53 protein-coding genes and 1 pseudogene (2 of these 54 only partly in view) are annotated in these 57,067 nt (G+C 57.9%); 16 read left to right on the forward strand and 38 right to left on the reverse strand.

All coding sequences use genetic code 11. From position 1 onward, the window contains the following. The 3 genes in view from pstB to ACA373_RS09235 are tightly spaced (at most 14 nt apart) and all read right to left on the reverse strand, a layout consistent with a single transcriptional unit that may run on beyond the window. Window positions 1–175, reverse strand: the 5' portion of a protein-coding gene (pstB, locus tag ACA373_RS09225) for a phosphate ABC transporter ATP-binding protein PstB (RefSeq protein WP_253459385.1). The gene continues 593 nt to the left of window position 1, outside the view; 175 of the gene's 768 nt are visible here — the first part of the coding sequence; the start codon lies at window positions 173–175; its stop codon lies off the left edge, out of view. A 14-nt stretch (window positions 176–189) separates the two neighbouring features. Next, entirely contained in the window at window positions 190–1,827 is a 1,638-nt protein-coding gene (gene pstA / locus ACA373_RS09230) for a phosphate ABC transporter permease PstA (RefSeq protein WP_370734365.1), read from the reverse strand. Continuing rightward, entirely contained in the window at window positions 1,824–3,947 is a 2,124-nt protein-coding gene (locus ACA373_RS09235; protein ID WP_370734366.1) for an ABC transporter permease subunit, read from the reverse strand. Before ACA373_RS09235 ends, pstA begins: the two co-directional genes overlap by 4 nt. 157 nt (window positions 3,948–4,104) lie before the next feature. Between ACA373_RS09235 and ppk1 the strand changes: the two genes are divergently transcribed. From ppk1 to tehB, 3 genes are read left to right on the forward strand one after another with little or no spacing between them, the layout of a single operon-like run. After that, a complete protein-coding gene (ppk1, locus tag ACA373_RS09240; protein ID WP_253459378.1) occupies window positions 4,105–6,165 on the forward strand; it encodes a polyphosphate kinase 1 in 2,061 nt (686 codons plus the stop codon). A gap of 5 nt (window positions 6,166–6,170) precedes the next feature. After that, window positions 6,171–7,700: an exopolyphosphatase gene (ppx, locus tag ACA373_RS09245; RefSeq protein ID WP_253459376.1), complete on the forward strand. Its 1,530-nt coding sequence runs from the start codon at window positions 6,171–6,173 to the stop codon at window positions 7,698–7,700. After that, a complete protein-coding gene (tehB, locus tag ACA373_RS09250; RefSeq protein ID WP_253459374.1) occupies window positions 7,697–8,293 on the forward strand; it encodes a tellurite resistance methyltransferase TehB in 597 nt (198 codons plus the stop codon). Before ppx ends, tehB begins: the two co-directional genes overlap by 4 nt. Window positions 8,294–8,296: 3 nt before the next feature. Here the strand turns inward: tehB and ACA373_RS09255 are convergent, their stop codons facing one another. Next, window positions 8,297–10,543: an EAL domain-containing protein gene (locus tag ACA373_RS09255; RefSeq protein WP_370734367.1), complete on the reverse strand. Its 2,247-nt coding sequence runs from the start codon at window positions 10,541–10,543 to the stop codon at window positions 8,297–8,299. A 287-nt stretch (window positions 10,544–10,830) separates the two neighbouring features. Between ACA373_RS09255 and ACA373_RS09260 the strand changes: the two genes are divergently transcribed. Next, a complete protein-coding gene (locus tag ACA373_RS09260) occupies window positions 10,831–11,007 on the forward strand; it encodes a YfgG family protein (protein ID WP_125289545.1) in 177 nt (58 codons plus the stop codon). Window positions 11,008–11,108: 101 nt separating this feature from the next. Continuing rightward, window positions 11,109–12,548, forward strand: coding sequence for a magnesium transporter (gene mgtE / locus ACA373_RS09265; protein ID WP_125289544.1), 1,440 nt, complete (start codon window positions 11,109–11,111; stop codon window positions 12,546–12,548). A gap of 130 nt (window positions 12,549–12,678) precedes the next feature. Here mgtE and ACA373_RS09270 read toward each other — a convergent pair whose 3' ends face one another. The 3 genes from ACA373_RS09270 to ACA373_RS09280 form a co-directional block, all read right to left on the reverse strand. Continuing rightward, window positions 12,679–13,443, reverse strand: coding sequence for an NADPH-dependent F420 reductase (locus ACA373_RS09270; protein ID WP_370734368.1), 765 nt, complete (start codon window positions 13,441–13,443; stop codon window positions 12,679–12,681). Window positions 13,444–13,555: 112 nt separating this feature from the next. Beyond that, window positions 13,556–14,290 (reverse strand): NADPH-dependent F420 reductase, encoded by a 735-nt coding sequence (locus ACA373_RS09275; protein ID WP_370734369.1) that lies wholly within the window; start codon window positions 14,288–14,290, stop codon window positions 13,556–13,558. Window positions 14,291–14,314: 24 nt separating this feature from the next. Beyond that, entirely contained in the window at window positions 14,315–14,671 is a 357-nt protein-coding gene (locus tag ACA373_RS09280) for a MarR family winged helix-turn-helix transcriptional regulator (RefSeq protein WP_253459366.1), read from the reverse strand. A gap of 429 nt (window positions 14,672–15,100) precedes the next feature. Here ACA373_RS09280 and ACA373_RS09285 point away from each other — a divergent pair, with 429 nt between their 5' ends. The 3 genes from ACA373_RS09285 (at window position 15,101) to ACA373_RS09295 (ending at window position 18,525) form a co-directional block, all read left to right on the forward strand. After that, a complete protein-coding gene (locus tag ACA373_RS09285; protein WP_370734370.1) occupies window positions 15,101–15,877 on the forward strand; it encodes an MBL fold metallo-hydrolase in 777 nt (258 codons plus the stop codon). 57 nt (window positions 15,878–15,934) lie between these two features. Then, complete coding sequence (locus tag ACA373_RS09290; protein ID WP_301252016.1) at window positions 15,935–16,897, forward strand: GlxA family transcriptional regulator; 963 nt, start codon at window positions 15,935–15,937, stop codon at window positions 16,895–16,897. A gap of 473 nt (window positions 16,898–17,370) precedes the next feature. After that, entirely contained in the window at window positions 17,371–18,525 is a 1,155-nt protein-coding gene (locus ACA373_RS09295; RefSeq protein ID WP_301252018.1) for an epoxide hydrolase family protein, read from the forward strand. 162 nt (window positions 18,526–18,687) lie between these two features. Here ACA373_RS09295 and guaA read toward each other — a convergent pair whose 3' ends face one another. Both guaA and guaB read right to left on the reverse strand, forming a co-directional pair. Next, window positions 18,688–20,268 (reverse strand): glutamine-hydrolyzing GMP synthase, encoded by a 1,581-nt coding sequence (gene guaA, locus ACA373_RS09300; protein WP_253459358.1) that lies wholly within the window; start codon window positions 20,266–20,268, stop codon window positions 18,688–18,690. Between the two features lie 77 nt (window positions 20,269–20,345). Continuing rightward, on the reverse strand, window positions 20,346–21,812 hold the full coding sequence (gene guaB, locus ACA373_RS09305; protein WP_253459355.1) for an IMP dehydrogenase: 1,467 nt from the start codon (window positions 21,810–21,812) through the stop codon (window positions 20,346–20,348). A gap of 170 nt (window positions 21,813–21,982) precedes the next feature. On the opposite strand from guaB, the gene xseA reads away from it, so the two are divergent. Further along, window positions 21,983–23,353 (forward strand): exodeoxyribonuclease VII large subunit, encoded by a 1,371-nt coding sequence (gene xseA, locus ACA373_RS09310; protein ID WP_370734371.1) that lies wholly within the window; start codon window positions 21,983–21,985, stop codon window positions 23,351–23,353. Between the two features lie 45 nt (window positions 23,354–23,398). Here xseA and ACA373_RS09315 read toward each other — a convergent pair whose 3' ends face one another. Further along, window positions 23,399–23,674 (reverse strand): type II toxin-antitoxin system YafQ family toxin, encoded by a 276-nt coding sequence (locus ACA373_RS09315; protein WP_253459350.1) that lies wholly within the window; start codon window positions 23,672–23,674, stop codon window positions 23,399–23,401. Beyond that, entirely contained in the window at window positions 23,674–23,931 is a 258-nt protein-coding gene (locus tag ACA373_RS09320) for a type II toxin-antitoxin system RelB/DinJ family antitoxin (protein WP_253459348.1), read from the reverse strand. The genes ACA373_RS09315 and ACA373_RS09320 overlap by 1 nt, the downstream gene beginning before the upstream one ends. Window positions 23,932–24,157: 226 nt before the next feature. Between ACA373_RS09320 and ACA373_RS09325 the strand changes: the two are divergent. Beyond that, window positions 24,158–24,268 (forward strand): annotated as a pseudogene (locus ACA373_RS09325) (protealysin propeptide domain-containing protein); the annotation flags it as partial. 187 nt (window positions 24,269–24,455) lie between these two features. Here ACA373_RS09325 and ACA373_RS09330 read toward each other — a convergent pair. Genes ACA373_RS09330 through ACA373_RS09340 form a run of 3 tightly spaced genes read right to left on the reverse strand, consistent with a single transcriptional unit; the run spans window position 24,456 to window position 25,260 of the window. Further along, window positions 24,456–24,773, reverse strand: a complete 318-nt coding sequence (locus ACA373_RS09330) for a contact-dependent growth inhibition system immunity protein (RefSeq protein ID WP_370734372.1) — start codon at window positions 24,771–24,773, stop codon at window positions 24,456–24,458. A 3-nt stretch (window positions 24,774–24,776) separates the two neighbouring features. After that, a complete protein-coding gene (locus tag ACA373_RS09335) occupies window positions 24,777–24,977 on the reverse strand; it encodes an RNase A-like domain-containing protein (protein ID WP_370734373.1) in 201 nt (66 codons plus the stop codon). Beyond that, window positions 24,916–25,260: a hypothetical protein gene (locus ACA373_RS09340; protein WP_370734471.1), complete on the reverse strand. Its 345-nt coding sequence runs from the start codon at window positions 25,258–25,260 to the stop codon at window positions 24,916–24,918. Before ACA373_RS09340 ends, ACA373_RS09335 begins: the two co-directional genes overlap by 62 nt. A 301-nt stretch (window positions 25,261–25,561) precedes the next feature. On the opposite strand from ACA373_RS09340, the gene ACA373_RS09345 reads away from it, so the two are divergent. Together ACA373_RS09345 and ACA373_RS09350 are read left to right on the forward strand one after the other, a co-directional pair. Beyond that, entirely contained in the window at window positions 25,562–26,575 is a 1,014-nt protein-coding gene (locus ACA373_RS09345) for a M4 family metallopeptidase (RefSeq protein ID WP_301730805.1), read from the forward strand. Continuing rightward, complete coding sequence (locus ACA373_RS09350) at window positions 26,572–26,904, forward strand: protealysin inhibitor emfourin (RefSeq protein WP_370734374.1); 333 nt, start codon at window positions 26,572–26,574, stop codon at window positions 26,902–26,904. The genes ACA373_RS09345 and ACA373_RS09350 overlap by 4 nt, the downstream gene beginning before the upstream one ends. 47 nt (window positions 26,905–26,951) lie before the next feature. Here the strand turns inward: ACA373_RS09350 and ACA373_RS09355 are convergent, their stop codons facing one another. From ACA373_RS09355 to ndk, 11 genes are all read right to left on the reverse strand, one after another. Beyond that, the gene (locus ACA373_RS09355) at window positions 26,952–29,384 is read right to left on the reverse strand and encodes a glucose/quinate/shikimate family membrane-bound PQQ-dependent dehydrogenase (protein WP_370734375.1); all 2,433 of its coding nucleotides are present in this window, start codon (window positions 29,382–29,384) and stop codon (window positions 26,952–26,954) included. 441 nt (window positions 29,385–29,825) lie between these two features. Further along, the gene (locus ACA373_RS09360; protein WP_253459330.1) at window positions 29,826–30,053 is read right to left on the reverse strand and encodes a zinc ribbon domain-containing protein; all 228 of its coding nucleotides are present in this window, start codon (window positions 30,051–30,053) and stop codon (window positions 29,826–29,828) included. A 218-nt stretch (window positions 30,054–30,271) separates the two neighbouring features. Continuing rightward, on the reverse strand, window positions 30,272–31,762 hold the full coding sequence (gene der / locus ACA373_RS09365; RefSeq protein WP_301252036.1) for a ribosome biogenesis GTPase Der: 1,491 nt from the start codon (window positions 31,760–31,762) through the stop codon (window positions 30,272–30,274). 152 nt (window positions 31,763–31,914) lie between these two features. Further along, entirely contained in the window at window positions 31,915–33,096 is a 1,182-nt protein-coding gene (gene bamB, locus ACA373_RS09370; protein ID WP_253459324.1) for an outer membrane protein assembly factor BamB, read from the reverse strand. A 31-nt stretch (window positions 33,097–33,127) separates the two neighbouring features. Next, window positions 33,128–33,748, reverse strand: coding sequence for a YfgM family protein (locus ACA373_RS09375; RefSeq protein ID WP_253459321.1), 621 nt, complete (start codon window positions 33,746–33,748; stop codon window positions 33,128–33,130). An 11-nt stretch (window positions 33,749–33,759) separates the two neighbouring features. Continuing rightward, a complete protein-coding gene (gene hisS, locus ACA373_RS09380) occupies window positions 33,760–35,049 on the reverse strand; it encodes a histidine--tRNA ligase (RefSeq protein WP_253459318.1) in 1,290 nt (429 codons plus the stop codon). Between the two features lie 60 nt (window positions 35,050–35,109). After that, window positions 35,110–36,231, reverse strand: coding sequence for a flavodoxin-dependent (E)-4-hydroxy-3-methylbut-2-enyl-diphosphate synthase (gene ispG / locus ACA373_RS09385; protein ID WP_125289527.1), 1,122 nt, complete (start codon window positions 36,229–36,231; stop codon window positions 35,110–35,112). A gap of 37 nt (window positions 36,232–36,268) precedes the next feature. After that, the gene (gene rodZ, locus ACA373_RS09390) at window positions 36,269–37,282 is read right to left on the reverse strand and encodes a cytoskeleton protein RodZ (protein WP_301730810.1); all 1,014 of its coding nucleotides are present in this window, start codon (window positions 37,280–37,282) and stop codon (window positions 36,269–36,271) included. Next, entirely contained in the window at window positions 37,272–37,994 is a 723-nt protein-coding gene (gene pilW / locus ACA373_RS09395) for a type IV pilus biogenesis/stability protein PilW (protein WP_301730812.1), read from the reverse strand. Before pilW ends, rodZ begins: the two co-directional genes overlap by 11 nt. 66 nt (window positions 37,995–38,060) lie before the next feature. After that, window positions 38,061–39,221 carry a bifunctional tRNA (adenosine(37)-C2)-methyltransferase TrmG/ribosomal RNA large subunit methyltransferase RlmN gene (locus ACA373_RS09400; protein ID WP_253459309.1) on the reverse strand — a complete coding sequence of 387 codons (1,161 nt, stop codon included), beginning with the start codon at window positions 39,219–39,221 and terminating at the stop codon, window positions 38,061–38,063. A 180-nt stretch (window positions 39,222–39,401) separates the two neighbouring features. After that, complete coding sequence (ndk, locus tag ACA373_RS09405) at window positions 39,402–39,833, reverse strand: nucleoside-diphosphate kinase (RefSeq protein WP_125289523.1); 432 nt, start codon at window positions 39,831–39,833, stop codon at window positions 39,402–39,404. Between the two features lie 274 nt (window positions 39,834–40,107). On the opposite strand from ndk, the gene sseA reads away from it, so the two are divergent. Next, on the forward strand, window positions 40,108–40,953 hold the full coding sequence (sseA, locus tag ACA373_RS09410) for a 3-mercaptopyruvate sulfurtransferase (RefSeq protein ID WP_253459307.1): 846 nt from the start codon (window positions 40,108–40,110) through the stop codon (window positions 40,951–40,953). Between the two features lie 127 nt (window positions 40,954–41,080). Here sseA and sseB read toward each other — a convergent pair whose 3' ends face one another. The 5 genes from sseB to trmJ all read right to left on the reverse strand — a co-directional run bounded on the left by sseB (window position 41,081) and on the right by trmJ (window position 45,969). Further along, entirely contained in the window at window positions 41,081–41,836 is a 756-nt protein-coding gene (gene sseB / locus ACA373_RS09415; protein WP_301730813.1) for an enhanced serine sensitivity protein SseB, read from the reverse strand. A gap of 47 nt (window positions 41,837–41,883) precedes the next feature. Beyond that, entirely contained in the window at window positions 41,884–43,167 is a 1,284-nt protein-coding gene (gene pepB, locus ACA373_RS09420; RefSeq protein ID WP_253459300.1) for an aminopeptidase PepB, read from the reverse strand. A 130-nt stretch (window positions 43,168–43,297) separates the two neighbouring features. After that, window positions 43,298–44,479, reverse strand: coding sequence for an IscS subfamily cysteine desulfurase (locus ACA373_RS09425; RefSeq protein ID WP_253459297.1), 1,182 nt, complete (start codon window positions 44,477–44,479; stop codon window positions 43,298–43,300). A gap of 112 nt (window positions 44,480–44,591) precedes the next feature. Next, complete coding sequence (gene iscR / locus ACA373_RS09430; RefSeq protein ID WP_253459294.1) at window positions 44,592–45,089, reverse strand: Fe-S cluster assembly transcriptional regulator IscR; 498 nt, start codon at window positions 45,087–45,089, stop codon at window positions 44,592–44,594. Window positions 45,090–45,240: 151 nt separating this feature from the next. Further along, window positions 45,241–45,969 carry a tRNA (cytosine(32)/uridine(32)-2'-O)-methyltransferase TrmJ gene (gene trmJ / locus ACA373_RS09435; protein WP_253459291.1) on the reverse strand — a complete coding sequence of 243 codons (729 nt, stop codon included), beginning with the start codon at window positions 45,967–45,969 and terminating at the stop codon, window positions 45,241–45,243. Window positions 45,970–46,086: 117 nt separating this feature from the next. Here trmJ and suhB point away from each other — a divergent pair, with 117 nt between their 5' ends. Next, a complete protein-coding gene (gene suhB, locus ACA373_RS09440; protein ID WP_253459288.1) occupies window positions 46,087–46,890 on the forward strand; it encodes an inositol-1-monophosphatase in 804 nt (267 codons plus the stop codon). A 55-nt stretch (window positions 46,891–46,945) separates the two neighbouring features. Here the strand turns inward: suhB and ACA373_RS09445 are convergent, their stop codons facing one another. Both ACA373_RS09445 and ACA373_RS09450 read right to left on the reverse strand, forming a co-directional pair. After that, window positions 46,946–47,947 carry a nickel/cobalt transporter gene (locus ACA373_RS09445; protein WP_370734376.1) on the reverse strand — a complete coding sequence of 334 codons (1,002 nt, stop codon included), beginning with the start codon at window positions 47,945–47,947 and terminating at the stop codon, window positions 46,946–46,948. Further along, entirely contained in the window at window positions 47,938–48,534 is a 597-nt protein-coding gene (locus tag ACA373_RS09450; protein WP_370734468.1) for a DUF1007 family protein, read from the reverse strand. Before ACA373_RS09450 ends, ACA373_RS09445 begins: the two co-directional genes overlap by 10 nt. A gap of 183 nt (window positions 48,535–48,717) precedes the next feature. Here ACA373_RS09450 and csiE point away from each other — a divergent pair, with 183 nt between their 5' ends. Next, on the forward strand, window positions 48,718–49,983 hold the full coding sequence (csiE, locus tag ACA373_RS09455; RefSeq protein ID WP_370734377.1) for a stationary phase inducible protein CsiE: 1,266 nt from the start codon (window positions 48,718–48,720) through the stop codon (window positions 49,981–49,983). 274 nt (window positions 49,984–50,257) lie between these two features. On the opposite strand, the gene ACA373_RS09460 is transcribed toward csiE, so the two are convergent. After that, complete coding sequence (locus ACA373_RS09460) at window positions 50,258–51,409, reverse strand: 3-phenylpropionate MFS transporter (RefSeq protein ID WP_253459279.1); 1,152 nt, start codon at window positions 51,407–51,409, stop codon at window positions 50,258–50,260. Window positions 51,410–51,527: 118 nt separating this feature from the next. Then, window positions 51,528–52,781 (reverse strand): serine hydroxymethyltransferase, encoded by a 1,254-nt coding sequence (gene glyA / locus ACA373_RS09465; RefSeq protein ID WP_301730817.1) that lies wholly within the window; start codon window positions 52,779–52,781, stop codon window positions 51,528–51,530. Window positions 52,782–53,114: 333 nt separating this feature from the next. Here glyA and hmpA point away from each other — a divergent pair, with 333 nt between their 5' ends. After that, window positions 53,115–54,299, forward strand: coding sequence for an NO-inducible flavohemoprotein (gene hmpA / locus ACA373_RS09470; protein WP_370734378.1), 1,185 nt, complete (start codon window positions 53,115–53,117; stop codon window positions 54,297–54,299). Window positions 54,300–54,348: 49 nt separating this feature from the next. On the opposite strand, the gene glnB is transcribed toward hmpA, so the two are convergent. The 4 genes from glnB to ACA373_RS09490 form a co-directional block, all read right to left on the reverse strand. Continuing rightward, the gene (glnB, locus tag ACA373_RS09475) at window positions 54,349–54,687 is read right to left on the reverse strand and encodes a nitrogen regulatory protein P-II (RefSeq protein ID WP_125289509.1); all 339 of its coding nucleotides are present in this window, start codon (window positions 54,685–54,687) and stop codon (window positions 54,349–54,351) included. A 141-nt stretch (window positions 54,688–54,828) separates the two neighbouring features. Next, window positions 54,829–56,163, reverse strand: a complete 1,335-nt coding sequence (glrR, locus tag ACA373_RS09480) for a two-component system response regulator GlrR (protein WP_253459270.1) — start codon at window positions 56,161–56,163, stop codon at window positions 54,829–54,831. Continuing rightward, window positions 56,160–56,825 carry a two-component system QseEF-associated lipoprotein QseG gene (gene qseG, locus ACA373_RS09485; protein ID WP_253459268.1) on the reverse strand — a complete coding sequence of 222 codons (666 nt, stop codon included), beginning with the start codon at window positions 56,823–56,825 and terminating at the stop codon, window positions 56,160–56,162. The genes glrR and qseG overlap by 4 nt, the downstream gene beginning before the upstream one ends. Before the next feature lie 38 nt (window positions 56,826–56,863). Further along, window positions 56,864–57,067, reverse strand: partial view of a HAMP domain-containing sensor histidine kinase gene (locus ACA373_RS09490; RefSeq protein ID WP_301252049.1) — the end only. 1,224 nt of this gene lie beyond the right edge of the window; only the last 204 of its 1,428 coding nucleotides appear in the window; its start codon lies off the right edge, out of view; its stop codon occupies window positions 56,864–56,866.

A 57,067-nucleotide genomic window follows, 5' to 3' on the forward strand; every position in this document is an offset into this window, starting at 1 on the left:
CGTTCATGCGGTTAAAGCAGCGCAGCAGCGTCGATTTACCGCAGCCCGACGGGCCAATCAGCGCGGTAATGCGGTTTTTGGGCACGCGCAGATCGATTGCCTTCAGCGCCTGTTTCTCGCCATACCACAGCGAAAGGTTCTCCACCTTCAGCGCGGTGTCCTGCTCGTTTGGCATTACGCTCTTCTCCATTAATTAATCAGCGCGCGGTAGCGTTCGCGCAGCCGGTGGCGCAGCGCCATCGCCAGCAGGTTCAGCGCCAGAATAATCAGCACCAGCAGCAGCGCCGTGGCGAAAACCAGCGGCCTGTCCGCCTGCGCATGGGGATTCTGAAACGCCAGATCGTAGATTTGGAAGCCAAGATGCATAAATTTGCGGTCAAGATGCAGATAGGGGAAAACCGCATCCACCGGCAGCTCCGGCACTATTTTCACCACGCCAACCAGCATCAGCGGCGCGGTTTCGCCTGCCGCTCGCGCCACCGCCAGGATCAGCCCGGTCAGCATCGCCGGGATCGACAGCGGCAAAACCACATGCCACAGCGTTTCCGCCTGGGTTGCGCCCAGCGCCAGCGATCCCTGCCGCAGCGTCTGCGGAATGCGCGACAGCCCCTCTTCCGTGGCGACAATCACCACCGGCAGCGTCAGCAGCGCCAGCGTCAGCGACGCCCAGAGCAGGCCCGGCGTGCCGAAAGTGGGATCGGGCAACGCGTGCGCGAAGAACAGCCGATCCAGGCTGCCGCCGACCAGCCAGACAAAAAAGCCCAGCCCGAACACGCCGTAAACGATGGAGGGCACGCCAGCAAGATTGACTACCGCGATGCGCACAAGACGCGTAAGAAAACCGTTGCCGGCATACTCATGCAGCCAGATCGCCGCCACCACGCCAAGCGGCATCACCACCACGGACATCAGCAGCACCATTAAAATCGTGCCGAAAATAGCCGGAAATACGCCATCTTCGCCCAGGCTGCCGCCGGAAGCGCCGCTGACAAAATGCCACAGCTGCGAGCCAAAATGGCGCCACTTTTCACCGTAGCTCATGGCGTTGGGATACCAGGCCGCCAGGATCTGCGTCAGCGGAATAAGATGCTGCGATCCCGTGACGTCGCGCAGCACCAGCACGGTGCCTTCGTTCTCCTGGCTCAGTCCGGTCAGCGCCTGCGCCTGCTGGCGAAACTGCCGCTGAAGTTCGGCGCTGTCCGCCTGCCAGATGCTCTGCGCCTGCGGCGTATAGCGCTGCTCCTGCTCCAGGCGCTGCCGTTTACGATCCAGCTGCTCCATTTCGCTGTTCAGCCGCGCCAGCGCCACATGGCGAATTTTTTCTGCCTGCCGCTGGCGCTGCCGCGTCTCTTTAATCCGCTGCTGTAGCACGCGCATCATATCGGCAGCCACCAGCGGCCTTCCGTTTTCGCGCAGGCCGTCAAACCAGCCGTAGGCCATACCGCCGACGCGACGTTGCAGGGCGATAACGTTGCCTGGCCGCTCCGTCGCGATAATATCGCTGCTGAGCAGGCTGTGAAAATCACTGTCGCTGAAGTCGCGGTTGCCGGTTTTAATCAGGTAACGCGTCACGTGTTCCGGCAGATTATCCGGCAGCGGCGCGCCGCTGGCCTCGAGACGCTCGCGCGGGACGCCCTGAGAGCTGGCGATTTCACCCAGCGTCTGCGGCGCATGATCCACCGTAAACAGCGTCACCGGCTGCGGCCAGAAGTAGCGCATGGCCGACCAGCCGAGCAGCGCGATCAGCAACAGAAACGCCAACAGGCTCAGCGCCACCGCGCCGCCGGTCAGCCATCGCCAGCGATGATTGCGGCTAACGGCGCTCATCCCTGCATTTCCTGCTGGCTGAAGCGCTGACGCAACCGCTGACGCACCAGCTCCGCCAGGGTGTTGACCACCAGCGTAAAGACCAGCAGCACCAGCGCACTCAGAAACAGCACCCGATAATGGCCGCTGCCTGCAGCGGCTTCCGGCATTTCTATCGCCACGTTAGCGGAGAGCGTGCGTACGCCCTGTAACAATCCGCCTTCCGTCACCGGCGTGTTGCCCGTTGCCATCAGCACGATCATGGTTTCTCCTATCGCCCGGCCAAAGCCGATCATCAGCGCCGCAAAAATACCGGCGGACGCGCCCGGCAGCACGACGCGCGTTAAGGTTTGCCACTGCGTCGCGCCCAGCGCCAGCGATCCCTGCCCCAGCGACGGCGGCACGCTGAAAATGGCGTCCTCGGCCAGGGTGAAGATCAGCGGCACCAGCGCAAAGCCCATCGCCACGCTGGCGATCAGCAGGTTACGCTGCTGATAGCCGCCGCACAGGCTGTCGGCCAGGCTGACGCCCAGCACGCGATGTTCCAGCATCGGCAGCAGCCAGAGGCAGCCCAGCGTCACCAGCAGCAGCACCGGCAGTAAAATCCAGATTTCACGCCCTTCGTCGCACAGCCGCCTGCGCCATTTTTCCGGCAGCCGTTGTGAAACGTGGCTGCACAGCAGCAGCGCGGCGGCCAGCGCCAGCGGCCACAGCAGCACGCCCGCCAGGCGATCCGCCAGCTGCGGCGCCAGCCACAGCCCGGCAATCAGCCCGATCACCACGCTGGGCAGCGCGCCCATCATCTCTATCGCCGGTTTTACCCAGCGACGCAGCGCGGGCGCCATAAACCAGGCCGTATACATAGCGGCGGCCAGCGCCAGCGGCGTGGCGAACAGCATCGCCAGTCCCGCCGCCTTCAGCGTGCCGACCACCATTGGCACCAGGCTGAACTTGCCCTGGTAATCGTCGTTGGCCGACGTGGACTGCCAGACGTAGTCCGCCTGCGGATAGTGCTCATACCAGACTTTTTGCCACAGGTTGCGCCAGCTGATATCCGGCCAGGGGTTGCTGAGGTGATAATGCTGCCAGCTGCCCTGTCGCTCCACCAGCAGCCCGTCGCCGCGCGGCGCAAAGGCCGCGTTCAGCACGCCGGGATCGAGCTGGCTGCGCAGCACCACGCCTTCCTGCTTGCTGGCGAACAGCTTAAATTCGCCCGCCGGGTTTAAGGTAGCGAACACGCGGCGATGCGCCTCGCTTAACAGCAGAGGCTGGTTGCTGGCGTGATGGAAAGCACGGATAGCGTTCAGATGCGGGCCGGTCGCGCTGGCGATATCAAACCACTGTGTGATGCTGTCGTGGTCAGCCATCAGCAGCGTGCTGCCCCCGCTGAGCTGGGCCAGCCGTTCCGGCTGTTGCAGTAAGGTGTGGGATTCGCGCAGCGTCAGACCGCCGTCGGTGATGCGCCAGACGCGCAGGCTGTTTTTGGCAAGGCCGTACAGCAGCCGTCCATCGGGCGAAATCATCAGCTGGCTGACGTCCGGCACGCTGACGCTGAAGCTTGCCGTCGCCTGTAGCGGCTGAAAGCGGTAAAGCGTGATCTGCGTGGCGCTGGCCTCGGCCACCAGCCAGCGGTTTTCCGCCGTCTGCGCCAGCGCAATAACCTTCGCGTCGGGATTGCCGCCCAGCGGCTGGTCGCCCAGCGGAAACTTCCAGCGCGGCTCCGCTTCGCTGAAGTCGGGCTGCACCAGCGTCAGGCCGGCGGCGCTTTTCAGCAGGACGCTGTCGTTATCCGTCGCAACGGCGACGCGGCCCTGCGCCAGCCGTAGCGCAGGCACTTTCGATTGATTCATCAGCGAAAGGAATTCCGCCCTGCCCTGCGCGTCAATACGCCATCCCCACTGCTGCTGCGCGTCCATGCCCATCGCTACGGCCGGCTGGTCCTGATCCAGCGCAATGCGGCTAACGCTGCTGAGCGTCGGCGACGAAAAAAGCGGCACCACCACCCAGATCAGCCAGACGAACAGCAGCAGCATCACCAGCAAAATCGCCAGTCCGCAGGCCATCACCACGCGTCGGGTCAGCCGATCGATAAACTGCCGCCGCCGATCGTTATAATGTGCAGGAATGGGAATTGGGTTCATGCCAGTCTTCGCTATAAAATGCGCTTAAGCGCCTTATGTTGCCCGTATGTGGCTAATAAGACAATCGGGATTCGCCATAGACAGGGCTGTCATACTCTCGTCATAATGCCCCGAGACAATGCCTGGTTTTTTACAGGATCTGTGGAACGGAGTAAAAATGGGTCAGGAAAAGCTTTATATAGAGAAAGAACTAAGCTGGTTATCCTTTAATGAGCGCGTTTTACAGGAAGCGGCGGACAAATCCAATCCCCTGATTGAACGGATGCGGTTTTTGGGCATCTACTCCAATAATCTGGAAGAGTTTTATAAAGTCCGCTTCGCCGATCTGAAACGCCGCATTTTGATTGGGGAAGAACAGGGTTCGCCCGACACGCCGCGCCATCTGCTGAAAAAAATCCAGGCGCGCGTGCTGAAAGCCGATCAGGAATTTGACGGGTTGTATAACGATCTGCTGCTGGAAATGGCGCGCAACCAAATTTTTCTGATCAACGAACGTCAGCTCTCTCCCAATCAGCAAAGCTGGCTGCGGCACTATTTTAAACACGAGCTGCGGCAGCACATTACGCCGATCCTGGTTTATCCCGACACCGATCTGATTGAGTTTCTGAAAGACGATTACACCTATCTGGCGGTAGAGATTATTCGCGGCGAAAAGATTGACTATGCGCTGCTGGAGATCCCGTCTGATAAGGTGCCGCGCTTTGTCAACCTGCCGCCGGAAACACCGCGCCGCCGCAAACCGATGATCCTGCTGGATAACATTCTGCGCTACTGTCTGGGCGATATCTTCCGCGGCTTTTTTGATTACGATGCGCTGAACGCCTATTCGATGAAGATGACCCGCGATGCGGAATATGACCTGGTCACCGAAATGGAGTCCAGCCTGCTGGAGCTGATGTCTTCCAGCCTGAAGCAGCGCCTGACCGCCGAGCCGGTGCGCTTTGTCTATCAGCGCGATATGCCCGACGCGATGGTGGAGATGCTCAGCAAGAAGCTGAACATCAGCAACTATGACTCCATAGTGCCCGGCGGCCGCTACCATAACTTTAAAGACTTTATCGGCTTCCCGAACGTCGGCAAGGCCAATCTGGTCAACAAACCGCTGCCGCAGCTGCGCCACATCTGGTTTGACCGCTTCCGCAACGGCTTTGACGCCATCCGCAATCGCGACGTGCTGCTTTACTATCCTTATCACACCTTTGAGCACGTGCTGGAGCTGCTGCGCCAGGCTTCTTTCGACCCTGCCGTGCTGGCGATAAAGATCAACATTTACCGCGTGGCGAAGAATTCACGCATTATCGATGCGATGATCCACGCGGCCTATAACGGTAAAAAAGTCACCGTGGTGGTGGAGCTACAGGCGCGTTTCGACGAAGAGGCGAATATTCACTGGGCGAAACGCCTGACGGAAGCGGGCGTGCACGTGATTTTCTCCGCGCCGGGCCTGAAAATTCACGCCAAGCTGTTTTTAATTTCCCGTCGTGAAAACGGCGAGATCGTCCGCTACGCCCATATCGGCACCGGCAATTTCAACGAAAAAACGGCGCGGATTTACACCGACTACTCCTTACTGACCGCAGATGCCCGCATCACCAACGAGGTCAGACGCGTCTTTAACTTTATCGAAAACCCCTATCGTCCGGTGAGTTTCGAGCACCTGATGGTGTCGCCACAGAACTCGCGTCAGATGCTCTATCAGCTGATTGATAACGAAATAGCCAACGCGCAGAAAGGCATTCAGGCCGGCATCACGCTGAAGATCAACAATCTGGTCGATAAAGGCCTGGTGGATCGGCTTTACACCGCCTCCAGCGTCGGCGTGAAGGTTAACCTGCTGGTGCGCGGCATGTGCTCGCTGATCCCCAATCTGGAAGGCATCAGCGATAATATCCGCGTGATCAGCATTGTCGATCGCTATCTGGAGCACGATCGCGTCTATATTTTCGATAACGGCGGCGACAAAAAAGTGTTCCTCTCCTCCGCCGACTGGATGACACGCAATATCGATTACCGTATTGAAGTGGCCTGCTGCATCCTTGACCCTATTCTGAAACAGCGGGTGCTGGATATTATTGGCATCCTCTTCAGTGATACGCTTAAGGCGCGCTTCGTAGACAAAGAGCTTAGCAACCGTTACGTTCCGCGCGGCAACCGCCGTAAGGTGCGCGCGCAGCTGGCTATTTACGATTACATTAAATCTCTGGAACAACCTGACTAACCACTATGCCAATATCCCAGAAAAGTACGCCCAAACCCCAGGAATTCGCCGCCATCGACTTGGGCTCAAACAGTTTTCATATGGTGATTGCCCGCGTGGTGGACGGCGCCATGCAGGTGCTCGGCAGGTTGAAACAGCGGGTGCATCTGGCCGACGGCCTGGATCACAACAACGTGCTGGCCGAAGAGGCGATTGAACGCGGCCTGAGCTGTCTGGCGCTGTTCGCCGAACGTTTGCAGGGCTTCAGCGCGGCCAACGTTACCATCGTCGGCACCCACACGCTGCGCCAGGCGGTGAATGCGGAAGACTTTTTACGGCGCGCGGCGGACGTCATCCCCTACCCGATTGAAGTTATTTCCGGGCAGGAAGAGGCGCGCCTGATTTTTATGGGCGTGGAGCACACCCAGCCTGAAAAAGGCCGCAAGCTGGTGATCGATATCGGCGGCGGCTCGACCGAACTGGTGATCGGTGAAGATTTCGAACCTAAACTGGTGGAAAGCCGCCGCATGGGCTGCGTCAGCTTCGCCAATCTCTATTTCCCCGGCGGCGCCATCAGCAAAGAGAATTTCCGCCGCGCGCGGCTGGCCGCCACGCAAAAGCTGGAAACGCTCTCCTGGCAGTATCGCCTGCACGGCTGGCAGTACGCGCTGGGCGCGTCCGGCACCATCAAAGCCACGGTGGAAGTGCTCCAGGCGATGGGCGAGAAAGACAAGCTGATTACGCCAGAGCGGCTGGAGAGTCTTTATGACGAGGTGATTAAGCATAAGTCTTTCGACAGCCTGAGCCTGCCGGGCCTTTCCGACGAGCGTAAGGTGGTGTTTGTGCCGGGCCTGGCGATTCTCTGCGGCGTTTTTGACGCGCTGGCTATCCGCGAGCTTCGGCTTTCCGACGGCGCGCTGCGCGAAGGCGTGCTTTATGAGATGGAGGGCCGCTTCCGCCATCAGGATATTCGCAGCCGTACCGCGCAGAGCATGGCGAACCATTACGCTATCGACAGCGACCAGGCGCGGCGCGTGCTGGACACCACCGAACAGCTCTACGTCCAGTGGCGGGATCAAAATCCTAAGCAGGCGAATCCGCAGCTGGCCGCGCTGCTGAAATGGGCGGCGATGCTGCATGAGGTGGGGCTGACCATCAACCATAGCGGCCTGCATCGCCATTCGTCCTATATCCTGCAAAACACCAATATGCCGGGCTTTAATCAGGATCAGCAAACGCTGCTGGCGACGCTGGTACGCTGGCATCGCAAAGCGGTGAAGGTGGACGAGCTGCCGCGCCTGACGCTGTACAAGAAAAAGCAGTTTCTGCCGCTGGTGTTTCTGCTGCGGCTGGGCACGCTGCTGAACAATCAGCGCCAGGCGACTTCGACGCCCGATTCGCTGCTGCTGGAGACGGACGACGGCCACTGGACGCTGACCTTCCCCCGCGATTACTTTAGCCAGAACAATCTGGTTCAGCTCGATCTGGAACGCGAACAGAGCTACTGGAAAGAGGTGACCGGCTGGCAGCTGACGATCAAAGAGTCCGATGAATGAACCAGAAGCCCGACCATTACTACACCGAAAAGTATCAGCTTACCGCCCCGCACTCTGAAGTGGTGGCGGCCGTTAGTCAGATAGCGCCCGGCGGTCGGGCGCTCGATCTGGGCTGCGGCAGCGGGCGGAATTCGCTTTATCTCCATCTGAAGGGATTTGAGGTAACCGCCTGGGATCGCAATCCGGCGCGTCTTGAGCAAATTATTGCGGAAGAGCAGCTGAGCGGCATTCACACGGCGGTTAAAGATCTTAATGATGTGAGGTTTAACGGCGCTTACGAGCTGGTGCTCTCTACCGTGGTGATGATGTTTTTACAGCCGGAAGCCATTCCGCAGCTGATTGCCGATATGCAGGCCAGCACGGTACGGGGCGGCTATAACCTGATTGTCTCGGCGATGGACACGGAGGACTATCCGTGTTCGCTGTTCCCCTTCACGTTTAAATCCGGCGAGCTGAGCGAGTACTATCGCAAATGGCGGATCGTGAAATATAACGAGCATGTCGGCCAGCTGCACCGCACGGACGAGCACGGCAACCGCATTTCGCTGCGTTTCGCCACGCTGCTGGCGCAAAAAGAACGGGTGAAAGAGTAGCGGCTAGTCGGGCAGCCTCTGCGGAGGCGCCTCGTCCTTCTCCACCAGCGAATACAGCGGCTTTGCTTCGCCGTACAGCGCGCCCTGAAGGTAATCCACGCCCAGCTTGCGCAGCAGAGTGTCTGCCTCCTGCGTTTCCACATCCGCCGCCACAATCTGCATCTTTTTCAGCCGGGCCATAATGCAGGTTGATTCAATGATTTGATAATCCAGGCTGTTATTAAACATATTGCGGACAAACTCGCCGTTAAGCCGCAGCATATCCGCTTCGATCTGCTTTAACAGCGCGTAGCTGCCGTAGCCGTGGCCAAAGTTGCTGATAGCGACGCGGCAACCCAGATAGCGCAGCTGGTCGATGGCCCGATAGCCACCGCCGTGCGGCGTCAGCATCGGCGACTCTTCCACGTAAAAGATCAGCTGCCACGGCTCAACGCAGTAATCCTGTAACATCGCCTGTATCTCTTTCGCCAGCCCCGGCCTGCACAGGCTAAGGGTGAAAAGCTCCGTCGCAATGCGGATCCCGGGCAGCCTTGTCCGATGCTGGTTGATAAAACAGAGGATCTGGCGCAACCGCCAGCAGTCCAGCTCCCAGGTTAAGCCGAACTCGTTGATGACCGCATAAAACTCTGTTGCCGGTACCGGTTCGCGATGGTCGTTTTCCAAAGCAAGCCAGACCGCGTGATAGTCGTCGCCGCGCACGCCGCAAATTCTCTGCGCAATCAGCTGGAAACCGTTGGATTTTAGCGCCTGCTGGATGGTATTCAGCAGCGCGATTTTTTTGCTGATGCGGTACTGCACCGGCTGCGTCATTTTCTGCTGCAGGTTCTCCGTTATGCCGCTGGTCAGCGAGAGCTCCGCCATGCCGCTCAGCTCGCCGAGCAGCTCATAAAGATGATTGACCGGCGGCAGGACGCTGCAATAGCTGACGCCGATACCGGGATGCACCGGCAGGCCGTCCCAGCTCAGGCAGTAATCTTTCAGCCGGGCCGTGATCTTTTCAATCCGCGCCAGCTGCCCGCTCCCTTCCAGCCGCATCACTAAATCGAAGCCGGGGAGCTGATAAACGTCTTCCTCCGGCTGAAGTTCAGGCTTCAAATGGGCGGCCAGGCTGCTTTTATAATGAATACGCAGGCGCAGTCCATAGATGCGGCTCAGGCGATCCAGATCGGGGATAGTCAGAAAGCAGAGCGTGGAGCCGGGGCTGTTTGCCAGCGCCAGGCTTAGCGCGCGCAGATTAGGCAGATTCATGACGGGATCGTTTAACGCCGCCGCTTTGGTTCTGGCCAGCGTGCGGCGCTGGCGCGTGGTGATAGCCGCCATCAGCAGCAGGCTAAGGCTGAACACCAGCAGGTTGGCTGAAATAACCGCCAGCTGATAAGGCCCGGTATCCGGATGAAGAAAACGATCGCGCAGCTGATAAAGCACCATCAGCAGCAGCGCCCAGAGCAGGCCGGTAAAAAGATAGCCGAAACGCATCGCTGCCCAGAGCATTAAAGGCAGCATCAGGGGCAAACCGTATTCGGTGGCCAACAGATTCTGCCGGCCAGGCGCGACCTGTAGCAGCATGGTCAACAGAAACGCCAACAGCAGCGTCCATACCACGCCTTCCGTTTTGCTGACCTCGGGTGAAAACTGCTGGCGAAGGCGAAAGATGGTCAGCCGCAGATAGCCCGGACTGCGCAGGCTGCGGACAACCAGATAGCAGACCGGCACCATAGTGACGCAAGCCAGCAGCACGGACTGAAAATTCAGCAACGTATGCAGCGAAAACGGTTCCCAGGGGAAAATCGAGCCTTTTAGCGGCACAAGGCCTGCCGTCGCCAGCCCCTGCATCATAAAAACAAACAGCGAGGGGATAAAAAAAGCCAGCCAGAACAGCCTGTTGGGCATCAGGCGCAGCTCGCCATAGCTGACGCCCCAGCGCCGTTTCACCTGAAGCCGGTAGCCGCTCCAGCCGCTTAACAGCACCAACAGCCAGGTGGCGGCGATCGCCGCCGCAGGCCCGGGCGCGTAGCGGTTAAAATAGTAGAGGCTCAGCCCTGTTGCTATCCCCGGAAAAGCCTTCCAGTCATACACCAGCAGCATCGCTATGATCATAGCCAGCGGCAGATAGATCAGATAAACGTAGCCATCCAGCATCCAAAGGCGCACCGAAAGCTGCGTGGTGAGCGGCATCAGAATAGCCGGCAGAATAAGGGCAAGCCCCCAGGGGCTTTGACGGAAGCGGTTAAGGCGGGCCGTGATGATCATGATACTCGCTGGATAACAGGGCGATCACGCCCGAACAGGATAGGCCGGAGCAGACCGGCGCTGGCGTATCCGCAATACTATGCATATTCCTCCGGCTAAAATTGATCTTCATCATTTTCAATGCTTTTCTCTGCCAGAATCTCGCTGCCGTCAGGGAAGCTGAGAGGTAAACCCGCCGCGCCGCGCGTCTGAACAAAGCCCTCTCCTTCGGGCGATCGGCATTGACCTGGCGGCCGCGCTGTGTCTAAATTGTGCAATTGCCTACGGGCTAACTTCAGGAAACTTGCGTGAACCGCGCCATGCCATTCAGAAAACAGCGTAAAACAAGCCGTATGACCCGGATCGTTTTGCTGGTCAGCTTTATTATCCTGGCAGCACGCCTGCTTTATGTGCTGCCCGGGGCTATCGAACACCACAAACAAAAACAGCAGGAAACGACGGTCTCTGCCCCCGGCGCTAAATAGCGGCCTGGCCGCCTGAAAAAGTGCAACTTATTCCGTTCATCCGCCCAAATTAAGCAATACTTACTTCTTTGTCCGCTTTTGCCAGACACAAGGGAATTTTTATGTCTGTAGCTCAGTCACATGCTCAGCAGCTTGCTGAAATCCGTAACCGTATACTTAATCTTCTGCTCAACGACAACGACCTCGTGGATACGCTGCTCCGCAAACCGCTGAAACAAAGCGAAGCGGAAGCTGCAGCGCATCAGGAGCAGGTGCAGGAGCTGAGAGACTACCTGCCGCTGCTGCACGCGGCGGATATCGCCGACCTGCTGGAAGCGCTGCCGGAAGAGGAACGCCAGGCGCTCTGGCAGCTGGTCGGTACCAACCGACGCGGCGAAGTGCTGGTCGAAGCGTCTGAAAACGTCTGGGAAAGCCTGATCGAGGAGATGAGCGATCGCGATCTGCTCCAGGCGATCGAACCGCTGGATATTGATGAACAGGTTTATCTCGCCAAGTATTTATCGCGTGATTTAACGGGCCGGCTGCTGACCTCGCTCGATCCGGCGCAGCGTTCACGCGTGCTGGAAGTGATGGATTTCGACCGCGACCGCGTCGGGCGCATCATGGATTTTAAGCTGGTTACCGTACCGGCCGACATCAAACTTGCAACCGTACAGCGCTATCTGCGACGGAAGAAAGTGATGCCGGAAGGCACCGATAAGCTTTTTATTACCGACGAAAACAATATGCTGCTGGGCGAGCTGACGCTGATGGATATTCTGCTGAACAAGCCCGGCAAGCGGGTTTTCGAGGTGATGAACGACAGGCCGGTGACCTTTCGGCTGGATGACAAGGCTGAAGACGCGGCGGGCGCGTTTGAGCGTTACGATCTGATCTCTGCCGCCGTTATCGATGCCAAAGGCAAGCTGATGGGGCGCGTCACCATCGAAGACGTTATCGACCTGGTTAACGAGGCGAACGACAGCAATATTCGTAAGATGGGCGGCGTAAACCCTGACGAGGACGTTTTTGCCCCGGTCAGGAAAGCGGTACGCACTCGCTGGACATGGCTGGCGGTTAACCTCTGTACAGCCTTTGTCGCCTCACGCGTGATCGGCCTGTTTGAGGATACGATTTCCCAGCTGGTGGCGCTGGCGACGCTGATGCCGATTGTAGCCGGGATCGGCGGCAATACCGGCAATCAGACCATTACCATGATCGTGCGCGCGCTGGCGCTACATCAGGTCGAACCGGGTAACTTTTCGTTTTTGATCGCGCGCGAACTGGGCGTGGCATTGATTAACGGTCTTTGCTGGGGCGGTATTATGGGCGGCGTCACCTGGGCGATGTACGGCAATCCGGCGCTGGGCGGCGTCATGATGCTGGCGATGGTGCTGAATCTGCTGCTAGCGGCGCTGATGGGCGTCCTTATTCCGCTGATTATGACCAAACTAAAACGCGATCCGGCAGTCGGCTCCAGCGTTCTGATCACTGCGCTGACCGATACCGGCGGCTTTTTCATTTTCTTAGGGCTGGCGACGATTTTTTTACTGCATAAGTAACGGTATCGTCCGGGGCGCGCGCACAAAGCCTGTTCACTTTGTACCCGCGCCCCACGGCCACTCTTTTATCCTCACCCGACATCCTCTGAAAAGACGCCACGCTGCCAGGACTTTAAGATTTGTGGTTCGCTTACCTGAAGATTATCCGCGATACCTGGACGCCAAAGTCCGCGTTCGGATTGGTAACCGAGTCGCCAGCCCGCTCCTGGAAAACAGCAACGGCAAGATCTCTTCTTTTCGGCAGACGAGAGATATCGGCCTCGGCCAACGCCGCCGGGATCTCATCATAGTGCAAATCCGTGCAGTAAACCGGCGAGCCAGGCTGCTGACGCCAGGAATCCGCCAGGCTGCCGGCGTCAAAAGCATCGAAGCCGGTATCATTCACCAGACGCATAATCAGCTGCCGACTCGCCTCATCATCGCCGGCAACCGGTATCGCAATGCGATCCGCCGCGCCTTGCGGCATGCCCTTTTCGGCAAAAGATCCCGAGCCGATGGCGTTCCAGGCTTTGATCACGGGTCGACCGATCTGCTCTGACACCCACAGGCTTTCTGGCTGGCCATTTTCGATAGCGTCGATTTTCAGATCCCGGTGCGGATAATAATTGGAGGTATCCGCCACCACAACGCCGGAAGGCAGCGCGCGAATAAGCGGCGCCACGTCCGGAATGCGGACGAGCGGAATAGAAAGGATCAGGACGTCAATATCGTTAACGGCCTCTTCTGTTCTTACCGCCTGGGCGCCCGTGGCAAGCGTTTCTGCCTCGATGGTTTCCGGCCCGCGCGAGTTGGCGACCTTCACCTGGTGCGCGGCGGCGGCCAGCTTACGGACCAGGGTTTTGCCTATATGACCTGTACCGAGAATACCGATTTTCAAAGGGGATGAAGGGTTCATGGTTCTCTCCTGTCTTATTGGCTGCCGCTCGGGGCAGCGTTCTCCAATACGGCGTGTCTTTGGCGATATCTACAGCCCGAACGCCGTGATTATTGTCATTGTGCAAACGGCGTTATGCCGTCACTGCCCGGTTGCGGGCAACGATATGCTCGTGGGTCAGCGGTTCGCTGGCAGACATAAACTCTTTCAGCAGCGCCTCGCGGTTTACGGGGGCACGTTCTTTATCTGCCGCCAGCAGCGCCTTCTTCAGCGCCGCTGCGCTAAGTTCTGTACAGTAGGCTGGCGTACCGGGCTGCTGACGCCAGGACTCCGCGAGGCTACCGGCATCCACGGCATCAAACCCGGTATCGCTGACCAGCGCCATCGCGATGCGTTTGGCTGTTTCATCATCGCCAGCGACCGGAATGGCAATCCGTTCGGTTACGCCCACAGGCATCCCCTTGTCAGCCAGGGTAGCCGCCAGCACGGCATTCCAGGCTTTAATCAGCGGCCTGCCTGCCTGCTCGCTGGCCCAAACGCTTTCCGGCTTACCTTGCGCGAGAGCGGGAATAGCATCATCCCGAAACGGATAGTAGTTAGAGGTATCGATAACCGGTACGCTGGCCGGCACGGTTTTCAACAGTTCGGCCAGACCCTGGTGAGCGGTAAAGGGCGTTGACAGGATAACGGCGTCGGCGCCTTTGACGGCCTCTTCCCGCGTCACCGCCGTTGCGCCAGCCTTGCGGGCGACCTCGGCGATGGTTTCCGGCCCCCGTGAATTTGCCAGCCTGACGCTATGGCCGCAGGCAGAGAGTTTGGCTGCCAGTGTGGCGCCGATATTTCCCGCGCCAATAATGCCGATATTCATAAATGTCTCCTGATTGCTGAGGGGTTATTCGGCTGCCGGATGGGCAAAGTCATTGAGCGTGTCGCGTAGCTGAACCAGCCCTGCTTCCGTCAGTTTGCAGGCCGATCTGATTTGATCGGTCACGGCCCACAGGGTGTCACGCAGCGCCTCTCCGCTCTCTGTCAGCGTGACCAGCACCCGACGTTCGTCTTTTGGATCGCGTCGGCGGGATACTTTCCCCGCCGCTTCCAACCGCTTCAGGAGCGGCGTAATGGTGCCCGTATCCATCCCCAGCCTGCCGCCCAAATCCCCTACCGATCGGGGCGTTCCGTTAAACAATTCCAGCATCACCAGATACTGCGGGAAGGTCAGCCCCAGCGGATCGAGGAAAGGTTTATGCATCCGATTCATTCTGTTTGCCGCCCCGTAAAGGGCAAAGGAAAGCTCGGTACCTATCTCCCGGCGTTGTTTGTTAATAGTCATCTCGTAATATCTGTTGGTTGATTATCTAGTGCACTAGGTAATCCTGGCAGATTTTCCTGTCGCTTGCAAAAGGATCGCCAGGTAATTTGTGCGCTGATGCTTCAGAACGACCATAGTTGTCGCGGTATTTGCTTGATAGTAAAGGCATAGTGCGCTGGGAAGGCAGGCTGATTCAGCTGCGATCCTGATCGAAACGCCCCGGCACACCCTCGCTTTCAGGTTGGCCCAATCCCATCGCTTATTGACCATCGGGCTACTCACGCCTCGCTGTTGATCCTCCCTATACTGCTTCCGTACCTGCTTAAAAGCCTTTCGCTACGCGGAAAAAGACTACAGAAGGAAGAAACGATGAAACTGACGCAAATCCGTAACGCCACGCTTATTCTTGAATATGCGGGGAAAAAATTTCTTATCGATCCTATGCTGGCGGACAAAGAAGCCTGGCCGGGCTTTCCCGGAACGGCACGTCCGCATCTGCGTAACCCACTGGTGGCGCTGCCGGTTGCCGTGGATACCCTGCTGAACGTCGATGCGGTGATCGTGACCCATACCCATCTCGACCACTGGGACGATGCGGCGCAGCAGCTTATTCCTGACGACAAGCTTATTTTTACCCAGCACGATGCTGATGCCACGCTGATCCGCAGCCAGGGCTTTACCAACGTTCGCGTGTTGACGACGGAAAACAGCTATGAAGGCATTACTATCATTAAAACGGACGGGCAGCACGGCAGCGATGAAGCCTATGCAAACCCGGAAATGGCTGCCATGCTGGGTGATGCCTGCGGCCTGGTGTTCCGCCACGCCGATGAAAAAGTGCTGTATATCGCCGGCGATACTATCTGGGTGAAACCCTATGAGGAAAGCCTGCAAAGCCACCGGCCGGACGTCGTGGTGCTTAATGCCGGTTTTGCTCAGGTCGACGGTTATGGCGCCATTATTATGGGCACCGAAGATATCCTGCGTACTCACCAAATGCTGCCAGAGGCGACGATCGTGGCTTCGCATCTGGAAGCCGTTAATCACTGCGTGCTGACCCGCGCGGAAATCCGTGAGTTTGCTCAGCAAAAAGGTATGCAACAGAGCGTATGCGCGCCTGAAGATGGCGAAACGCTGGTATTCTGACGCTTTTGGGGAACCTGCTCAGTTCGGCGGGTTCCCAGCCCAGTCAGGAGAAAAAACGTGACCGTTCCTGTTGTTGCCGTGATTGCCACTGCCGGAGTCAGCACCTTTCACTTTTCCGTCCCCTGTATCGTTTTCGGCAAGGCGCTGCCCGAGCCGGATCGCTTCGATCTGCAAATCTGTGCGGAAACGCCCGGCAACGTTCTGTCCGATATTGGCCTGTTTATTAACGTAAAACACGGGCTGGCGCTGCTGGAAAAGGCCGATATTATCGTGGTGCCTTTCTGGGATCGTCCGGAAGAGAAACCCTCTCCGGCGCTGCTCAGCGCGCTAAAAGCAGCCTGGCGGCGCGGCGCAGAGGTGGTGGGATTATGTCTGGGCACCTACGTGCTGGCCTATGCAGGACTGCTGGAAAACCGACGCGCGGCTACGCACTGGGAATATGAAAAAGACTTCACGGAACGCTTCCCGCAGGTGCATCTTGATACCAACGCGCTTTATATCACTGATGAACGCCTGACCACTTCCGCCGGGACGGCTGCCGGCATCGACTGCTGCCTGAGTATCGTGCGCGATCGTTATGGCAGCGTGTTAGCCAACAAGGTCGCCAGGCGCATGGTGATGCCGCCCTATCGGGAAGGCGGACAGGCGCAGTATATCGAGCGTCCCGTCCCGGAAACCACTCGCGATAATGCGATTAACGAACTGATCGGCTATCTGCGCAGAAACCTCGAAAGACCGCACACTATCGATTCGCTGGCGGCCTTTTGCAATATGAGCCGCCGCACCCTGACCCGCCACTTTTTTGCCGCTACCGGCCTGACGCTGAGCGACTGGCTGATCGGCGAGCGGCTTCAGCGCAGCCAGGTGCTGCTGGAGTCGACGGATCACAGTATTGAGGTGGTGGCAGCCATGTCGGGATTTCAGTCGCCGGTATCGTTCCGACAGAATTTTAAACACCGGTTTGCCGTCAGCCCCAGCGAATGGCGTCGGGCCTTCAGAGGGCCGGACGCGCTGCTGTAGAGAGCAGGATGCCGCTGATGAGAAGCTGTTGCGCGCGCCTGCAAAGCTCTGGTTATGGCAGCGATAACGGCGACTTTCCGCTACGCCAGCGGGTAGCCGATGGCGTTAGCAGTATGGCGCTACTCCCGCCCGGCAGGACAAGATAATAAAGTCCAAATTGGGTCAACGATATGGCCTGCAACTTATCCATGCCTTGTTTGTTCGTTAATTAAACGGTAACGTCAGGAATCAACACGTATAACCGTTGCTTTACTCATCCGCATCCACTAACCAACAGGTGCTTTATGGATCACACCACCCGGCAATATCGGGACGCTGTCCACCCTTATCAGCGTAGCGCGCGCTAACGCCTGCGCGTAAACCCCCTTTCCCGCCCGGCAGGGTTTGCAAGATAGCGGCTCACGCCATAGCCTGCGGGAATGGGCTTCCATCCGCGACACACTGGCCCACACCTCTATGCAAGGAATCAAACGATGACCAGTCCTGTAGAGTCCTTCCCCATTCACATTCCCCAGACGCAGCTTGACGATCTGGCCCAGCGCCTGGCGCAAACCCGGTGGCCAGATCCGGAAACCGTAAGCGACAACAGCCAGGGGCCGAAGCTTGAACGTCTTCGCGCTCTGGTAGCGCACTGGCAAAAAGACTATGACTGGCGCGCCACTGAAACCCAGCTCAACCAGTGGAACAGCAGCCGCACTGAGATCGACGGCCTCGGCATTCACTTTCTGCATATTCGCTCGCCCCATTCTGACGCCCTTCCCTTGCTGATGACCCACGGGTGGCCAGGCTCTGTTCTTGAATTCAGGGCAATGATCGGCCCGCTTACCGACCCTACGGCCTATGGGGGGCAAGCCAGCGATGCGTTCCATTTGGTTATCCCTGCGCTACCGGGTTTTGGTTTCAGTGATAAGCCAACTTCCCCGGGATGGGGCGTGGGTAAAACCGCCAGCGCCTGGGTGCAGCTAATGGCGCGTTTGGGCTATGGCCAGCGCTGGGCTGCCCAGGGTGGAGACTGGGGATCGGCCGTGACCACCGCTCTGGGGCATATGCGCCCGCCAGGCCTGGTCGGCATTCACCTGAACATGGTGATGTATCAGCCGACCCAGGATGAAATCGCGCAGGCCACCCCTGAAGAGCAGCGCATGCTGGCTGATGCGCAACGCTACGACCAGGAGCTTTCGGGCTATATGAAGGTGCAAAGCACCCGGCCGCAGTCGGTAGGTTTTGCCCTGGCAGACTCCCCCGTGGGCCTGGCCGCATGGATATACGCGCTATTTCAGGACGCCTCCGACAGCGGCGGCGAGCCTGAGCGGGCAATCGACATCAACGCCCTGATCGATGACATCATGCTGTACTGGCTGCCTAACGCCGGCCCAGGCTCGGTCCGCTTCTACTGGGAAGGAATACGTGAAATGCAACAGCAAGGTCCCGCTTCTGCCATCCCCACCCCTGCGGGCGTGAGCATGTTTCCGGGCGAGCTGCTTCGTCTCTCACGGCGCTGGGCGCAGGCGCGTTTCGAGGATTTGAGGTTCTTTGCGGAAGCTGAGCACGGCGGCCACTTTGCCGCGATGGAAAACCCGGCAGTGCTTACCGACCATGTGCGTGAGACTTTTCGCTTGCTGCGTTGAGCGGACAAGCGTGCCTGATACCCTGTCAGCATTAACTAACTGAACAGGGTTTCGAGGGGCTTTTCTGATGAGGCCTGCACTGCGCACCAAAACGATTGATGACGCAGAAAAACCACTGCCTGTTTTTATTCCAGGTATAAAAACAGGCGGTTAACTACAGTACTATTCCCACTCGATCGTCGCCGGCGGCTTGCCGGAGATATCGTAAACCACGCGGGAAATACCGTTGATTTCATTGATGATGCGGTTAGAGACGCGGCCCAGGAACTCATAAGGCAGGTGCGCCCAGTGCGCGGTCATAAAGTCGATGGTTTCTACCGCACGCAGCGAAACCACCCAGTCATACTTACGCCCGTCGCCCATCACGCCTACTGAACGTACAGGCAGGAACACGGTGAACGCCTGGCTGACTTTGTTATACAGATCGGCCTTGTGCAGCTCTTCGATAAAGATCGCATCGGCGCGACGCAGCAGATCGCAATACTCTTTCTTCACTTCGCCCAGCACGCGCACGCCCAGACCCGGTCCAGGGAACGGATGACGGTAAAGCATGTTGTACGGCAGGCCAAGCTCCAGGCCGATTTTACGCACTTCGTCTTTGAACAGCTCACGCAGCGGTTCAACCAGGCCCATCTTCATCTCTTTCGGCAGGCCGCCCACGTTGTGGTGCGACTTGATAACGTGCGCTTTGCCGGTAGCAGAAGCGGCGGATTCGATCACGTCCGGATAGATGGTGCCCTGCGCCAGCCACTTCACGTCTTCCAGCTTCAGCGCCTCTTCATCGAACACTTCCACGAAGACGCGGCCAATGATTTTTCGCTTGGCTTCCGGCTCGTCGACGCCCGCCAGCGCGTCCAGGAAACGTTTTTCGCCTTCCACGTGGACAATGTTCAGGCCAAAGTGATCGCCGAACATCTCCAGCACCTGCTCCGCTTCGTTCAGGCGCAGCAGGCCGTTGTCGACGAATACGCAGGTCAGACGATCGCCGATGGCGCGGTGCAGCAGCATCGCGGTCACGGAAGAGTCCACGCCGCCGGACAGGCCCAGGATCACCCTGTCGTTGCCCACCTGCACGCGCAGGCGCTCAACCGCATCTTCGATGATTTTTGCCGGCGTCCACAGCGCTTCACACTGGCAGATATCCAGCACAAAACGCTCCAGCATCCGCTGGCCCTGACGCGTGTGCGTCACTTCCGGGTGGAACTGCACGCCGTACAGGCGCTTCTCTTCGTTAGCCATAATGGCGAAGGGGCAGCTTTCGGTGCTGGCAACGGTCACAAAATCGGACGGGATAGCGGTAACTTTGTCGCCGTGGCTCATCCAGACGTCCAGCAGCGGTTTGCCGTCCGCGCTCAGGGAATCTTCAATGCCGCGAGTCAGCGCGCTGTCCACGCCAACTTCTACCTGCGCATAGCCAAACTCGCGCTCGCTGGAGCCTTCCACCTTGCCGCCAAGCTGCAGCGCCATGGTCTGCATCCCGTAGCAAACGCCGAATACCGGCACGCCCGCGTTGAAAACGTATTCCGGCGCGCGCGGGCTGTTGTGTTCGGTGGTGCTTTCCGGGCCGCCGGAAAGAATGATGCCGTTTGGATTAAACTGGCGGATCTGCTCTTCAGTGACGTCCCACGCCCAAAGTTCACAGTAGACGCCCAGCTCGCGCACGCGGCGTGCCACCAGCTGCGTATACTGCGAGCCGAAATCAAGGATCAGGATGCGGTGTTTATGGATATTTTCCGTGGTCATTGGGCTATTCCAGAGCGATAAACAAATACAGGGATTAAGTAAAATGCCCGGTCAGCGCCGGGCATCGGGCCGGGTTATCAGGAACCCATGCGGTAGTTTGGCGACTCTTTGGTAATGGTGACGTCGTGCACGTGGCTTTCGGTGATGCCCGCGCCGCTGATGCGAACGAATTCCGCTTTGGTGCGCAGAGCTTCGATGGTGCCGCAGCCGGTCAGACCCATACAGGAGCGCAGGCCGCCCATCTGCTGATGTACGATCTCTTTCAGACGGCCTTTATAGGCCACGCGACCTTCGATACCTTCCGGCACCAGCTTGTCCGCCGCGTTATCGGTCTGGAAGTAACGGTCGGAAGAGCCTTTGGACATCGCGCCCAGCGAGCCCATGCCGCGATAGGATTTGAACGAGCGGCCCTGATACAGTTCGATTTCGCCCGGCGATTCTTCGGTGCCCGCCAGCATAGAGCCGACCATCACCGCGCTGGCGCCAGCCGCAATCGCCTTGGCGATGTCGCCGGAGAAGCGAATGCCGCCGTCGGCGATAACAGGAATACCGGTACCTTCCAGCGCGGCGACCGCGTCAGAAACTGCAGTGATCTGCGGCACGCCCACGCCGGTGACGATACGGGTGGTACAGATGGAGCCAGGGCCGATACCCACTTTCACCGCACTTACGCCAGCCTCAACCAGCGCCAGCGCGCCAGCGCCGGTCGCGACGTTGCCGCCGAGGATCTGCAGGTCAGGATATTTAGCACGGGTTTCACGGATACGCTGCAATACGCCTTCAGAGTGGCCGTGAGAAGAGTCAATCAGCAGCACGTCAACGCCAGCCGCGACCAGCGCGTCCACGCGCTCTTCGTTGCCCGCGCCCGCGCCTACCGCTGCGCCGACGCGCAGACGACCTTCCTGGTCTTTACAGGCGTTAGGCTTGCGTTCGGCTTTCTGGAAATCTTTAACGGTGATCATGCCCAGCAGATGGAAAGCATCGTCCACCACCAGCGCTTTTTCGATGCGTTTTTCGTGCATCTTTTGCAGCACGACTTCACGCGCTTCGCCTTCGCGTACGGTGACCAGACGCTCTTTTGGCGTCATGACCGCCGAAACCGGCAGGCTCATATCGGTGACGAAACGCACGTCGCGGCCGGTGATGATACCTACCAGCTCGTTGTCGCCGTTAACCACCGGATAGCCCGCAAAGCCGTTACGCTCGGTCAGCAGCTTCACTTCGCTCAGCGCCGTAGTGGGCAGCACGGTTTGCGGATCGGTCACCACGCCGCTTTCATGTTTCTTCACCTTGCGGACTTCTTCCGCCTGGCGCTCGATGGACATATTTTTATGAATAAAGCCCAGCCCGCCTTCCTGCGCCAGCGCAATAGCCAGGCCCGCTTCGGTCACGGTGTCCATAGCCGCAGAGAGCATAGGAATATTCAGGCGAATGGTTTTGGTAAGCTGGGTACTGAGGTCGGCCGTATTAGGCAACACAGTCGAATGAGCGGGAACGAGCAGCACGTCGTCAAATGTCAGGGCTTCTTTAGCGATTCTTAGCATGGCAATATCTCAACCTCAGGGTGAATGAGAACTTGTAAAATATTGCCGCGGCATTATACAGGGCGTAATCGATTGCCTCCAGCATTATTTACGAAAAACTCTTGATCCCTCCCGTCAGGCATGTAGTATCGGTTAATTAACCCTCTGATTTAAAGTTTGATCTCTATCACATGTCGCTACCGCCAACCGCCAATATTTTTACCGTCAGCCGCCTGAATACCACGGTGCGCAAGCTGCTGGAAATGGAGATGGGCCAGGTCTGGCTGAGCGCCGAGATCTCTAACTTTTCCCAGCCCTCTTCCGGCCACTGGTATTTTACGCTGAAGGACGACGGCGCACAGGTACGCTGCGCGATGTTCCGCAACAGTAACCGCCGCGTAACCTTTCGTCCGCAAAACGGCCAGCAGGTGCTGGTCAGGGCCACCATCACGCTTTATGAGCCGCGCGGCGACTATCAGCTGATTGCCGAAAGTATGCAGCCTGCCGGCGACGGCCTGCTTCAGCAGCAGTTTGAACAGCTGAAGCAAAAGCTGACGAGCGAAGGCCTGTTTGAACAGAGCCATAAGCAGCCGCTGCCCGATCCTGCACGCCAGGTAGGCGTGATCACCTCTGCCACCGGCGCGGCGCTGCACGATGTGCTGCGGGTTTTACACCGCCGCGACCCTTCCCTGCCGGTGGTGATTTATCCCACGCCGGTTCAAGGGGCGGATGCGCCAGCCAGCATCGTGCGCGCCATTGAGCTGGCCAACCAGCGCGCAGAGTGCGACGTGCTGATCGTCGGACGCGGCGGCGGCTCGCTGGAAGATCTGTGGAGCTTCAACGACGAGCGCGTGGCGCGGGCAATTTTCGCCAGCCGCATCGCTATCGTCAGCGCCGTAGGGCACGAAACCGATGTGACCATCGCCGACTTTGTGGCGGATCTGCGCGCGCCCACGCCTTCTGCGGCGGCCGAGCTGGTCAGCCGCAACCAGCTTGAGCTGCTGCGCCAGCTTCAGTCGCAGCAGACAAGGCTGGAAATGGCGATGGACTACTATCTTGCGCAGCAGAACCGCACCTTTACCCGCCTGCACCACCGTTTACAGCAGCAGCATCCCCAGCTACGGCTGGCGCGCCAGCAGACGAAGCTGATGCGGCTCCACCGCAGGCTGGATGACGCCATGCAGCTGCGACTGCGCCAGGCCGCTCGTCAGCAGGAACAGGCTACGCAGCGGCTTGCCGCCACGCAGCCGCAGAACCGGCTTTATCGCGCGCAGCAGCAGCTTCAGCAGTGGCGCTACCGTTTACAGCAGGCGATGCAGGCGCAGCTCAACGGCGGCAAACAGCAGTTCGCCACGCTGGCGGCCCAGCTGGAAGGCGTCAGCCCGTTGGCGACGCTGGCGCGCGGTTTCAGCGTCACTACGGCAGCCGACGGTCAGGCCATTAAAAAGGCCGCGCAGCTGAAGGCGGGCGACAGGCTGAAAACCCGGCTGAGCGACGGCTGGGTAGAGAGCGAAGTCACGGCGGTCACGCCCGTTAAAAAAGCCCGCGCTAAAAAGGCGTGAGGCTTTTGGCAGACATATCGCTTCGCCGCCTTCGGGTTTCTCACCTCAGGCGCTGCTGAAGATATCCTGATGCGTACCGGTTCTTGCGAGTTTGAGATCGTTACCTACGACTTTGTAAATCAAGATCCAGTCGCCTTCGATATGCGCATCGCGGTAGCCGCGCCAGGTGCCCTGCAAAGGATGATCTTCATATTCAGAGGGGATCTTCCTCCCCTCGGCCAACAACGTGATTAATATTTTCAGTCGGGTCATATCTTTGCCGCGTCGTTGCTGTCTTTTTATATCTCCTTTGAAGGCACTCGCCAGTACCGGTTTTAACATCAGATCCCTGTGTCCTTAAACAGAGCGTCAGCGGATTCAAAGCGTTCTCCGTGGCCATTATCCAGCTCTTCCATAGCAGCCTGGGTAGCCACATTTGGGGTTTTTACCTCAAAAGGAAGACGGCCTTCGTCCGCCACGCGGATCATTACCATGCGGATTACATCCGATGTGCTGAGGCCCATTTTGTTAAGGGCAGCGACGGCTCGTTCCTTGATATCTTGCGGGATACGAGCCTTTACCAGTGCATCTGCGTTCATATTTACTCCTTCGGTCAAGGCTAAATGGTCGGGGTAGCTCCGCCTGATATTGTGGACACAACAAGACCACATTTCAAGCGTCCTTTTCGCCATTCAGCGTTGCCGTAAACAAATCTACCCTCTGAAGAAACCAAAAGAAAATCGCTGTTTTAAAAATGCGGGACGCGCCGCAGGCTTGTTTATTCGGGTACGCAAAGGATATTTACGATGGACCAGGGAGCATGGTATGCATTATGGCGTCATCTCTCCCTATATTCTGCGCAAAATCATTGATAACGGCTCCGGCCTGCGGCAGAGTTGCGCGCGTCAGACTCTGGCGCACGTGCAGATGCTGATGGCGGCGCAGCTGAAGGGCGGAGATTGCTGATTTATTATCTGGATAATCGTTTTAAAAACGCGTCAACTTGCTTAATAAATTTTTCAATCACATCCTGATACTCAAGATACGTATCTACGATTTAAGGGTATGCGTCTCCCCAGTCTGGATTAAATAAGATCCGGAAAAAAAGCGGATGTTCAAAAAATCAGATGCCATCCCGCTTTTTTTTGAGGTAGGCTGATAACCAATCAAGAAAACCAATAAGCGTCGCAGTATATTCCCTTGTGTCACCTGCGGAACCTCGCGTTAATTCATTCAGCGCTACTGCGGCCGTTTCATTATCTGGATAAGTACGCCGAAAATCATCGATATTACGAATTAAATTATCAAGATAATGCGGGCCGTCTTCGAGATAAATTTTGAAAGCAGCGTCAACAATCTCTGGATAACTGTCGCCATATTCATCGCTGTCCTGGCCGAAAAAGACGACGAAGAAATTGCTGACAGGGGTGAAGTTTTTCATATTTCAAAGTACCGGATAAGCTGTGGCGATGTAATAAGGCTTGTTGTTATATTGCTTTTTCTTCATAACAACCTCGATCCTGGTCGCACTTGCCGCCTGGGTTGCATCATATTTAACCACAACTCCTATCCTGGATTTAACGTCATAGCTGAAGACAAGATAAGTTTGAAGCGCCGAGCTCTCTGGCAATACCCGCTGTGGCACGAGCGGTCAATGATGCTGTCTTTTTGCCAGTGTATACCTGATAAGCCGATGAACCGATCCCGTCCAGGCTGTGAGCGCCCACAATAATACAACCCGCCTTGGTCAAACCTGTAGGCTCGGGCACCAGACACAGAGCAGTCGCGCTGGCAAGTTCGAGTACGCTCCCCAGAAATCCTACTCCGCCCCATATGCGGTTGCTGATTGCATCCCCTGTAGCGGTTTCATCTGCCATTACAGCCGCAAGCTGTACCGGCGTCATCGCAATAGTTAAACCGTTTTCCATAACATGTCATTGTTCAATAATTATCCGATCCCGATAGTAATGGCCCTGGCCACATCAGGAAAACCAGTTCCGGCACTAACTCTATTTTTTAAGAAAAAAGACTGGTTTTGCATAAAATAGCCTGTCCAAATTGGGATTTCTGGCTGCCTTATCGCTCTGACGTCCTGCATTACTTTGACGAGAACCCAGGCTGTGGCGGCTCCTGCAGACATAGTGCGACTATGCCGCAGGCCCGTTTATGCGCGTACGCAAAGCAGCCACTATACTTTTTGGACATTTACGATGGACCAAGGAGCATGGTATGCATTACGGCGTCATCCCTCCCTATATGCTGAGCAAAATCATTGATAACGGCTCCGGCCTGCAGCAGAGCTGCGCGCGCCAGACTCTGGCGCACGTGCAGACGCTGATGGCGGAAACCTGGGTCAAACCGGACGGGGCAAAAACCGCCACGCCGGGCCAGGTCCAGCGGGAAATCTATGATTCAGAGCAGACCCAAAATCTTCCCGGCACGCTGGTGCGCAGCGAAGGCCAGTCAGGCAATAACGACGTTGCCGCCAATGAGGCTTACGACTATCTTGGCGTCACCTACGACTTTTTCTGGCAGGCCTATAAGCGTAATTCCCTGGATAATCAGGGGCTGACGCTGAAAGGCACCGTGCACTATGGCAAAGACTATCAGAACGCCTTCTGGAACGGTCAGCAAATGGTGTTCGGCGACGGCGACGGCGAAATTTTCAATCGTTTTACCATCGCGCTGGATGTGGTCGGCCACGAGCTGGCGCACGGCGTAACGGAAACCGAAGCCGGCCTGATCTATTTTGAGCAGGCGGGCGCGCTGAATGAATCGCTGTCGGACGTGTTTGGCTCGCTGGTTAAGCAGTTCAGCCGCAAGCAGACGGCCGATCAGGCGGACTGGCTAATCGGCGAAGGGCTGCTGGCCGAAGGCATTAACGGCAAAGGGCTGCGCTCTATGTCGGCGCCGGGAACGGCCTACGACGATCCGCTGCTGGGCAAAGATCCTCAGCCTGCGGATATGAAAGGCTATATCCAGACGCGCGAAGACAACGGCGGCGTGCATCTGAACTCCGGCATTCCCAATCGCGCTTTCTATCTGGCCGCGAAGACGCTCGGCGGCTACGCCTGGGAGCTGGCCGGCTACGCCTGGTACGACACGGTATGCGATAAAACGCTGCCGCAGAATGCCGACTTTAAAACTTTCGCGCAGTATACTGTTAATCACGGTCAGAAACGTTTTAATAAATCGGTAGGTCAGGCCATTGAAAATGCCTGGAAGGAGGTTGGCGTGTTATGAATTCACTTCCGGAACTGAGCGACGACGCGATCATCGACGTGGCGCGCGAAGGCGGTTTTGCTTTTATCCCTAAACTGTCCAGCCCAAGACGCATCGCGCTGGCCCAACTGGATCCTCCGCAGCGGGAACATGTGTGCAGCGTATTGCGCCACGCGCTGCGGCTGGGAGAACCGCCGGGAGAGCAAAGCCGCGCCGGAAGAGGCGATCAGCGCTATTACCGTATCGAAATCAGCTATGCCACGCAGCAGCAGGTCGGCAATCTGGTGATCCTAATTCCTGAGGATCTGGCGCCGCCCGAGCTGGTGCAGCTCTGGCACAATGGCCAGTAGCCAGAAAAAAGCCCCGCCGTTGCTGGCGGGGCTTTTTATTATCGCGCTTATTTATCCAGCGCGTAAGCAATTACGTAGTCGCCGCGATCCGGGGACTGACGCGCGCCGCCGGCTGAAATCAGGATGTACTGCTTGCCTGTTTTCGGCAACTTGTAGCTAATGGGGCCGCCCTGACTGCCAACCGGCAGACGTGCTTTCCACACCTCTTTACCGGTAGCCGTGTCAAACGCGCGCAGATAGTAATCCTGCGTGCCCGCGATAAACACCAGGCCGCCCTGCGTAGCCAGCGTGCCGCCCAGCGTCGGCATCCCTACCGGCATCTGCGCGTGCATTTTGATGCCGAACGGGCCGGTATCCTGCACCGTACCAACCGGAACCTGCCACACCAGCTTCTGCGTTTTCAGATCGATAGCAGAGAGCGTACCGAACGGCGGTTTCTGGCAAGGAATGCCCAGCGGCGACATAAAGCGGTTTTTGTTTACCGCATAAGGCGTGCCTTTCAGCGGCACCGCACCCATGCCGGTGTTGATCGCTTCCCCGCCGTTACTGCCGCGAGCGGTAGCGCCGGTATTGGCCGGGATCATCTGCACCCACAGGCCAAGACGCATGTCGTTGACGAAGATGTAGTGATTGTTCGGATCGGTAGACAGGCTGCCCCAGTTCATGCCGCCCAGCGAGCCAGGGAAGCTCAGGGCTTTGTCGGTGCCCGGCACGGTGTACAGGCCATCGTAGCGCATGGATTTAAAGGCCACGCGGCAGGCAAGCTGATCGAACGGCGTAGCGCCCCACATATCAGACTCTTTCAGCGTTTCCGCGCCAATCTGCGGCATGCCGACAGACTTAGGCTGCGTTGGCGTATACTGCTCGTTCGGGATATTGCCTTTTTTAACCGGTACTTCTTTCACTTCGGTCAGCGGCTTGCCGGTCAGACGATCCAGCACGTAGATCTGGCCCGCTTTGGTGCCAATCACTACGGCCGGTTTGCTGGTGCCATCCTTCATAGGGAAGTCGATCAGGCTTGGCTGCATCGGCAGGTCAAAGTCCCACAGATCGTTGTGCACGGTCTGGTAAACCCACTTCTCTTTGCCGGTAGTCGCATCGACCGCCAGAATGGAAGCGCCATATTTATGGTTCAGCGCGGTACGCGTTGCGCCATACAGATCGACCGACGAACTGCCCATTGGCATAAACACGGTATTCATCGCGGGATCGTAGGACATCGGCGCCCAGGAATTAGGCGTGCTGCGGGCATAGCTCTGGCCCGGCTGCAATTTTGCATTCGGATCGTCATTGCCCGTATCAAAGGCCCAGCGCATCTGGCCGGTAATCACGTCAAAGCCACGGATCACGCCGCCAGGCATATCGGTCTGGACGTTATCCGCAACGCGGCCGCCGACCACAACGGTGGTGCCCGCAAGCGTTGGCGCAGAGGTCAGCTGATATTTTGGATCCTGCGCTTCGCCCAGGCCCGCTTTCAGGTCAACCACACCGTGGTCGCCAAAGTTCTGGCACAGTTCGCCATTGTCGGCGTTGATAGCCATCAGGCGCGCATCGATGGTATTCATCAGCAGACGACGCTGGCAGCTGTCGCCCGCAGGCAGCACGGCCTGCGGCACCGGCGTAGAACCAGGCACTGAAGGCTGTTTCAGTGGCTGAGTGGCGTCAAAGTAAGCCAGGCCGCGACAGCGGTTCCAGACCTCTGCCTGCGCATTCACCACGTGTTCCCACATCTTTTTCCCCGTGTCGGCGTTGACCGCGATCACGTTGTTGTGCGGCGTGCAAAGGTAGAGCACATCGCCAATCTGCAAAGGCGTTTGCTGATCTTCCGCGCCGTTGCCGGTTGGGCTGTCAGGAATATCGCCGGTACGGAAAGTCCAGGCTATCTTCAGGTCTTTCACGTTGTCGCGCGTGATCTGGTCCAGCGCCACAAAGCGGCTGCCGCCCGGCGTATTGCCGTAGTTGTCCCAGTTTTTCTGTTCGGTCGCTTTATTTACCGGCACCAGCGGCAGTTCGCTGCCGTCGGCAACCGGCGCGTGCGGCTGGAACATCTGTACAAAGGTCGCCACCAGGCCTACAACCAGCACGGCAGCAGAAATATAAGCAGGCTTAGCCGCAGCAGATTTCCCTTCGTGCCTGCGCAGCGCGGGCAGCGTAATCAAGGCCAGCAGCATCAGCCCGGCGATGGTCATCAGGCGCGAAACCAGCGGCCAGAAATCCAGACCGACCTCCAGCAGCGCCCAGATTACCGTGCCGATAAAGACCAGCGCGTAAACCGCAACGGCGGAAGATTTGCGGCGGAAAAACTGGATAGCGGCAATCACGGTCAAAATACCGGCGATCATGAAATACCAGCTGCCGCCCAGCGACAGCAGTTTTCCGCCACCAACCACGAAGAACAGGCCGGTTGCCAGCAAGATCAGGCCCAGCAGAACGCACCACAGGCCCAGCCATTTCGACGACCGGGCATTTGTTTGAGACATGGAAAAACACTCCTGGAAAACAGCGTTTAGCGTAATCTCAGGCTGCTTCTGCACCCATTTTAAACGGGCGCGGCGTAAAGCAACTCAACATTATGCTATAGACGCTTAACAAGGCGATACGGGTTGACCCCGTCCTGCGTTGGCGGCCTGCCGACCGCTAACGGCAAAATTGTACCACGCGGTTCATAAATAACTACACACAAAATTAACAAACTTCACACTCGTGCGTATTAAGCACATTTATTGGTACGTTATTTTAACTTTTACTAAACAATTTCGCGGGATAATAGTTTACGCCAGCTTAATAAGCAGCACGCGGCGGTACGAAAAAAGAAAGGGTTAAAGCGGATTCAGGGCGGGGAAATAAAAGCAGAATTGATGAAAATGGCCTCGCCACTTAGCAGCAACCTGCATTCAGAGCGAAGCATTATTTTAATACGCTTACAGCGATTCAATCAGCGGCCTGAAGACAACCCGCTTTCTGGATATTAAGCCGTCGCCGTTAGGGCAAAAATAGTCGGTAGCGCCGCAGGCCTTGAGGAGCTGTAGCGGCCGATCGCAATCAGGGCAGATAGCTTTGGCGGCAAAATCACGCTGGCAGCTGGCGCAGTACAGCCGTTCATCCTGGATGACAAGGGGATGCTGGCAAATCGGGCAGTGTTCACTCATCGTTTTCTCCTGTTTTATTTGATAAGTATAAAACAAAGTTGCACCGCCGCATTTAAGAAGCAGCCTTTGTCGGGCAATAAGAAAAGAGTTAACCGGCTGGCGGCCCGCAAAGAGAAAAGCCGCTCGCCGACATCAATTCCGACCCCAAAAAAGCGAGCCCGACAGAATGCCGGGCCCGGAAAACACCGTTGTCAGGGCGATAAGGCATCGCCCGCAAATCAGCGTTTGTTCTTTTTCAGATGGCTCAGCAGGCGTTTGCGCTTGCGTTGCTGGTTAGGCGTCAGCAGGTTGCGTTTACCGGCAAAAGGGTTATCCCCTTCTTTAAACTGGATGCGAATAGGCGTACCCATCACTTCCAGCGAGCGGCGGAAGTAGTTCATCAGATAGCGCTTGTAGGAATCCGGCAGATCTTTCACCTGGTTGCCGTGGATCACCACAATCGGCGGGTTGTAGCCGCCGGCATGCGCATACTTCAGCTTCACGCGGCGACCGCGCACCAGCGGCGGCTGATGATCGTCGGCTGCCATATTCATAATGCGGGTCAGCATTGAGGTATTCACGCGACGGGTTGAGCAGTCGTAAGCTTCGGTAACCGATTCGAACAGGTTGCCTACGCCGCTGCCGTGCAGCGCGGAGATAAAGTGCACGCGGGCAAAATCGATAAAGCCAAGACGGAAGTCGAGGGTTTCTTTAACTTCTTCGCGCACTTCCTGCGACAGGCCGTCCCATTTGTTCACCACAATCACCAGCGAGCGACCGCTGTTGAGGATAAAGCCGAGCAGCGACAGATCCTGATCGGAAATCCCTTCGTGGGCGTCGATCACCAGCATCACCACGTTAGCGTCTTCGATCGCCTGTAGCGTTTTGATCACCGAGAACTTCTCGACCGTTTCGGTAATTTTGCCGCGCTTGCGCACGCCTGCCGTGTCGATCAGGATATATTCGCGGCCGTCGCGTTCCATAGGGATATAGATGCTGTCGCGCGTGGTGCCCGGCATATCGTAAACCACAACGCGATCCTCACCGAGGATACGGTTAGTCAGCGTGGATTTACCCACGTTAGGCCGACCGACGATAGCCAGCTTGATCGGCAGATCCAGCGGGTTGAAGTCGTCTTCCTCTTCTTCCTGCTCTGCGCCGCTCTCTTTCGCCGCCAGCTCCGCCCAGTAGGCTTCGTTCTCTTCTTCTTCCGTCAGCTCCGCCTGCGGCGCAACCTCATCCATCCACGGCAGCAGCACCATTTCCAGCAGGCCGGTAACGCCACGACCGTGCGAAGCGGCGATAGCATGGATTTCACCCAGCCCCAGCGAATAGAAATCGACCACGGCGGAATCCGGATCCATGCCGTCGGTTTTGTTGGCTACCAGAAAAGTGGGTTTCTGGCGTGAGCGCAAATGTTGGGCAATGGCCTGATCGGCAGGCATCAGGCCCGCACGCGCATCAACCATAAACAGCACCACGTCGGCCTCTTCGATCGCCAGCAGCGACTGTTCGGCCATACGGGTTTCCACGCCCTCTTCATTGCCATCGATACCGCCGGTATCAATGCAGATAAACTCACGCCCTTCGACCTCGGCGCGACCATACTTACGGTCACGGGTTAGCCCAGGAAAATCCGCTACCAGCGCATCTCGCGTGCGCGTAAGACGGTTAAAAAGTGTAGATTTTCCCACATTGGGACGCCCGACCAGCGCGACCACAGGTACCATATTGAAGCCTCATTACTAAAATTAAACGCCTGACCGCTTGCAACTTGATTACTGGCGCACACGCAGGCTGAAGGCGTAGAGGATACCACGCCTGTAAAAAAACGAAACGGCCCCTGAACAATCAGGAGCCGTTTCGACGTGCAGGCAGCGTATTAGCGCGTGAAAGCGTAGACTTCGCCGCCTTTCGCCTGGATCAGCAGCTTGTCGCTGGCGACCACCGGCGAGGTCTGGAAGCCAGAGCCGTCCACTTTCTGCTGCGCAACAAAACGGCCGTCGGTGGTATTCACCCAGTGCAGGTAGCCTTCGCTATCGCCTACGACCAGATAGCCATTATAAAGCACCGGCGCGGTCAGGTTGCGGTGCAACAGATCGCTCTGACGCCACAGGGTTACGCCGCCATCGGTGCTCAAGGCCACTACGCGATCGTCCTGGTCAACCAGGTAGATGCGTCCCGCGTCCACGATCATATCGTTTACGGAGCCGATTTCGCGTTTCCACATCACCTGTCCTGAGCGCAGATCCAGCGCCGCCAGGCTGCCGTTATAGGCCAGCGCGTAAACCACGCCGTCAACGACGACCGGCGTGGTATCCACATCGGCAAGACGATCGATTTCCGTCGCGCCGCCCGGCTGGGAGATACGCTGCTGCCAGATAATCTGGCCCTGGTTCATCATCACCGCGCTGACGCGACCGTTGTCGCCGCCGACGATAGCCGCACCGAAGGCGGTAGCAGGCGCGGACTCACCGCGCAGCGACAGCGCCGGCACGTCAAGGTTAACCGTCCACTTTACGACGCCGCTGCTCTGATCCAGGCCCTGCAGCATGCCGTTGCTGGTATGCACCAGCACCAGACCGTCGCTGGCAACCGGGCGCGACAGCACTTCGCCAGCCGCTTTGGTCTGCCAGGCGATGGAACCATCGCTGCTGTTCAGCGCATAAACCTGGCCGCGCTCGCTGCCGACATAGACGTGACCGCCGTCGTAAGAGAGGCCGCCGGAAAGCAGCGCGGGCAGGTTCTTAGAGAAGAAGCCCGTTTTGGTCGACAGATCGACCTTCCACTGTTCTTTGCCGTCGCCCGCGTTCAGCGCTTTTACCACGCCGAAACGATCGGCGGCGTAAACGGTGTTCTCAGACCAGGCCGGATGCAGGTTGGAGTAGTAATCGCCCACGCCATCGCCTACCGACGTGCTCCAGACCTCTTCCGGGGTAAACTGATTTTCCACTTTCGGCAGCGGCGACATTTTGACCACGTCTTCTTCACCGCTGAACCATGAACATCCGCTGAGCAGCGTGACTGAAATCAGTGCCGGCAGCAGTATCTTACGCAATTCCATGAAATCCCTCTTAAGCCCGTTGCGGCAATTATTAACCTGGCAAATTATTCATTTTCATCTGCAGCATCTCTTTCAGCGCCGGCGAGGCGTTGGAAGCAATGCCTTTACTCCAGGCTTCGCGAGCGCCCTTGCTGTCGCCCTTGCTGAGCAGCGCTTCGCCGCGTACGTCAGCAATGATAGCCGTCCAGCCGTCGCCCTTGATCGCATCCAGGGTCTTCAGTACCGCATCCGGCTGCTTCTGCTGCAGCTGAATACGCGCCAGGCGCAGGTTCAACACCGCCTGCAGATTGGCGTCTTTGGTCGCCTTCAGGCCGCTTTGCAGCTGCGCGGCGGCTTTATCCAGCTCGTTGTTGTCAACATAGCGTTTTGCCACATCCAGCGAAGCCAGCGCGCCATAGGTGTTGCTGTTGCTGTCGGCGAATTTCGCCGCCGCCGTCAGCGTTTCCGGCTTGCTGGCGTCCAGCGCGCCCGAAACCTGCTGGTAGGTCGCCGAGACTTCGCGGCTGCTGGTGTCCTGATGGCTGCTCCAGTAGCGCCAGCCCGCCAGCGCGCCGATGCCGATAATCACGCCGATAGCCAGCGCCTTGCCGTTCTGCGCGAAAAAGCCTTTTAGCGCGTCGACCTGCTCGTTTTCGTTGCTATACACTTCCACGCAAACTCTCCTTAAATCGCGGCCGTCTGCTTCAGCATTGCTGCCAGCGTCGCTGCCGCCTCATGCTGCTCCAGCTTCTGCTGCTCGCCGTTGCGCAAATCTTTGATGACAACCTGATTGTTGGCCACTTCTTCCTCGCCCAGCACCAGCGCGACGCGTGCGCCCCACTTGTCCGCGCGGGCAAACTGCTTCTTGAAGTTGCCGCCGCCAAAATTGGTCATCAGCTTCAGAGACGGATCCGCATCGCGCAGTTTTTCCGCCAGCTGCATCGCCGCAGACTGTACGCCAGCCCCTGAAGCGATAACATAGACATCGACAATGCGCGTCGGTTCAAATTCCGGATTCACCGCCTGCACCAGCAGCACCAGACGTTCCAGCCCCATCGCAAAACCGACGGCCGGCGTAGCGCGACCGCCCAGCTGTTCGACCAGCCCATCGTAGCGGCCGCCAGCGCACACCGTGCCCTGCGCGCCCAGGCTGCTGGTCACCCATTCAAAGACGGTACGGTTATAGTAGTCCAGGCCGCGCACCAGACGCTGGTTCACCGTGTAGGCGATACCGGCGGCATCCAGCAGCTGGCAAAGACCGTCAAAGTGTTCGCGGGAGTCAGCGTCCAGATAGTCGCCCAGCACCGGCGCGTCGTTCAGCAGCTGCTGGACGTCCGGGTTTTTGCTGTCCAGCACGCGCAGCGGATTGCTGTACATGCGGCGTTTACAATCCTCGTCCAGCACTTCTTTATGCTGTTCCAGGAAAGCCACCAGCGCATCGCGGTAGCTGGCGCGCGCCTCCAGCGAACCGATAGAGTTCAGCTCCAGACGGACGTGATCGGCAATGCCCAGCGACTTCCACCAGCGCGCGGTCATCATAATCAGCTCGGCGTCGATATCCGGCCCCTGAAGACCAAACACTTCCGCACCGATTTGATGGAACTGACGATAGCGGCCCTTCTGCGGACGCTCGTAGCGGAACATCGGCCCGATATACCACAGGCGCTGTTCCTGATTGTAGAGCAGACCGTGCTCGATGCCGGCGCGCACGCAGCTTGCCGTGCCTTCAGGACGCAGCGTCAGGCTTTCGCCGTTGCGATCGTCGAAGGTGTACATCTCTTTTTCAACCACGTCGGTGACTTCACCGATAGCGCGTTTGAATAACGGGGTCTGCTCTACAATCGGCGTGCGGATTTCGCTGTAGCCATAGCTGGCCAGCACCTGCTTAAGGGTTTGTTCAATACGCTGCCACACCGCGGTATCCACAGGCAGATAGTCGTTCATGCCGCGGATTGCCTGAATATTCTTCGCCACTGTTTTCTCTTCTTTCCTTTCGGGGGCGGACGCGCAAGCTGCGGCCCGCCCCGCCATTATTTATTTTTCAACCTGCTGCACATCGATACGACGGGATTCGTCCATCATCGCGGCTTTGGCACGAATACGCGCTTCCAGCTGGTCAATCATATCGTGGTTATCCAGACGCTCGCGCAGGCGCACGCCGTCCTCGTAAAACCCGCTTTTCTTGTTGCTGCCGGTGACGCCCAGCGTGGAAACCAGCGCCTCGCCCGGCCCGTTGACCACGCAGCCGATAATAGAAACGTCCATGGGCGTAATGATATCTTCCAGCCGCTGCTCCAGTGCGTTAACGGTGCCGATCACATCAAACTCCTGACGGGAGCAGGTTGGACAGGCGATAAAGTTAATGCCTCTGGAACGAATGCGCAGCGATTTCAGAATATCAAAACCGACTTTCACCTCTTCGATTGGATCGGCCGCCAGCGAAATACGCAGCGTATCGCCAATGCCTTCCGACAGCAGCAGGCCCAGGCCAATCGCGGATTTCACCGCGCCGGCGCGCGCGCCGCCTGCCTCGGTAATGCCCAGGTGCAGCGGCTGCTCGATCTGCTTAGCCAGCAGGCGATACGACTCCACCGCCAGGAACACGTCCGACGCTTTTACGCTGACCTTGAACTGATCGAAGTTAAGACGATCGAGGTGATCGACATGGCGCATAGCGGATTCCAGCAGCGCCTGCGGCGTCGGCTCGCCATACTTTTCCTGCAGATCCTTTTCCAGCGATCCGGCGTTAACGCCGATACGGATTGGGATATTATTGTAACGCGCGCAGTCAACGACCTGCCGAATACGCTCTTCGTTGCCGATATTGCCGGGGTTGATGCGCAGGCAGTCAACGCCGTATTCAGCCACTTTCAGCGCGATACGGTAGTCAAAATGGATATCGGCAACCAGCGGGACGTTAACCTGCTGCTTGATAAGGCGGAACGCTTCGGCGGCATCCATGGTGGGAACAGAGACGCGAACGATATCAACGCCGACGCGCTCAAGCGCTTTGATTTGGTTAACCGTTGCGGCCACATCGGTGGTTCGCGTATTGGTCATGGACTGGACGGCGATAGGCGCGCCGTCGCCCACTGGCACCTGGCCGACGTAAATGCGCTTTGATTTGCGACGGATAATGGGTGCTTCGTTATGCATATTCTTTCTCCGAAATTACTCGCGACCAGAAGATGCGTTATTGCGCACCGACTGTCAGGCGGGCAACCTGGTTGCTACGGATAAAACGACTCAGATCGACCGGCTGGCCCTGATACTGGATCTGAACGGCGCCCGGCGCGCCAATCTTAAGACGATATGGCGCCGTGCCGGAAAGGCTGAGTTTACCACCACTACGTTGGATCCCGCTGAACAGTTTCTTGCCTGTCGCATCGGAAACTTCCAGCCAGCACTCTTTGCTGAAGTTCATAACCAGCGCATTGGCCTCGGCGGCTGGCGCGCTAACGCCTGCAGAAGCCGTCGGCATCTGGCCGTTGTCGGCCGGCACCTGCGAAGGCGAAACCGCAACCGGCGCGGCTGAGCCAGTAGCAGCGGCTGAAGTATTGGCTGCAGAAGCAGCTGAACCGGTCGCGGCAGCTGAAGTATTGGCCGCGGAAGAAGTGGCAGCAGCGTCAGGCGCGGCCGCAGTATCCGCAGGCGCGCTCTGGGCCGGCGCCGTCGGCGCCTCTTCAGCTGGCGACATGCCGTCCGCGCCGCTGTTGTTCAGCGGAATGGACTGGCTGTTATCGCCGCCTGCGCTGACATTCTGATCGGCCATTGAAACCAGATCGTCCTGCGCCGCCTTGTGGTTCTGCCACCACCATGCACCGGTCAGGCCTACCACCACAAACAGCACCAGCCAGGTAAAAATCATCAGCCAGCCGTCGCGTTTTTTGCGGCGTTTGCCCAGGGAAAAACTCTGCATCGGCTCGACTTTAGCAGCCCGTACGGGTGCCTGTTTCGCCATCATCGGCAGCAGCTCTTCTTCCGGCACGTGCACCAGCCGGGCGTAAGAACGGATATAGCCACGCAGGAAGGTAGACGCCAGATCCGCAGGCGCCTTGTCCTCTTCAATATCGCGGACGGTGGAAAGTTTCAGGCAAAGGCGCTCCGCAACGTTCTGCTGAGACAGGCCCATTTGCTCACGGGCTACGCGCAGGCGCTCGCCTGTTGAATTTACTGCTGATTTATCTTGAGTGGCTTCAGTATTCATTAGCTAAAAAATGCAGGTACTGTATCGATTGTGGAAAATTTCGCGCCAGCTGTTCCCCGGCAAGCCGGATGCTCTCCGGATGCCCTGCCCGCGCGGCGAAGCGAATCTCTAACCACAAGCTCTGCGCCGAAGCGGCAAAGTTGTGTTGATAAACATCTAACAGGAGCCGCGATGAATCGCGCTCGTTCTTTCCAAATCGCCTTTCGGCTTCCGCCAGCAGCGCAGCGCCCTTTTCCGCATCGTTTTGCGTCGCTTCCAGCAACGCCGCTTTGGCCTTCTGCGCTTCACCTGCCCGCAGATAGCAATAGCCGGCATTCTCCAGGGCGTCGGCGCGACCCGGTATTCGGATCGCCTTACTGAACTGCTGCTGGGCCGCATCATACTGCCCTAAAAGACAGAGAAACGCACCGTAATTATTGATTACGTCACGGTTTTGTCCTGCCAGCGCCACGGCTTTTCGGTAATGCTCCTGCGCCGAGGCGTTGTCGCCCACGCGCTGAAAATAGCGGGCCATGGCAAGCCTGCAGCGATAGTCGTCAGGCGCCAGCTGCAGCGCCTGTCGTAAATTGCGTTCCGCCGGGGCCAGCTGATCCTGCGCCAGCCAGGCCAGGCCTAATTGTAGTCGCGTCCCGGCCAGCTCGCTGCGCGGTGTCGTCAGGCTACAGCCCGCAAGCAGCAGCGCGACCAGCCAAAATGATAATCCCTTATTCATCATCGCCTCCTTAGCGGAAGCGATGTTACGCCCTTTTACTCAGCGGACAAGCCGCGAGCCTGGCTTTCAGAGCGCTTTCACAGAAATCGCTTCGCCGGCCATTTTTTTACGCATCGTGCGGCGCGTGCGGTCGATGACTTCACCAGCAAGCTGGCCGCAGGCGGCATCAATATCATCGCCGCGGGTCTTACGCACAATAGTGGTAAAACCATAATCCATCAACACTTTAGAGAAGCGATCGATGCGACTGTTCGAACTCCGGCCATACGGCGCGCCCGGGAAGGGGTTCCACGGAATAAGGTTAATCTTGCACGGCGTCTCTTTCAGCAGCGCGGCCAGCTCATGCGCGTTATCGGTGCTGTCGTTGACGTGATCCAGCATGACATACTCGATAGTCACGCGGCCCTGATTGGCGTTGGACTTGGAGATGTAGCGCGCGACGGAAGCCAGGAAGGTTTCGATATTATATTTTTTGTTGATCGGCACGATTTCGTCGCGGATAGCGTCGTTTGGCGCATGTAGCGAAATCGCCAGCGCTACGTCGATCATATCGCCCAGCTTGTCCAGCGCGGGAACAACCCCGGAGGTGGACAGCGTCACGCGGCGTTTTGACAGCCCGAAGCCGAAATCGTCCAGCATGATTTCCATCGCCGGGACAACATTATTCAGGTTGAGCAGCGGCTCGCCCATGCCCATCATCACCACGTTGGTGATAGGACGCTGGCCGGTCACTTTCGACGCGCCGATAATTTTAGCCGCGCGCCAGACCTGGCCGATGATTTCGGATACGCGCAGGTTGCGGTTGAAGCCCTGCTGCGCGGTCGAGCAGAATTTACACTCCAGCGCGCAGCCGACCTGCGAGGAGACGCACAGCGTAGCGCGATCTTTCTCCGGAATATAAACGGTTTCCACCTGCTGGCCACCGACCGTGATCGCCCATTTGATGGTGCCGTCCGCCGAGCGCTGCTCTTCCGCCACTTCCGGCGCGCGGATTTCGGCCAGCTCTTTCAGCTTGCCGCGGAAAACCTTGTTGATGTCGGTCATCTCATCGAAATCATCACAGCAGTAGTGATAAATCCACTTCATTACCTGATCGGCACGGAACGGCTTTTCGCCCAGGCCAACAAAAAATTCGCGCATTTGCTGACGGTTCAGATCGAGCAGGTTGATTTTTTCTTTTTTTGGCGTGGTGATAGCAGATGACGGGGTGACAATTTGTTCAGACATAATATTCTCTGGCCTCGTTGTTACACGTTATGGCGCTGGGGAGGTTAATAAGAAGTATAAATGAAACGCCCCCGCTGAGCAGGGGCGCATTATTGTACAGGCAGAGCGTCTGCGGATTAAAGGGCGTTATGAAAATAAATTGTAAACGCGCCGCATTCCCCTGCCATCAATAATCAATAATTAACGAGTGCGTGGGCACACTTCGCCTTCGCCAAAGAAGAAGGCGATTTCGCGAGCGGCAGACTCGGCAGAGTCAGAACCGTGGGTCGCGTTCTCGGTGAAGCTGTCCGCGTAGTCGGCACGCAGCGTACCAGCCAGCGCGTTGTCCGGGTTAGTTGCGCCCATCAGATCGCGGTGACGCTGTACGGCGTTTTCGCCTTCCAGCACGGAAACCACTACCGGGCCAGAGGTCATGAATTCAACCAGGCCGTCGAAGAAAGGACGACCCTGGTGTTCTGCGTAGAAGCCTTCAGCCTGCTCTTTGGTCAGGTGCAGCATTTTGGTGCCAACGATTTTGAAGCCAGCGCTTTCAAAACGGTTAAAAATGGCACCAATTACGTTTTTTGCCACCGCGTTTGGTTTTACGATAGAAAAAGTACGTTCGATAGTCATAGTGACCCCTGTTTGATGTCGAGTTTGGCCGGTGAAAAGGCTCCCCGGCCGGGAAAATGGCGCCGATTATAGGGGGCATAAGCCCGCATTCCTATCGGATATTCAACAAATCGTTAAAAAAGTCGCTTAAGCGCCTACAGACTGGCAACCTTAGTGCGCAATCGCGCAAAAATGCTTCAGCTCGCCGCCCGGCGTGGAGAAAACCCGAGAAGATCTTGAGATGCCCGTCAGGATAACCGACACTCAGGGCAACTATTCCTGTTGCGAGGCCGCTATGACTTGCTCTTTGTTTGTGACCGCCGACTGGCTGGCGGAACACTATGCCGATGATGATATTCAGGTACTGGACGCGCGTATGCTGCCGCCGGGCCAGGAGAAGGTTCGCGATATTCAGGCGGAGTACCGTGCGGGCCATCTCCCGGACGCGCCTTTTTTCAATATCGAAGCGCTTTCCGACCCTGCCAGCCCTTATCCGCATATGCTGCCGCGAGCGGAAGCTTTTGCCGTGGCGATGCGCGAGCTGGGCGTCAGCAGCGAAAAACATTTAGTGGTTTACGATGAGGGTAATCTCTTCTCTGCGCCGCGCGCCTGGTGGATGCTGCGTCAGTTCGGCGTAGCCTCGGTTTCCATTCTGGCCGGCGGACTGAGCGGCTGGCGCGAAGCCGGTTACGAGGTGGCTACCGGCGACGTCGCGCTGCCGGAAGCGGAGTTTGAGGCCAGTTTCGATCCGGCCGTGGTGAAGCGGATCACCGACGTGATGGTCATCAGCCATGAAGGCGGCGCGCAGATTGTCGACGCCAGAGCCGCCAACAGGTTTTACGGTGAAGTAGACGAGCCGCGTCCGGGCCTGCATCGCGGTCATATTCCCGGCAGCCTGAACGTGCCGTGGAACGAACTGGTGGAAAACGGTCAGCTGAAGTCGCCGGAGGCGCTGACGGCCATTTTCCAGCGTCAGGGCGTGAAGCTCGACGAGCCGGTGGTGGCCAGCTGCGGCTCCGGCGTGACGGCGGTCGTGCTGATCCTGGCGCTGACGTCGCTGGGCGTGGAAAACGTCACGCTCTATGACGGCTCCTGGGGCGAATGGGGTAGCCGCGACGATTTGCCGATCGCTACCCGATAAACAGCCGCCCTGGCGGCCGGAAAGAAAGCCTTATTAAGACGGGCGATGGCGATCGATATTCAGCGCGGCTATTTACACTGGCCGCGCTGTTTTAACGCCATCAGCAAAGCAGAAGTCGCCCGGCGGTTTACAGGATCCTGTCCTGCTTAAGCGAGCGCAGGAAGCTGCCCCACCGCCGTTCATAAAAGGGCGTGAGATGCGCGGTAAAGAAGTGGCTGATATTGTCATTATCCACTACTTCGCAAATATCTACCGGCTCATCCTCTAACAGCGTATCGGTCGCCACGCTGCCCGCCGCCTGAATGATATTTTCGATATCACCGTCGGCTTCAATGCCAATTAGCAAATTAGGCTTCGCGTCCGCCGCTTCTTTAATATGCGCTACCCATGCGCGCCGCACCTGCTTATGTTTAGCAAACAGCTCCGTCAGCGAGGCGATGGTTTGCGCAGGCGGTTCGGCAATTTCCGACAGCAGCAGCGAAGCGCCGCCTTCCAGCACCGTTTGCTGGCTCAGGGCGTTGCCCTCTTTCCCCAACAGGCTGCTGATTTCCCCCGGCGAAAACTCCTTGCCGACGGGCAGTTTGGGATTCAGAAACAGCGTTTCGCCCTGAGTCATGGCAAACAGCGTGCGTACCGGCATCACCAGAAAAGGCTGTTCTTCGGTGACGGCCTGCTGTAGCGCCTGCTCTGAGGTGAAAAAGGGAATAATGCTGGTGCCGTCCTCTTTTTCCCAGTGCTGCAGCTCCGCATCGGCCTGCTCCACGCTTTCGCCAGGCACCCAGACGCTGGCTTCCATCAGTAACGTAAAGAACTCCGGGCGGTGCGCAGGCTCGGTCGCCGCCAGTTTCAACACCTCTTCCAGGCGCTGGTTGATTTCGTTCATTGCTTGCTTCCAGTCAAAGCGCCGGGCGCAGCGCCCGGCTACACGTTCTATTTCAGCAGCAGATTCGCCACGGTACGTACGCCCAGTCCGGTCGCGCCGGCAGACCACTGATCCACCGCGCCTTTACGGTAGGTCGCTGAGCAGTCGATATGCAGCCAGCCCTGCTGATAGTGCTTCACAAAGTGCGACAGAAACGCGGCGGCCGTGCTGGCGCCTGCCGTATGCGAAGGCGCGGCAATATTGTTTAAATCGGCAAAGTTAGAAGGCAGATAGCCGCGATGGAACTCGGCCAGCGGCAGTCGCCAGAAAGGTTCGTTCTCGCTGGCGGCGCTCTCCAGCAGCGACTGCGCCAGCGCGTCATCAAAGCTGAACAGCGCGTGATAATCGTTGCCCAGCGCCGTTTTGGCCGCGCCGGTCAGCGTCGCCGCATCGATCATCAGCTGCGGGTTCTGTTCGCTGGCGTCGATCAGGCCGTCCGCCAGCACCAGGCGCCCTTCCGCATCGGTGTTCATCACCTCTACGCTTTTCCCGTTGCGGTAACGAATAATATCGCCCAGACGGAAAGCGTTGCCGCTGACCATGTTGTCGGCGCAGCAGAGATACAGCTTCACGCGCTTATCCAGTCCGCGATCGATAGCCAGCGCCAGCGCGCCGGTCAGCGTGGCGGCACCGCCCATATCCGACTTCATTGAATCCATCGAGCCGCTGGGTTTCAGGCTGTAGCCGCCGGTATCAAAGGTGATGCCTTTGCCCACCAGGCAGGCGAAGACCGGCGCTTTCTCATCGCCCGTCGGGTTATAGTCCAGCGCCAGCAGCGCCGGGCTGCGTGTTGAGCCGCGTCCTACCGTATGCAGACCGCTGTAGCCCTGAAGACGCAGATCCTCGCCTTTGGTAATGCGGTAGCTGGCCTTTTCGCCCGCCACGCCGCAGAGCAGATCGACCGCGCGCTGCGCCAGCTGCTCCGGGCTAAGTTCTTCCGCCGGAAGGTTGATGGTGTCGCGCACCCAGTCGATGATTTTCAGACGACGATCGAGCTCGGCCCGATCCGCCTCGCTCAGCGCGGCCCATTCAACTTTTCTTTCGCCTTTCGGCCCGCGATAGCCCTGCCAGAAGGCCCAGCTTTTTTCCAGGTCCCAGTCGCCCTGCAGGCTGACGTGACGAATGCCCTGCCCGTCGATTTTGCGCGCCGCGCGCTGAATGGTGGTCAGCACATCGCCGCCGTTAAGGTGGATGGTCATGCCGCTGTCGTTGCTGGTCAGGGTCGCTTTTTCGCCCCAGCGCGCATCCGCCGCTGTCGTCGACAGCGTAATGATCATTGGCGTGGTTGTCATAACCTGGCTCCTTGTTAAAAATTTGTTATATCGACCTTGCAACGGCCGACGGCAGCGATAACGCTGCCTGTTCGTTTTAAGATTAACAGATTAAGCATAACGGGCTAAACAGCCCGTAGAACGGAAAAGATTAGCGCGAAGACGCCGCTCGCCATTGCGGAGACAAGTCACGCAGGCGGGTAATGGATTTACGCACCAGCTCGATAGCGTATTCGATCTCCTCACCCGTGGTAAAGCGCCCCAGCGAAAAGCGCAGCGAACTGTGCGCCAGCTCTTCGCTCAGGCCCAGCGCGCGCAGGACATAGGAAGGTTCAAGGCTGGCCGAGGTGCAGGCGGAGCCGGAGGAGAGCGCCAGATCTTTCAGCGCCATAATCAGCGATTCGCCGTCCACGTGCGCAAAGCTGACGTTAAGGATATTCGGCGCGCTCTGCTCCAGGCTACCGTTAAGATACACCTCGTCAATTTCGCTCAGGCCCGCCCACAGGGTTCTGCGCAGCAGGTTAAGCCGGGCGCTTTCGCTGCTCATCTCTTCCTTTGCGATACGGTAGGCCTCGCCCATGCCGACGATTTGATGCACGGGCAGCGTGCCGGAACGCATGCCGCGCTCGTGACCACCGCCGTGGATCTGCGCGGCGATACGGATACGGGGCTTTCTGCGCACGTAAAGTCCGCCGATGCCTTTCGGGCCATAGAGCTTATGCGCGGAAAAAGACATCAGGTCGACTTTCAGCTCGCTGAGATCCACCGGCAGCTTGCCGACGCTCTGCGTGGCGTCAACGTGGAAGAGAACGCCGCGCGACTGGCACAGTTCGCCGATAGCTGCAATATCCTGCACCACGCCGGTTTCATTATTGACGTGCATAATGGAAACCAGGATGGTGTCGTCGCGCATCGCGTCCTGCAGCTGTTGCAGCGTGATAATGCCGTCGGCCTGCGGGGCCAGGTAAGTTACCTCGAACCCTTCGCGCTCCAGCTGGATACAGGTATCCAACACGGCTTTGTGCTCGGTCTGGCTGGTGATGATGTGTTTGCCTTTCTCCTGCTGGAGTTCGGCCGCGCCTTTGATGGCCAGATTATCGGATTCGGTTGCGCCAGAGGTAAAAACGATTTCGCGGGGATCGGCACCAATCAGTTCGGCAACCTGGTTGCGGGCGACGTCGACCGCTTCTTCCGCCTGCCAGCCAAAGCGATGGGAGCGGGAAGCCGGATTGCCAAAAGTCCCGTCAAGGGTCAGAAACTGCACCATTTTTTGCGCTACGCGGGGATCGGCGGGCGTGGTGGCGGCGTAATCAAGGTAAATCGGGACTTTCATTGCGTTGAACTCCGTACAGTTAAGTATGTCATTCAATGCGGTCTGCCGCGTCGGTGACCATCGTCCCCGACACAGAGTGGTATGAGGACGACGGCTTTCGCCGCCGCTTTAATCAGGCTCGCAGATTGACGTTAATCGTTTCATGCAGGCGGCCGGCCGGCACGCGCGCTTTTTCAGTGTTGTTCTGACGATCGGCCACATCCAGGATTTCCTGGTTGTTCACCAGTTCCGCCAGCGTAATGTTGTTCAGGAAGTCGCTGATGCGCTCGCTCAGGTCGCGCCACAGCACGTGGGTCAGACAGCGTTCGCCGCCCTGACAGCCTTCTTTGCCCTGACACTTGGTCGCATCTACAGACTCATCCACGGCGGTGATCACCGCGCCAACCGCAATCTCGCCGGACGCTTTGCCCAGCAGATAGCCGCCGCCTGGCCCACGTACGCTGGCCACCAGACCGTTTTTACGCAGGCGAGAGAAAAGCTGCTCCAGGTAGGACAGCGAAATGCCCTGACGCTCTGAAATATCAGCTAAAGGTACTGGCCCTTCGTGCGAGTGCAGCGCAACATCAAGCATAGCGGTAACGGCATAACGGCCTTTGGATGTCAGTCTCATGGCGTAAACGACCTCGGTTGTTCGTGAACATTTGATGGTCGAAGTCTGCCATTCCTGAGTGTTTTGGTCAACTATTTAACCGAGTAATTCACTCAAGTATTTAACCTGGTAATTTACTCAACTATTACCGCTGCTTTTTTGCGCGCCTCGACTACTTCTCGCTCTTTGGCTTTTCCAGCGAAGAGAGCATGCCGCGCAGAATATTCAGCTCGTCGCGCTCCGGACGCGCCCGCGTATAAAGGCGGCGCATCTTGCTCATCACCTGGCCGGGATTGCCTTCACGTATAAAGCCGCTTCTCACCATCATCTGTTCCATATGCTGGTAAAAGCGCTCAAGGTCGTCGACCAGCGGATAAGGCGACTCTTCGTAGTCGGGCTGCGTGGTTTCCTGCGATTGCAAAAACGCCATGCGCACTTCATAAGCGATGATCTGTACCGCCATCGCCAGGTTGAGCGAGCTATACTCCGGGTTAGCGGCAATGGCTACGTGATAGTGGCACTTTTGCAGCTCTTCGTTGGTCAGGCCCACGCGCTCGCGGCCAAACACCAGCGCAACCGGCGCCTGCTGCCCTTCCTGCACGCTCTTGATGCCGCACTCGCGCGGATCGAGCATCGGCCACGGTAGCGAACGCGAACGGGCGCTGGTGCCAACCACCAGACTGCAGCCGGCCAGCGCTTCATCAAGCGTGTCAACAATGTGCGCTTCGCCAATCACGTCGCTGGCGCCAGCGGCCAGTGCGATAGCCTGCGAGTCAGGTTTGACCAGCGGATTGACCAGATAAAGGTTGGTCAGGCCCATGGTTTTCATCGCGCGAGCGACGGATCCCATATTGCCGGTGTGAGAAGTTTCCACCAGCACGATTCGGATGTTATGCAGCATAGGAGTTCAGGTCTGTGAGATAATTTGCCAATGTTAACATATTTTCAGGACTTTTACCGAGCCCCCTGCTATAATCCGCGCCGTTTTCCGTTCTTTAACATCCAGTGAGAGAGACCGATGCATCCGATGCTCAACATCGCCGTGCGCGCTGCGCGCAAGGCCGGTAATTTAATTGCCAAGAATTATGAAACGCCAGACGCCGTTGAAGCCAGCCAGAAAGGCAGCAACGACTTCGTTACCAATGTTGACCGCGACGCCGAGCGCCTGATTATTGAGGTGATCCGCAAGTCTTATCCAAAGCACACCATTATTTGTGAAGAAAGCGGTGAGCTGCCCGGAGAAGACAAGGATGTGCAATGGGTTATCGATCCACTGGATGGCACTACTAACTTCATTAAGCGCCTGCCGCATTTCTGTATTTCTATCGCCGTACGTATCAAAGGCCGCACCGAAGTGGCCGTGGTTTACGATCCAATGCGTAACGAACTGTTCAGCGCCGTACGCGGCCAGGGCACCCAGCTGAACGGCTATCGCCTGCGCGGCTCCACCGCTCGCGATCTGGATGGCACCATCCTGGCGACCGGTTTCCCGTTCAAGCTGAAGCAGCACGCCACGCCGTATATCAATATCGTGGGTAAACTCTTTACCCAGTGCGCGGATTTCCGTCGCACCGGTTCTGCCGCGCTGGATCTGGCTTACGTTGCCGCCGGCCGCGTGGACGGCTACTTTGAAATCGGCCTGAAGCCGTGGGATTTCGCCGCGGGCGAGCTGCTGGTACGTGAAGCAGGCGGCCTGGTGACCGACTTCGTTGGCGCGCATGGCTATATGCACTCCGGCAACATCGTCGCCGGTAACCCACGCGTGGTAAAAGCGATGCTGGCGACCATGCGCGACGAGCTGAGCGAAGCGCTGAAGCGCTAGATCACTCTCAAGAAAGGGCTGAACGTCTGTTCAGCCCTTTTTTATTGCCGCGCGTTTAAAAAAGCGGCCGGATCCCGCCGGATAACGCAGGCTGCGCGCTCAGCCACAGCATTACGCCGGTTGCCAGCAGCAGCAGGCCGCCTGCCAGCGACAGCGTTGCCCAGATAAAAGCGCGATCGCTCTGCGCGTTTTCTCGTCGACTCAGCTTCAGCGCCAGCGCGCGCGAAACCTGCACCAGCACGGCCATAGCCGTTACCGTAACGGCCGTTCCCACCGCCATCGCCAGTGCGGAAAGCACGCCCCATGCGTAAACGCCGATCACTTTAGAAAACAGCAGCATCATAATCGCGCCGGAGCACGGCCGCAGCCCCATTGACAGCACCACCAGCGCTTTGGTTTTACCGCTGACCGCCTTATCCAGCATTCCGCTATCCGGCACGTGCTGATGCCCGCAGCCGCAGTGTGCGCCGTGCCGATGGCCCTGTTCTACAGGCATCAGGCGGCTAACGGCAAGGCGGGGCTTTTTCAGCAGGCGCACAATTCTGCCGCCCGCTCGCCAGCACAACCACAGCCCCAGCCCGACTACCAGCAGATAACTGCCCTTTTCCAGCCAGTAGCTGCCCACATGCAGCTGGCGGGAAGAGAGCTGTAGCGCCACCAGCATTATCGTCACCAGCGCAATCGCCACGCCGCCCTGTAGGAGGGCTGCGGCCAGGGTCAGCCGGATGCTGGTGTTCATCTTCGTGGGATGCGTAGCCAGAAACGTTGCAATCACTACTTTGCCGTGGCCCGGCCCAAGCGCGTGCAGGATGCCATAAATCAGGCTGAACCCCATCAGCGTCAGGCCGACCTGATGCGGCCGGCTTGCCACCTGCTGCAGCAGCGCCGTCATCTCCACATGCAAATTGCGCTGCCAGACCACGCTTTGCAGCAATAATTGCGGCCAGTACAGCCAGGCCGCCGCGCCCGCTGCGATAAATATCAGCAGCAGCAGGTAAAGCGGCCACGCCTGAAGCCAGCGGCTGCGGGATCGCTGCGCTACGGACATCACTGACATAATAAGGTCACCGTTTGGGCAAACTGACGGCCAAGATCCATATCGGCAGGCGGCGCATCGGCTTTATCCAGCGACAGCGCATAGGTCTGGAGCGAAGCGTTGGGATTGGGCGTTTTAAGCGTCAATCGGCAGCGCTGCGCCAGCTCTGGCGGAAGATGCAGCGATTGTTCGGATGCAAAAGTCATATCGACAAAGTAAGTCGGATCGAAAATGGAAAAGGTGTAGCGCTGTCCGGCCAGCGGCTGCGGTTCGTCCAGCGGCAGAATAAACTCCAGCACGGCTTTGTTTCCCTCTCGCGACAGCCGGTATTCCGGCGGTAAGTTGCCAAATTTCACCGGCTTGCCTTTATGCCAAAACTCGGCGAAATAATGCTGCGCCATCACGTTGGCCATCACTTCCGCCGCCAGTTTTTTCCAGACCACCGAATCCGGTTTGGCTTTGCCCGCGTCGTACAATAAATCGGCGGAGGTGATCTCATCCATCACCCAGTGCATTTTCAGGCCGGTCAGCCGATCGTCCTGCTGCACCAGCGTGACCTGCATAGCGATAAAGCTATGGGGATGGCTCCATGCTTGCGGCATTACCATCAGCAGCGCTATGCACAGCAGTCTGATAAAAATGTTATAACGTAACAATACCTGCTCCTTATCCAACCGGTGAAAAAATCTGTGACCTGCCTTAAAAGCTACAAAAAAATCTGCTGGCTGTCGGTTTAGTCCGACCGGGTCACGCTATTCTTAGCGGGGTGACTTTTATCGGGACAGCAGATCATGACTCAACCTCTAATCGGGCCAGCTGCTTTCTCCAGTCCGCAGCGACGCTGCCATCTGCTATTACTGCTTTATCTGCCAGGCAGCGTCACGCTGGAGCTATTGTGCCAGCTCAACGGCGTGGATCCTTCCGTGGCCCGGCAAGATATAGCGGAGGTCACGGCAGAAATCCAGCGCTATCACCGGCTGTCGCTGCTACAGCACGCTACTGACGGCTATCGGATTGACGGTGCGGAACTGGATCGGCGGCTGTGCCTGCTGCACTGGCTTAAACGCGCGCTGCGGCTAAGCCCTGATTTTGTTCGGCAGCATTTTTCTCCGGCGCTGAAGCAGCAGCTGCAAACGCTGCGGATAGAAAAAGCCCTTTATGATGACCATAACCTGAATGCGCTGGTTCACCACTGCGCGCAGGGTTTGTCACGAGACTTTACGCCGCGCGACTGTCAGTTTCTGGTGCTGTTTATGCAGCATTCGCTGGGTCGCCAGGCGCCCCTGTCATTTAATGAGGCCCAGCAGGCCTGGCTGGCAAAGCGTCGGGAATATCAGGTAGCGCAGGAGATTGTGCAGCACTGGCAAAAACGCTGTAAGGCCGCGCCGGAGGCGAATATTGCCTGCTTGCTTGCCCTGCTGTTCAGCCAGCTTCATACGCCCACCCTCGCCGGGATCCGTCATGACTATGAGCAGCAGCTGCTTGCCGATATTTATCGGCTGATTGAGCAATTTCAGATGCTTTCCGGTCACCGTATCGGCAACGTGCAGGGCCTGTGCGAACAGCTCTATACGCACATGGCGCAGGCGCTGGAGCGATCCCTGTTTGGTATCGGCATTGATAACAGCCTGGCGGAAGAGGTTCTGCAGCTTTATCCACGGCTGTTGCGTACCACCCAGGCGGCAATAGTCAGCTTTGAACAGCGCTACTCGCTGCGTTTTTCTGAAGAAGAGATGGGGCTTATTGCTATTATTTTCGGCGCGTGGCTGATGCAGGAAAACGTGCTGCAGGAAAAACAGGTACTGCTGCTAACCGGAAAAGATGCCGCGCTGGAAAAAGAGCTCGAACAGCAGCTCCGCGAACTGACGCTGCTGCCGCTGAACATCAAATATCTGGACGTGGCGGAATATCAGCGCAGCAGCGCCCCAAAGGGTATTGCGCTGGTGATTACGCCCTATGCCACGCCGCTGCCGCTCTACTCTCCGCCGTTAATCCATGCGGAACTGCCGCTACAGCCGCATCAGCAGGATCGTATCAGGCTGCTGCTGGAGTCCTGACCCGGGCCTGCGAAAAGCAGGTTAGAACTTGCGGGCAAAGCACCTGTTTTGCATAAAATCAATGCCCAATGGCTCTGAATACCTTGTTGCCTGATTTTTACTTTTTGCCTGTTGAGAGGCCGCCGCCCGTGCGGTTAACTGTGTCGCCTTTTGTGAATGATAAGGATTGTGCCGTAAGGTTTAACGGCTACATTATCGTCAAGCATAAGTGCTGAGGTACTTCCCCCAATGCGCAGGCGCAAAGGGGGAGTATTTTAGCAAAGCCGCAGTGCGATTAGGTTTTCGCGGCAATGCGAGCGCTCTTTTCCGGCCGCAGAAACAGCGCCGGCACCACCAGCAGCGCCATCACCCAAAATATATCGCCGTGCAGATGCTGGAACAGCGCCCCGCAGACTATCGTCATTACCGCAATGCCGCCGCCCATCGCCAGCGCCGAATATACGGACTGCAGACGAATAACCTCGGCGCCTTCCCTGGCGGCGATAAAGCGCATCGCCGCCAGGTGACAAATGGTAAAGCTGCCGCAGTGCAGGATCTGCGCTACGATCAGCAGCGGCAGCGCCGTGGTTGAGGCCATCAGGCTCCAGCGGATCAGCGCACATACGCCGGAGAGCAGCAGCAGGTCCCGTGCGGTCCAGCGCCCAAAAAGCCGGTTGCTGGAGGCAAACACGATAATTTCTGCCACCACGCCCAAGGACCAGAGGTAGCCCACCACGCTCGCCGAATAGCCTGCATCCTGCCACCAGATAGCGCTAAAGCCATAATAGGCCGCGTGCGCGCCCTGCATCAGGGTGACGCAGAGCAGAAAGCGCCAGGATGATTTCAGCAGCCGCTGCCAGTCCTGCCAGCCCGCACGTGCGACAACCTTGTCGCTCCCCTGCGGCGGGGTCGCCGGGCGAAGCAGCATCCCACCGAGCATCGCCGCCGTTCCTGCACAGAGCAGCCACAGGATCGCCTGGTAAGAGAAAGCGTTAACCAGCACGCCGGTCAGCGCCGAGCTGATAACAAACGCCAGCGATCCCCACAGCCTGACCGGGCCGTAAGCCATTGCAATCTGCCGTTGCCAGGTGGCGGCCAGCGCGTCGCTCAGCGGCACCAGCGGAGAGAAAAACAGGTTGAAGCCAATCATGACCAGCAGTAGCCAGACCCAGAACGCGCTAAACCAAAAGCCCAGGGCAAACAGCAGCGACAGCCCCGCCAGCAGACGCAGCACGCTAATCAGGCGCGAAGGCGTCGTCACGCGGGAAGCGATAAGCAGGCTGCCGGTAAAGCGGGAAACCATGCCGACGCCTAATAAAAGGCCGATTTTTTCCGCATCAAGTCCGATGCCTTTCAGCCAGACGGCCCAGAACGGCAGCCAGACGCCGTAGGTAAAGAAGTAGGTGAAGTAGCCCAGCCCCAGCCACCACGCAGAACGGATTGCCATTTTTCCTCCGGCAATGTACAGACGAAAAAAACGGGACGTAGCGTCCCGTTTCGTTATCGCGCCGGAAAATTCTCCGGCGTTCTGAAGCGGGATACAGCATCCCGCAGGCTTATGGCTTTTACGCGTACACCGGGAAGCGGGCGCACAGTTCCAGCACCTGCTTTTTCACGCGTTCGATGGTCGTTTCATCGTTGATATTGTCAAGAATGTCGCTGATCCAGCCGGCCAGCTGGCGCACTTCCGCTTCCTTAAAGCCGCGACGAGTCACCGCTGGCGAGCCAATACGAATGCCGGAAGTCACAAACGGGCTTTTCGGATCGTTCGGCACGCTGTTTTTGTTAACGGTGATGTTGGCACGGCCCAGCGCCGCATCAGCTTCTTTACCGGTCAGGCCTTTGCTCACCAGATCGATCAGGAACAGGTGGTTATAGGTGCCGCCGGAAACGATGTCGTAACCGCGCTCCAGCAGGACTTCCACCATCGCTTTAGCGTTTTTGGCAACCTGCTGCTGATAGACCTTGAACTCCGGCTCCATCGCTTCTTTTAGCGCTACCGCTTTACCGGCAATCACGTGCATCAGCGGGCCGCCCTGGCCACCAGGGAAGACGGCGGAGTTCAGCTTTTTATAGAAATCTTCATCGCCGCCCTTCGCCAGGATCAGGCCGCCGCGCGGGCCCGCCAGGGTTTTATGGGTGGTGGTGGTTACGATATGCGCGTGCGGAACCGGGTTCGGGTAAACGCCTGCGGCAATCAGACCGGCGACGTGCGCCATGTCGACAAACAGGTAAGCGCCGATGCTGTCAGCGATTTCACGCATTTTCGCCCAGTCGCAGATGCCGGAGTAGGCAGAGAAACCGCCGATGATCATTTTCGGCTTATGCTTCTGCGCCTGCGCGGCCAGATCGTCATAATCGATTTTGCCGGTCTCGTCGATGCCGTAAGGCACCACGTTGTACAGCTTGCCGGAAAGGTTAACCGGGGAGCCGTGGGTCAGATGGCCGCCGTGCGCCAGGTTCATGCCCAGAATGGTATCGCCCGGCTGCAGCAGCGCGGTATAAACGGCAAAGTTAGCCTGAGAACCGGAGTGCGGCTGCACGTTGGCGAAATCGGCGCCGAACAGCTCTTTAGCGCGATCGATCGCCAGCTGCTCTACAATATCAACATACTCACAGCCGCCGTAGTAACGCTTGCCCGGATAGCCTTCCGCATATTTGTTGGTCAGCTGAGATCCCTGCGCCTGCATGACGCGCGGACTGGTGTAGTTTTCCGAAGCAATCAGTTCAATATGCTCTTCCTGACGCACTTTCTCCTGCTCCATTGCCTGCCACAACTCGGCATCATAATCGGCAATATTCATATCACGCTTTAACATCCGCTTCTCCTGACTCAGCTAACAATCTATTCGGCATTGAACGGCCCTTTTGGGCGAAGGCCAACAGTGTAAACCGTTTTGCCTGCTCAGGGATAGCCGGAAAGCAGGGTTTTTACGCAAACGATTGGCTCCAGCGCTGGCAAGGGTTAGTTCTCTTTTTCTCTGGCGTGGCGGCTCGTCTGTTTCATCATCATCTACGTGCAGGTTTTTCAACATCGACCCTTTTTTGTGGTAATAAATGCCCTTGTCTGGTTAAAGGTTATTTACAGCGTGACGCGTTTCGCTATAAGATGCATTTAAAATGCAACTTATAAAAATCCTCAGGAGTTCGCCATGTTAGACGCCCGCACTATCAGCACCATCAAAGCGACCATCCCGGCTTTGCTGGCTACCGGCCCCGCCCTTACCGCCCACTTTTACGATCGGCTGTTCAGCCATCATCCGGAGCTGAAAGACATCTTCAATATGAGCAACCAGCGCAACGGCAACCAGCGTGAAGCGCTGTTCAACGCTATCTGCGCCTATGCAGGCAATATTGAAAACCTGCCCGCTATTCTGCCGGCGGTTGAGAAAATCGCGCAGAAGCACACCAGCTTTGCCGTGCAGCCTGAACATTACCAGGTAGTGGGCGAACACCTGCTGGCCACGCTGGATGAGATGCTCAGCCCCGGCCAGGAAGTGTTGGATGCGTGGGGAAAAGCCTATGGCGTGCTGGCAGACGTGTTTATTAAGCGTGAAGAAGAGCTGTATGAGGCGTCGGAACAAAAAGTGGGCGGCTGGCGGACGCCGCGCGCGTTCCGCATCAGCGAGATTACGCCACAAAGCGAAGTAATAAAAAGTATTGTCTTCAGCCCGGTTGATGGTCAGCCGGTAGCCGATTATCAGGCCGGGCAGTATCTGGGCGTCTGGCTGCGGGAAAAAAGCTTTGCTAATCAGGAGATCCGCCAGTATTCCCTGACGCGTTCGCCAAACGGCAAAGATTACCGGATTGCGGTGCGGCATGAGGCGGGCGGAACGGTTTCCGGCTGGCTGCACGATCACGCCAAAGTGGGCGACGAGGTGCGCCTGGCAGCGCCTGCCGGAGATTTCTTCCTGAATGTCACGCCGCAAACGCCGGTCACGCTGATTTCAGCGGGCGTCGGTCAGACGCCGATGCTGGCGATGCTGCACGTGCTGGCGGAACAGCACCACCCTGCGCCGGTACGCTGGCTGCACGCGGCGGATAACGGCAAAACCCACGCTTTTGCTGGTGAGGTTGTAGCGACGGGCCAGCAGCTGGCGCAGTTTTCACAGCATATCTGGTATCGGGATCCGCAACCCGACGATAGCGATCGCTATCAGACGCCGGGCCTGATGGATCTGCTGCCGATCGCAGAGCAGCTCAGCGATCCGGCCATGCACTTCTATCTTTGTGGCCCGGTCGGCTTTATGCAGCATATCGCTGAACAGCTGGTGAGCATGGGAGTAGCCGTTGAGCGCGTGCACTATGAGGTATTCGGCCCGCATAAAGTGCTGTAATACGCAAAAGGCCGGATAGTCCGGCCTTTTTTACCTGAAGGCAGGCGACTCAGATCGCTTCTTCATCTTCTTCGCCGGTACGGATACGCACCACGCGCGCCACGTCGAAGACAAAAATTTTGCCATCGCCGATTTTCCCGGTCTGGGCGGTGCGCATAATCGTTTCCACGCAGGTATCCACAATATCGTCGGCGATAACGATCTCGATTTTAACTTTCGGCAGAAAATCGACCATATATTCCGCGCCGCGATAAAGTTCGGTGTGCCCTTTCTGGCGGCCAAACCCCTTCACTTCGGTCACGGTCATCCCGGTGATGCCGACTTCAGCCAGCGCCTCGCGCACATCATCCAGTTTGAACGGTTTGATAATTGCATCGATCTTTTTCATGGCAGACCCTTGTTGTTCCCTCGCCAGCCGGAGGGTAAGCGTATTCAGTATATGTGCAGCAGACAGGATCCGCCGCGCGGTCTGTCACTTTTGCCGGGCAGATAAACTATCATATCTGCACCGCGATGCGGCACAAAAAAACTATTCTTTAAAATCAGAGGCATCCAGCTCATGGCGCGACAGCAGCTTGTAGAATTCCGTGCGGTTGCGTCCGGCCAGGCGCGCCGCGTGCGTCACGTTGCCTTTGGTCATTTGCAGCAGCTTGCGCAGGTAGTTCAGCTCGAACTGGTTTCTGGCCTCGACAAAAGTTGGCAGCGCCGTGTTTTCGCCCGCCAGCGCCTGCTCCACCAGCGCTTCGCCTATTACCGGCGCGGAGCTTAACGCCACGCACTGCTCGATGACGTTAACCAACTGGCGCACGTTGCCCGGCCAGCTTGCGGCGATCAGGCGCTTCATCGCATCGGTAGAAAAGCTGCGGACAAAGGGCTTATGCCTTTCGGCGGACTGCTTCAGCAAATGGTTCGCCAGCAGCGGAATATCTTCCGCGCGCTCGTGCAGCGCCGGCAGGCGCAGCGTCACCACGTTCAGACGATAATAGAGATCCTCGCGGAACTCTTTTTTCTCCATGGCCTTCGGCAGATCGCGATGCGTGGCGGAAATAATACGTACGTTAATATCCAGATCGCGATTGCTGCCCAGCGGCCGCACCTTGCGCTCCTGCAGCACGCGCAGCAGCTTGACCTGGAGCGCCTGCGGCATATCGCCGATTTCATCTAAAAACAGCGTGCCGCCTTCTGCGGCCTGAAACAGCCCTTCGCGCTGGCTCACCGCGCCGGTAAAAGCACCTTTTGCGTGGCCGAACAGCTCAGACTCCAGCAGCTGCTCCGGCAGCGCGCCGCAGTTAATCGCGATAAAAGCCTTGCCGGCTCTTGGGCTGGCGGCATGAATCGCCTGCGCCAGAATCTCTTTTCCGGTTCCGCTCTGGCCGTTGATCAGCACGCTGACGTCGGACTGCGCCACCATCCTGGCCTGGTCCAGCAGCCGCAGCATCACCGGGCTGCGGGTAACAATGCTTTCCCGCCAGGCGTCGTCGCTGGCCGGCGCGCGATGTGCCAGAGCCTGATCGATGGCGCTATAGAGCGCGTCGCGATCCACCGGCTTGGTTAAAAAGCTGAATACGCCCTGCTGCGTGGCGGAAACGGCTTCGGGGATCGAGCCGTGAGCGGTAAGAATAATCACCGGCATGCCGGGATGGCTTTTCTGCACCTCGGCAAACAGCGCCAGACCGTTCATTTCATCCATGCGCAGGTCGCTGATGACCAAATCAATGCGCTCGTTTTGCAGCGTGCGCAGCGCCTCCGGCCCGCTTTCGGCGGTGGATACGCTAAACCCTTCGCTGCCCAGGCGCATCCCTAACAGCTTTAACAGGCCGGGATCGTCATCCACCAGCAGCAGGTTTGCCGATTTTTTTATCATCGCTGCGCTCCTTTTTCCGCGTCGTTTTTCTCGCTGTGGCCGTCGCTGCCGTCGGGCGAACGGCGCGTGGAGAGCTGACGTTCAATATCCGTTAGCGTGTCCAGCTTGCGTCGGGTGACTTTAAGCTCGCTGTTCAGCGTCGCCTGCTGCTGGCGCAGCGCGTCCAGCTGGGCATCGCTGGTCTGCTGCAAATGATGGTAGCGGGTGCGCTCCTCGGAGAGCTGCAGCTGCGCCATTTGGTTATCGCGCCACAGCTGAAGCAGCGGGCGCACGGCGGCGGGATAGTCGCGGCTGAAGGCGTCCAGCTGGAGCATATACTGACGCCGCTCGACGGGCGTGACGTTACCGTTGGCCATCAGCACCGCCTCTTTGAAAGCGCCCTGCCAGCTGTCGCCGCCCTGCTGGCGTGCCTGAGCGCGCGCGTCAGCGGCAGAAAGCCGCGCCGCGCAGTCTGTCGCCCGCAGCCAGTAAAGCGGATTGCTGGTTTTGCTCTCTTCCACGTCCCAGATCCGGGCGCAGTCCACCAGCCGGTAGTCCACTATCTTTGCTTCCGGTTCTACGGGCGCGCTATGACCCACGATTTTAGCGCCGGGCGCGTCGCTCGCGCAGGCGGCCAGCAGGCCAGCCAGCAGCGCGGCTGCCGTGTATTTGCCCAGCTGCATAACCGATCCCGCAGCCGGAAAAAAGAAAGGTAATCGCATTATTTGTTCTCGCCAATGGAGTTAAGTTCGATGCGAAAGCAGACGTCGGCCTCTTTACTGGCGGTCAGCTGTAGATCGCCCAGCAGGCGATGCACGCAGTCTTTGGCGATGCTCAGGCCCAGACCGCTGCCTTTTACCGCGCCTTTGCGCTGCTGGCTTCCCTGAAAGAAAGGCTCAAAAATCATCGCCCGCTCCGCATCCGG

The organism is Erwinia sp. STN24, from assembly GCF_041320675.1.
GTDB classification, from domain to species: Bacteria; Pseudomonadota; Gammaproteobacteria; order Enterobacterales; family Enterobacteriaceae; genus Erwinia; species Erwinia aeris.

Coding starts and splice junctions, on each gene's coding strand:
- pstA (WP_370734365.1), bottom strand. CDS start 1,827: ATGAGCGCCGTTAGCCGCAATCATCGCTGGCGATGGCTGACCGGCGGC.
- ACA373_RS09235 (WP_370734366.1), bottom strand. CDS start 3,947: ATGAACCCAATTCCCATTCCTGCACATTATAACGATCGGCGGCGGCAG.
- ppk1 (WP_253459378.1), top strand. CDS start 4,105: ATGGGTCAGGAAAAGCTTTATATAGAGAAAGAACTAAGCTGGTTATCC.
- ppx (WP_253459376.1), top strand. CDS start 6,171: ATGCCAATATCCCAGAAAAGTACGCCCAAACCCCAGGAATTCGCCGCC.
- tehB (WP_253459374.1), top strand. CDS start 7,697: ATGAACCAGAAGCCCGACCATTACTACACCGAAAAGTATCAGCTTACC.
- ACA373_RS09255 (WP_370734367.1), bottom strand. CDS start 10,543: ATGATCATCACGGCCCGCCTTAACCGCTTCCGTCAAAGCCCCTGGGGG.
- mgtE (WP_125289544.1), top strand. CDS start 11,109: ATGTCTGTAGCTCAGTCACATGCTCAGCAGCTTGCTGAAATCCGTAAC.
- ACA373_RS09270 (WP_370734368.1), bottom strand. CDS start 13,443: ATGAACCCTTCATCCCCTTTGAAAATCGGTATTCTCGGTACAGGTCAT.
- ACA373_RS09275 (WP_370734369.1), bottom strand. CDS start 14,290: ATGAATATCGGCATTATTGGCGCGGGAAATATCGGCGCCACACTGGCA.
- ACA373_RS09280 (WP_253459366.1), bottom strand. CDS start 14,671: ATGCATAAACCTTTCCTCGATCCGCTGGGGCTGACCTTCCCGCAGTAT.
- ACA373_RS09285 (WP_370734370.1), top strand. CDS start 15,101: ATGAAACTGACGCAAATCCGTAACGCCACGCTTATTCTTGAATATGCG.
- ACA373_RS09295 (WP_301252018.1), top strand. CDS start 17,371: ATGACCAGTCCTGTAGAGTCCTTCCCCATTCACATTCCCCAGACGCAG.
- guaA (WP_253459358.1), bottom strand. CDS start 20,268: ATGACCACGGAAAATATCCATAAACACCGCATCCTGATCCTTGATTTC.
- guaB (WP_253459355.1), bottom strand. CDS start 21,812: ATGCTAAGAATCGCTAAAGAAGCCCTGACATTTGACGACGTGCTGCTC.
- xseA (WP_370734371.1), top strand. CDS start 21,983: ATGTCGCTACCGCCAACCGCCAATATTTTTACCGTCAGCCGCCTGAAT.
- ACA373_RS09315 (WP_253459350.1), bottom strand. CDS start 23,674: ATGTTAAAACCGGTACTGGCGAGTGCCTTCAAAGGAGATATAAAAAGA.
- ACA373_RS09320 (WP_253459348.1), bottom strand. CDS start 23,931: ATGAACGCAGATGCACTGGTAAAGGCTCGTATCCCGCAAGATATCAAG.
- ACA373_RS09330 (WP_370734372.1), bottom strand. CDS start 24,773: ATGAAAAACTTCACCCCTGTCAGCAATTTCTTCGTCGTCTTTTTCGGC.
- ACA373_RS09340 (WP_370734471.1), bottom strand. CDS start 25,260: ATGGAAAACGGTTTAACTATTGCGATGACGCCGGTACAGCTTGCGGCT.
- ACA373_RS09345 (WP_301730805.1), top strand. CDS start 25,562: ATGCATTACGGCGTCATCCCTCCCTATATGCTGAGCAAAATCATTGAT.
- ACA373_RS09350 (WP_370734374.1), top strand. CDS start 26,572: ATGAATTCACTTCCGGAACTGAGCGACGACGCGATCATCGACGTGGCG.
- ACA373_RS09355 (WP_370734375.1), bottom strand. CDS start 29,384: ATGTCTCAAACAAATGCCCGGTCGTCGAAATGGCTGGGCCTGTGGTGC.
- ACA373_RS09360 (WP_253459330.1), bottom strand. CDS start 30,053: ATGAGTGAACACTGCCCGATTTGCCAGCATCCCCTTGTCATCCAGGAT.
- der (WP_301252036.1), bottom strand. CDS start 31,762: ATGGTACCTGTGGTCGCGCTGGTCGGGCGTCCCAATGTGGGAAAATCT.
- bamB (WP_253459324.1), bottom strand. CDS start 33,096: ATGGAATTGCGTAAGATACTGCTGCCGGCACTGATTTCAGTCACGCTG.
- ispG (WP_125289527.1), bottom strand. CDS start 36,231: ATGCATAACGAAGCACCCATTATCCGTCGCAAATCAAAGCGCATTTAC.
- rodZ (WP_301730810.1), bottom strand. CDS start 37,282: ATGAATACTGAAGCCACTCAAGATAAATCAGCAGTAAATTCAACAGGC.
- pilW (WP_301730812.1), bottom strand. CDS start 37,994: ATGAATAAGGGATTATCATTTTGGCTGGTCGCGCTGCTGCTTGCGGGC.
- ACA373_RS09400 (WP_253459309.1), bottom strand. CDS start 39,221: ATGTCTGAACAAATTGTCACCCCGTCATCTGCTATCACCACGCCAAAA.
- ndk (WP_125289523.1), bottom strand. CDS start 39,833: ATGACTATCGAACGTACTTTTTCTATCGTAAAACCAAACGCGGTGGCA.
- sseA (WP_253459307.1), top strand. CDS start 40,108: ATGACTTGCTCTTTGTTTGTGACCGCCGACTGGCTGGCGGAACACTAT.
- sseB (WP_301730813.1), bottom strand. CDS start 41,836: ATGAACGAAATCAACCAGCGCCTGGAAGAGGTGTTGAAACTGGCGGCG.
- pepB (WP_253459300.1), bottom strand. CDS start 43,167: ATGACAACCACGCCAATGATCATTACGCTGTCGACGACAGCGGCGGAT.
- ACA373_RS09425 (WP_253459297.1), bottom strand. CDS start 44,479: ATGAAAGTCCCGATTTACCTTGATTACGCCGCCACCACGCCCGCCGAT.
- iscR (WP_253459294.1), bottom strand. CDS start 45,089: ATGAGACTGACATCCAAAGGCCGTTATGCCGTTACCGCTATGCTTGAT.
- trmJ (WP_253459291.1), bottom strand. CDS start 45,969: ATGCTGCATAACATCCGAATCGTGCTGGTGGAAACTTCTCACACCGGC.
- suhB (WP_253459288.1), top strand. CDS start 46,087: ATGCATCCGATGCTCAACATCGCCGTGCGCGCTGCGCGCAAGGCCGGT.
- ACA373_RS09445 (WP_370734376.1), bottom strand. CDS start 47,947: ATGTCAGTGATGTCCGTAGCGCAGCGATCCCGCAGCCGCTGGCTTCAG.
- ACA373_RS09450 (WP_370734468.1), bottom strand. CDS start 48,534: ATGGTAATGCCGCAAGCATGGAGCCATCCCCATAGCTTTATCGCTATG.
- csiE (WP_370734377.1), top strand. CDS start 48,718: ATGACTCAACCTCTAATCGGGCCAGCTGCTTTCTCCAGTCCGCAGCGA.
- ACA373_RS09460 (WP_253459279.1), bottom strand. CDS start 51,409: ATGGCAATCCGTTCTGCGTGGTGGCTGGGGCTGGGCTACTTCACCTAC.
- glyA (WP_301730817.1), bottom strand. CDS start 52,781: ATGTTAAAGCGTGATATGAATATTGCCGATTATGATGCCGAGTTGTGG.
- hmpA (WP_370734378.1), top strand. CDS start 53,115: ATGTTAGACGCCCGCACTATCAGCACCATCAAAGCGACCATCCCGGCT.
- glnB (WP_125289509.1), bottom strand. CDS start 54,687: ATGAAAAAGATCGATGCAATTATCAAACCGTTCAAACTGGATGATGTG.
- glrR (WP_253459270.1), bottom strand. CDS start 56,163: ATGATAAAAAAATCGGCAAACCTGCTGCTGGTGGATGACGATCCCGGC.
- qseG (WP_253459268.1), bottom strand. CDS start 56,825: ATGCAGCTGGGCAAATACACGGCAGCCGCGCTGCTGGCTGGCCTGCTG.